The sequence below is a fragment of the Polyangiaceae bacterium genome (genome assembly GCA_020633235.1).
Lineage (GTDB): Bacteria > Myxococcota_A > Polyangia > Polyangiales > Polyangiaceae > JACKEA01.
The window spans coordinates 228433-285130 of record JACKEA010000005.1 but is presented as its reverse complement, the minus strand read 5'-3'; the positions used below and the strand labels follow the sequence as shown (position 1 = coordinate 285130).

The following is a 56698-nucleotide window of genomic DNA, read 5'->3' as shown; positions in this document are numbered from 1 at the left end:
GGTGTCCGAAGCGTCGCTGCGCTACGCCGCAGGGCGGCCCCACGAGGCGCTCAGTGTGTCGTTGCGAGCGGAGAAGCTCTATGCCGCCGCTGACAACCTTCATGGACTGGTCACCGCCAAAACGGGGACGGCGCTCTGCTACTTCGAGTTCGGACGCTACGAAGATGCCGCGCGCAGCGTGGAGGAAGCGGATCGCCTCTCGGATGGCCGCTTCGAGCACCTGTTCGCGTACCGCCGCGTGACGCTGGCACGGACGCTTCACGCCCAAGGCGAGACCCGCGCCGCCGCGGACGCGTACCGCGAAGGACGGGAGCTCTACCACCGCCTCGGCAACGCCCTGATGGCCGGCTACACGGACATGTGGGAGGGGGAGAGCGCGCTCGCCGAGCGCCGCTTCACCGAAGCCATCGCGCTGTTCGAGAGCGCCGGCGCCGCGTTCGAAAGCGCAAAGAACCGCGAGGCCGAAGCGCTGGCCACGGCAGCGCGGGCTCTCGCACACCAGATGGACGGCCAGAGCGCGACGGCCCAGGTGCTCGCTTCTCGTGTCGATCGCGGGGCTTGCGACCATCCCGCGGCAATTGCCGTGATCGACGTGCGACGAGCACAGCTGTCGGGGGATCAGGGTTTGTTGGAATCGGCGCGGGCACGCCTGGGGCCGGACGGCCGTCTGCTCGCGGAAACGTCCGAGCCCTACCGCTTGGCGCTGAACCTCCTGGAGCAGGCAACTCCGGCGGCCACGCCTTCCACGCCTCCCATCTTGATCGGCCCGGGCTTCGAGTGGGTCCGGAGCGATGGGCAGCTGCATCCCGTGCCCAATGGCCACAAGGTCCGCACCTTGCTCTCCGTCGTGTTCGAGGAGCGCCAGCGAAACCCGGGCGCTTGGGTACCCATCGAAACGTTGTACGAGAAGCTGTGGGCGGGCGAGCGGATGCGGCCGGCGTCCCGTACCAACCGTCTGAACGTGATGATCTCGCGCCTGAGGCGCCTGGGCCTCGGCAAGCGCCTGGAGCGGTCTCCCGAAGGACTGCGCCTGGACCCGTCCATCGGTTTCGTCATCGGCGGTTGACGCAAACGTCATGGGCGAGTGAAGCGCGGTGGACAGCCGAGTCCACCGGCGGCATCGTGACCCCGCTATGCCCAGTGGACGTCCGAAGGTTCTTGGTGTCGTGCTGGCCGGGGGAGAAGGCCGCCGCCTCGCTCCCCTCACCCGTGACCGGGCCAAGCCCGCGGTTCCCTTCGGAGGAACCTATCGCTTGGTGGACTTCGCGCTGTCGAACTTGGTGAACGGCGGCGTGCTGCGCGTGGCGGTGCTCACGCAGTACAAGAGCCACAGCCTCGACAAGCACATCGCGCAAACGTGGCGAATGAGCCCGCTGTTCGGCAACTACGTGATGAGCGTTCCGGCGCAGATGCGCCTCGGCAAGCGCTGGTTCGAAGGCTCCGCGGACGCCATCTATCAAAACCTGAATCTCATCGCCGAAGAAGCGCCGGACTACATCTGCGTGTTCGGTGCCGACCACATCTACCGCATGGACCCCGGGCAGATGATCGACGCGCACATCGCCTCCGGGGCGGGCGTGACGGTGGCCGGGATCCGCGTGCCTCGGGAACAGGCCAATCGCTTCGGCGTGATCGAGCCGGATCCGGGGAGCAAGCGCATCCGGCGCTTCGTCGAGAAGCCCGCGGAGGCCGCCGGCCTGTCGGACTCGCCGGACGAGGTGTTCGCGTCCATGGGCAACTACGTGTTCACGGCGGACGCGCTGGTGAACGCCGTCGTGGAGGATGCCAAGCGCGAGGACAGCCGCCACGACATGGGCGGCGACATCATCACGCACCTGGTGGAACGCCAGGAGGCGGGAGTCTACGACTTCAACGCCAACGCCGTGCCCGGCTCCACGGAACGCGATCGCGGCTACTGGCGCGACGTGGGCACCCTGGACGCCTATTTCGAAGCGCAGATGGATCTCATCAGCGTGCACCCCATCTTCAACCTGTACAACGCGGAGTGGCCCATCCACACCTGGTACGGCTCTCTGCCCCCCGCCAAATTCGTGTTCGACGACGACGGCCGCCGCGGCGTGGCGCTCGACTCGATCGTGGCGCCAGGGGTGATCGTGGCCGGCGGCTCCGTGCGGCGTTGCATCGTCTCCCCGGGTGTACGGGTAGAGAGCGGTGCGCGCGTCGAGAGCTCGGTACTGATGAATGACGTGACCATCGGCGAAGGCGCGGTGGTGATGCGCACCATCATCGACAAGGGTGTCCACGTGCCCGCCGGCGCCAAGATCGGCGTCGACCCGGAACACGACCGCGCCCGCGGCTTCGTGCTCTCGGACGACGGCGTGGTGGTGATCGGCAAGCACGACAGGGTCGTCGCGTGACGCGCGTCGCGCTGGTCAGCCGGGAGTACCCGCCGGAGGTGTACGGTGGCGCCGGGGTGCACGTGGAGTACCTGTCCAGGGAGCTGGAGAAGCTGGTGGATCTCTCGGTGCACTGCTTTGGCCAGCCCCGCGAAACGGCCACCGCCCACGGCAGCTGGGAAGCGCTCTCGGGCTCCGCGCCGCACTTGGCGGCGCTTCGCACGATGAGCACGGATCTCGCCATCGCCGCCGCCGTGGAGGGCGCGGACTTGGTCCACAGCCACACCTGGTACGCCAACTTCGCGGGCCACTTGGCGAAGCTCTTGTATGGCATCCCCCACGTGATGACGACCCACAGCTTAGAGCCGCTGCGGCCCTGGAAAGCGGAACAGCTCGGCGGTGGCTATCAACTCTCGAGCTTCTGCGAGCGCACGGCCATCGAGAGTGCCGACGCCATCATCGCCGTGTCCCGCGGCATGCGAGACGACATCTTGCGCGCGTATCCCGCGGTCGACGCGAAGCGGGTCACGGTGATCCCCAACGGTATCGACCTGGACGAGTACCGCCGCTCCAACGAACGCGACGTCCTCGAGCGTCACGGCATCGATGACTCCCGGCCCTACGCCGTGTTCGTCGGTCGCATCACGCGGCAGAAGGGCGTCGTGCACCTGCTCGAGGCCGCCGCCGAGCTGGACGAAGGCCTGGGCTTGGTGCTGTGCGCGGGCGAGCCCGACACGCCGGAGATTGCCGCCGAGGTGCGCGCCAACGTAGAAACGCTGCGCCGCTCGCGGAGCGCTGTGGTGTGGATCGAAGAGATGCTCCCGCGTCCCGCGGTCATCCAAATCCTGAGCCACGCCCGCGTGTTCGTGTGCCCCAGCGTGTACGAGCCCTTTGGCATCGTGAACCTGGAGGCCATGGCCTGCGGCATTCCGGTGGTGGCGTCCGCCGTGGGCGGCATTCCGGAGATCGTGCTTCACGAGCAAACCGGCCTGCTCGTCCCACTGGAGCTCGGAAGCGACTCTCCTCCGGCACCGCGGCACCGCGCACAGTTTGCGCGAGGGCTCGCAGACGCCGTGAATCGCCTGGCGCGGGACGCGCAGCTCTCGCGCAAGCTGGGTGCTGCAGGCCGCGCTCGGGTGGAGGCCCACTACGCCTGGAGCGCCGTGGGCCGTAGCACGGCGGAGCTCTACCAACGGCTTCTCGACGACACACCGAACCTTCGGGCATGATCCGCGATCAAGGTGGCGAAGAGCGACCCGGACTTCATCGAGCCCCGTGACGACGCCCTCGATCCGGAGGAGCGCACGGCGGTCGTCAATCTCTCGGATCTCGGGCGCTCGTCGATCCCGGCAGGTCCGAACCGTCACATCCTGGTGCGCATGGACTCCACCCACGTGGGGCGCGTCTTGACGCTGGAGCAGGAGGAGTACCGGCTGGGCCGGCATCCAACCTGCACCGTGGTGTTCGCGGACGACGGCGTGAGCCGGCGCCACGCGCGGATCGTCCGGGATGGAGACGGCTACCTGCTCGAAGATCTCGGCAGCGCCAACGGCACCTTCGTGGCGGGAGAGCGGGTGGAGCGGCACCGGCTGGCGGACGGCGACGTGTTCCAGCTCGGGCCCAACGTGATGTTCCGCTACACGTTCACCGACGCGAGCCAAGAGCGGATGCTCAACAAGCTGTACGAGGCCAGCGTGCGGGACGCGCTCACCGGGGCGTACAACCGGGAGCACTTCGAAGAGCGCTTGAAGATGGAGGTGGCGTATGCCACGCGCCATCACACGTTGGTGGCCCTCGTCATGTTCGATCTCGATCACTTCAAGAAGGTCAACGACAGCTTCGGCCACCCCACCGGCGACCGGGTCTTGATCGACGTCGCCGCGCGCGTCGCCCAGGGGCTGCGCACGGAAGACGTCTTCTGCCGCTATGGCGGCGAGGAATTCGCCATCATCTTGCGCGGCATCGACTTGGAGGGCGCCCGCGCGGTGGCCGAACGCGTGCGGGAGCGGGTGGCGGCCACGCCCGTCCAGCACGGTGACACCCTGGTCTCGGTGACCCTCTCCGCGGGCTGCGCCGCCCTCGCCTGCTGCGAGAAGCCGACCACGGTCACGCTGGTGGCGATCGCGGATCGGCGGCTCTACCAGGCCAAACGCGGCGGCCGCAATCGCGTCGTGGCTCAGGGCTGACTGAGCGGTCCTTCGGCTTTCGGGCCCCAAACGTCGAGGCGACGAAGGTCGTCCCACACCTGGGCCGGTGACGTGTAGCGGTACTGCTCCGTCCGGCGCAGCATCACGCTGATGATCCCGCCCAGCGCGGTACCCAGCGCTTCCGCCTTGGCGCGGGGAAGCCCCAAGCGGATCTGCTCCACGATGCCGTCGTAGCCGACGGAAAAGTCGAGCGCGGACTGCCCGGTGTGCATCTCGTACATCAAGAGACCGAGCTGATACAGATCGCTCTGCTTGGTGGTGTAGCCACCGGCCAGCACCTCCGGGGCCATGATGCGATGATGAACGATCTGCGGGCGCACGGCGTACTGGCCGTACATCTCTTGGGCGATGCCGAGGTCGCTCAGCTTGCAGATGATCTTGTCGCCCTGAACGATGAGCACGTTGCCGGCGTGTAGATCGTTGTGGACGATCTCGTTGTCCGCCAAGTACTGGATCGCGAACAAGAGCTGGCGCATCACCTCCACCACCAGGCGGTCCGTGAAGGCCCGCCCCATCATCTTCTCCAGCGTGTGGTCGCAGCGCTCGAGCACCAGATAGAAGAGACCGCCGCTCTCGAAGTAGTCGAACACGTAGACGATGTTCGGGTGCCGCAGGCGGTAGAGGCGGCCCGCCTCCGTGAGCCACTCCGCCCGCACCTCCTGGTAGGGTCGGTTCTGGGGCTGGAACACCTTGAGGGCAAAGGATTGGTCGAAGGGCCCCACGCAGTCGAACACGGCGCCGTAGGCGCCATCCCCGATCAAATTGCCCAGCAAGTAGCTGAATCCGCGCGCCGAACGGACCACTCCCCCACTCACGGGGAAGCCCAGGGAGCCGTTCGAGTGCTGGGTCACGACCAGGTATCCTACGGGCTCGCTTGCGCGAACGCCCAGGTTTCGCTAATAGCTCGCTCCCCATGTCGAATCGAGCCATTTGGAACGTTCGCCAGCGCCACGAGTGGCTGGCCAAGCCCACCAAGACCAAGCGCCTCAAGCGCCGCAAGCGCCTCCGCATCGGGCTCGAGCAGGCCCTCGAGCGCAAGCGCGCCCAAGAAGAGAAGCGCGAACAGGCCGCGGGCTGAGGTTCAGGTGCCCGAGAGCACGTCGCTCTCGGGCCACCCGGCAGCCCACGACATCGTACGCGTGGAACGGGCGAAGCCCAGGCGACCGCGTTGGTCCGCCAGGATGATGCCGCCCGTGGAACCGACGCGTTCTGCAAGGTTTTCGATCACGGAGCGCGCCGCAGCCTCCGGTGTCGCGCCGGTGCGCAGCGCCGCGATGGCCTCGGCGCACAGGGCGACGCGCAGGATGCCCTCGCCGTGCCCCGTCGCGCTCGCCGCGCCGCCGCGGTCGTCCGCATAGGTCCCGGCGCCCAGCACCGGGCTGTCGCCAATGCGCCCGGGGCGCTTGCCGCTGGTGCCCCCGGTGCTGGTGGCCGCGGCGACGTGGCCCTGCGCATCTCGCACCACGGCGCCGACGGTGCCCCCCGCCCAGCTGTGCGCTTTCCCGGACAGAATGGCCGCCGCCAGCTTGTCGCGCGCCGCCTGCGTGATCATGCGCTCGGGATCCGCCGGCGAGAAACCGGCGTGCTCGGCGAAGCGCCGCGCGCCGTCGGCGGCGTACAGCACGTGCTCGCCCTCTTCGAGGACGGCGCGGGCGATGGCGATCGGATTTTCGAACGCCGGCAAGGCGCACACCGCGCCGGCCGCTAGGGACGCGCCGTCCATGATGGCCGCGTCGAGCTCCAGCGTGTGCTCCGTCGTGAGGCACGCGCCGGTGCCGGCGTTGAAGCACGGATCGTCTTCCAGCACGCGGACGGCCCGCTCCGCTGCGTCGAGGGCGCGGCCGCCGTCACGCAAGATGGCGATGGCGGCCTCCACGGCGCGGGCGCAGCCCGCGGCGTGGACGGCCTCGCGATGCGGCGGAATGTCGCCCGCGCCGCCGTGCACGAGCACGCTCCACGCGCTTCCCCCACCGGCCCAGCTCGACGTGACGCTCACACCTGCCTCCATTTGCGATGACCGTAGAGTGCCGCGACGAGCAGCGGCAGCGCGCCGAACATCGACGCCCACACCGGGACGACCCCCGCCGCGACGGCGTGCAAGAGCACGATCACCGCGAGCAGGGTGAGCCCGCCGGAGAGCGCGCGGCCCGCGCGACCGAGCCGCGCCGCGAGCCACGGCGGTCCCAGGGCCGCGAGGGGTCCGATGCACAGGGCTGCCGCGACGCCGCCGGAGACGCCGGCCACCTCCGGCACCTGCTGCGCGACGCCCAGCGCGATGCTGCCATCGCCGCTCACCGTGATGCCGTGCGCGACGTCGACCAGAGCGCCCGCCTGGACGACCCACGACGCCGGCCGGGACACCGCCGGGAACAGCGAGGACGCATCCGCGACGGGGGAAAGCACCAACGCCGTGGCCGCGATGCCCAGACAAAAAGAAGCCGCAAAGGCCCCGAGCAAGGCCCGGGGCGGCGACACCCCCAGCGCTTCGAGGGCGAGCAGCTCGCCGCGGCTCCGGGCTTGAACGATCACGAGCTCCGCCGCGATCAACGCCAGCGCCGGAGTGAAGGCACACAGCCGTGCGACGCGCATGGCGGTGGTGCTGCCCGCTTCGTCGGTGATCACCACGACGCCGGTGGTGACCGCCACCAACGCGACGGTGAGGCCCACCGTGCGCAGCGACAGCGATCGATCGAAAGGGCTCACGACGCGAGATATTTGCCCGAAACCGCCGGAGCCCGCTAGCCAAGCAGCATGGCTCGTCGTCCCCTCGCCCTCGCGGTCCTGGCCCTGCTCTCCGTCGCCTGCGGCGATTTGAACGGTAAGGACGCCAAGGTGCCCGGCGAGCCCCTCGGCAAGTTCCACGTGGTAGGGACCATGGACTCGAGCACCTGCGGCCCCGGCGCCCTGGGATCCTCGGACGTGTGGGAGTTCGACGTGAAGCTCTCTCGGGATGGCAACGACCTGTATGGTTGAACGGGCAAGAGCCCATCTACGGACGCATCGCCGCGGACGGCGTGACCTTCGCCTTCGATACGCGGGTGGCGGTGCCTACCGTGGATCCCAGCCCGGGCTACCCCGGCTGCGTCGTCGTGCGCACCGACACCGCCAGCGGCAAGCTCGACAGCGCCACCGGCGAGGTGACGCAATTTGCGGGGCTCTTGCGCTTTGGCTACACGGCGCAAGCCGGCGGTGACTGCACGCCGGTCGTGGGCGTGGAAGGCGGATTTTCCGCTCTGCCCTGCGAGATGGGCTACGACCTGGCGGCGACCCGCACCGAAGCGCCCTGACGCGCGTCCCACGCGATTTCGCAAGTCATCGACATGATTATTCATTTCGATGAAATGCGGAGGTTTGTTTGGCGCGCCCCGAGTCTGCGTGATAGCTCTGAACCAACGTGCAGGCCGGACTTCAGATCCCGGACTCAGCCGGCGGGGAGGTCACCCCGCACCTGCACTGGACCGAAGGCCCTCTGGCCTTCGAACCGAGGAAACGCCCTGAACGGAGGCGCGCGATGCGAGCGCGTTCCGCTCTCGCGGGACCTGCCGAGGGCGTCCGGCCCAGCCGGAGGAGGTGGATCGACATGCCGAATCACATGACCCCAATCCCGGAGGGTTTCTCGACCTGATCGACGATCGGTCCGCCCCTTTCCGGGAAGACTGGGGCAACCGTGGGCCGGGTGGCGAGAGCCGCTCGGCCCGCGCTTTTTTTGTGCTCTTGGCTACATCGAAGCGCCGCTGTGGATTAGCCTCCGCCGGTCGACATGATGGATCACGCTCTTTTGCTTGGCGCGTCGCTGGCGTCGAACTTCCACGCCGCGGCCGACTTCTTTTGGGACAACCAGATCTTCCGAAACGACACCTGGACGCGGCTGATGAACGGCCTGCGCATCGCCCTCACCTTGGGCGGCGCGCTGCTCCTCATCTACGAGCTCCGGGCCCGGAAGATGGGCGAGAAGATCCCGCTCAAGACCCGCCGTCGCATCGCCATCGGCATGAGCGTGATCGCCTTCGGGGCGTACTTCGACTTCTTCAACCCCAACGTCCGCTACCCGGAGTACTACCACCGGCACGAGTTCTTCCATTACTACCTGGGCTCGAAGTACTTCGAGGAGCTCGAGTACGACCGCATCTACGAGTGCACCGCAGCGGCGGAGATCGACCTCGGCCGCGGCTCTCAGGTCATGCGCCGCGATCTCCGCGATCTGCGCGTGAACCTGATCAAGAAGAACACGGACCCGGACGTCCAGCGTCACATCGAGGAGTGCAAGCCGCGCTTCACTCCGGAGCGTTGGGCCGCGTTCAAGAAGGACGTGGACTGGTTCTACTCGGTATCCCGAGGCGGATACTGGGAAAACATGCAGAAGGACCACGGGTACAACCCGCCGCCGGTGTGGACCATGGCCGGCAAGTTCTTCTCCAGCTTCGGCAGTGCGGGGGACCACTTCTTCAAAGTGCTGTCGGGCATCGACATCGTGCTGCACATCGGTGTGGTGCTGCTCATGTTCTGGGCCTTTGGCTGGCGTGTCGGCGCCATCGCCACGGTGTTCTGGGGGTGTAATGCGCCCGCGAACTTCTACTGGACCGGCGGCGCCTTCATGCGCCAGGACTGGTTCTTCTTCCTGGTGGCGTCCCTCGCCCTGGTGAGAAAGAGAAAGTTCGCCCTGGGCGGCGCCGCCCTCACCTGGTCCGCGCTCCTGCGCGTGTTCCCCATGATCTTCTTCGGCGGGTTCTTCCTGATCATGGGCTTGTGGATCATCAAACGGATCCGCGACAAGCGGCAGGGCAAGTGGCAGCCGGGGGGCTTGCTCACCTGGCTGCACCCGGATCACCGCCGGCTCCTGGCCGGGGCCATCGTGGCCGGTGGCATCTTGGTTCCCGCCAGTATCGCCGTGACCGGACCGAACTCGTACCCAGAGTTCATCGGCCACACCATCAAGGTGCACAACTTCACCCCGCTCACGAACCACATGGGGTTGGAGACCATGTTGGTGCACAACTGGGACGGTCGCATGCGCTTCACGCGCGACGACAACCTGGAAGATCCTTTCCAGGCGTGGAAGCAGGGCCGCCTCGATCGCCACCACAAGCTCCGCTACGTGCACTACGGTATCGTGCTGATCTTGATGGGCTGGATGGCGTGGGCCCTGCGGCGTACCCGCAGCCTGTGGATCGGCATGGCCATGAGCGCGCCCATCGTGATGAGCGTGACCAACCTGACCTGTTACTACTACTCGATGTTCATAGTGTGCGCGGCCCTCGCGAGGGTGCGCCGCGGATTCGGGCCAGTGGTGCTGGTCGCAAGTGGCGCCAGTCAGATCCTGCTGCTCAGCTACTACTGGGTGGACGACAAGTTCACCGCCCAAGCCTGGCTCTTCTTCATCTTCGGCCTGGTGCTGTACTGGGGCTACTCGCGCCCCTTCAGCATGGAGCGCCTCAGCGCTTGGTGGAATGGACGCCCAGAGCCCAAGGGCAAGCACGACGGCGGCCCCCACACCCCCGCTCCCTCCCCCGCGGAATGAGAAGAATGTCGGTGCGCCGCGGAACCTCGCGGCGCGCCGTCTCTCCCCGCCACTGAACCTCGCGACGCGCCGGCACTCCCTCACCGCGAGGGCTCGCGGCGGACCGACAAGAAGCCTTACAAGATCCCGCGCAGCGCGCTGACGGCGTCGCCGACGCCGCTCGGGAGCGGCCGCACCACGAAATCCAGGTGGTCGGTGTCGGTCTCGATTCCGGCAAGGGTGATCAGCGGCAGCACCGCGCGGAGCACCTTTTCCGCGCCGGCGGTGGCCAGCTTCGGATGCTTGCGGAGATCCAAGGTGATGCGATCGTCCGCGGCCGCCACCAGCATGGCGGGGCGTTTGGGCATGAACGCGGCGAGGTTACCGGGCTTGGAGAGATCCAGGGCGCCGCTCTTGAGCAGCGTGGCCACTGGAGACTCACTGGCGTCGTCCACCAAGCGCAGGTCGACGTCCGAAAGGCGCAGCTCGAAGCGCAGCTCCTCCTCGGACAGGGCCACGCGCTCGATGAACACCGTGGCGGCGGCGCGCACGGCGGTACCCGCCAGATCCACGATGGCGCTGGCGCGGATGCCCGGCGGAACCGCGGTGAGGCGCACCTCTTTGGGCGCCTTCTTCCCCCGCACTTGCCCGGCGAGCCAGCGCAGCGCGTCCAGCGGAACACCGAAGCGCATGCCGACGGCGTTCTTCGCCACCCGGACCAGCTCCTCCGGGTGGTTCTTCAGGTAGCCCCCCATCGCCCACACCATCGCCTTCTTGTCTGGCATTGCGGGCGAGTATAGGGGGACACCGAGACCTGGGGAAGCTCATGGAGCGCTGGACTGGGCGCTGGCCTTTGTCGCGCCCGGTGTGTAAGAACCCTGGCGTCGCCTGCGAGTGGCGTTCGCCCTTCGGCGCGCCAGGGTCGACCCCCTCCCCAGCGTGCGCTCCGCGCACCGCTCAGAAGGAGTTTCTGCCATGTTCCGACGTTCCGACGTCCCCGCCGACAAGGTCCACGAAGCCCTCCGCCAGCACATGTTGGTGGACGGCTATCCCATCGTGGTGGACATGGAGCGCAGCACCAAGAGCTGGGTGCGGGACCTGGTGAGCGGCAAGGAGTACCTCGACTTCTTCAGCTTCTTCGCGTCGAACCCCATCGGCTTCAACCACCCCAGCATGCTGGATGAAGACACCCTCGCGCGCCTGGGTCGCGTGGGCGTCACCAAGGTCTCGAACTCCGACTACTACACGACCTACATGGCGGAGTTCGTGGACACGCTGTCGCGCACCGCCGCGCCGCCGGACTTCCCCCACTACTTCTTCGTGGACGGCGGCGCCCTCGCCGTCGAAAACGCGATGAAGACCGCCTTCGACTGGAAAGTGCAGAAGAACCTCGCCGCGGGCAAGGGCGAGAAGGGCTCTCAGATCCTGCATCTGGAATGCGCCTTCCACGGTCGCAGTGGCTACACCATGAGCGTGACCAACACGGATCCGGTGAAGACGCGCTACTTCCCGCAGTTCCCTTGGCCACGCATCCCGAGCCCCGCCATCCGCTTCCCCCTCGAGGGCGCAAACCTGGAGGCTACGATCGCCGCGGAGAAGGCCGCCATCGCCAAAGCCGAGCAGGCCTTCGAGCAAAACCCCGACGACATCGCCGCCATTCTCATCGAGCCGATCCAGGGCGAAGGTGGCGACAACCACTTCCGCCCGGAGTTCTTGCGAGAGCTCCGTCGGCTGGCGGACGAGCGTGAAGCGCTGCTCATCTTCGACGAGGTACAGACCGGCCTGGGCCTCACCGGCAAGTGGTGGGCGTACCAGCACTGGAACGTGGTGCCGGACATCATCTGCTTCGCCAAGAAGATGCAGGTGGGTGGCATCTTCGCCGGCAAGCGCATCGACGAAGTCGAAAAGAACGTGTTCGCGACCCCCAGCCGCATCAACAGCACCTGGGGCGCGTCCCTGGTGGACATGGTGCGCTGCACGCACATCCTCGAAATCGTGGTGAACGAGAACCTGGTCGAGAACGCCGCCGTCCGCGGCGCCGAGCTGCTCGCCGGGCTCGAGCGCATTCAAGCGCGCTTTGCAGGCACCGTGGAGAACGCCCGCGGCCGCGGCCTGATGTGCGCCATCGACGTCCCCACCCACGAGCTCCGCAACAAGATCATCCGTCAGTGCTTCGAAGATCAGATGATCGTGCTGCCCTGCGGCTCGCGCTCCATCCGCTTCCGCCCCACCCTCACCGTCCAGGCCGACGCCGTCGACGAGGGCGTGCAGCGCCTGGAAAAAGCCATCAGCGAAGTTCTATAGCTCCTGATGTTGGTGCGGCGCGATCCCGTCGCGCCCCAGCGCACTACATCGGCGGCGTGCCGCACCGTCGCGTGGACGACACGATCCCGTCCGCTACCCGCGCCTGCGCGGGCTTCGCATACTCGACGCTCAGGTACAGCGGCGGCCCACCGTCGCCCTCGGGTATCCAAATGCCCACGACGGGATTGCCGGAATCCGCCGACTTCGTCCGGAGTCTGACGACCCCGCGCGCGTCACGAGATCCTTCGTCGGGCTCCCCCGCAAAGCCGCTGTGCTCTCCACCCACGACGATTCCCTCACCCCGAAACTGGAACGCACACGAATCGACCAGCAGCCCACGAACCGGCGTGAGGGCTGCGCTGGACTCGAAGCAAACGCCGCACGCTTCGTAGCGGTGGGCATGCGCCGGAGCATTGGGCGGCGCCGCGCAGCCCGAAGCGCAGACAGCCCCGACGTAGAGCAGTGCGCTTCGCCAAGTCATTGCGTCTCGGCGGCTCGTACGGCGGACGTCGAGCGCTCACGACGCATGCGCAAGCTCCTCAATCTCGCAGTGCGACAGCCCGTGCTGGCGGAGCACTTGCAGCGCCGCGTCCGAGACCACGAGCACGTGCTCCTTGGAGAGGCCAAGATCATCCACCGCAGGCTGACCGACGACCTTGAGCCAGCAAAACCCCGGCAACGCCCGCGACGGGTACAGCTCGTCGAACTCGTCGGAGGTCACCACGTCGACCGCATCCAGAGCAAATCCGCTCAACCGAGACGACAGCAGCGCCGCGCCAAGCGCTTCCGTCACGATGTAGCAAGGGAACGATTCCAGAAGCGCGTCGCCCAGCCACCCGGTGAAACAGTATTGAAGCGTGGAGACGACCGGCGGACGAACGCTCGTATCGAGCACGCTGGCGTGCCCGAGCTCTCCTGCGACTTCAGGCTCGAGGCTCCAGTACCTACTCATTGTTCTTCTTTACGGGTGGCCCGCGATTTCCTCGCGCAACGCAGCCACAGCCAAAGCCATCAGCTCACGCACTTCAAGCAACGGCCAAATGTCCGGTGCCCGAGGAGACCGCCCATATCCAAGCTCTGCAACGGGGCCGTCTTGTGTCACCGCGAGCTCGTCGTCGTGTTGCGCGGCGCTCCGGAGCACGACGTACAAGAAGCTCGCGTCGGAAGTCAGCTCGGATTCCTTCAGCAGCTGCAACTGCCGATTCAAGAACGCGGCGACGAAGGCGGCGTCACTCCCGGTAACCCGCGTCGACCACGTGCCCCGCACGTGTGGTTCAGTTGCGAACGCGAACACCGCGTAGCGCGGCCCGCGGTGCGCGATGCGCGGCTTCCAGCTGCTGGTTCGGCGCGTGTCCATTCAAAAGCTCAGCGAGTCGCTCGCACCCGCGCCGTTGCGTTGCCCATTCACTCCCATCACACTCCACCGTCTTGTTGAGCGGGCGCGTGAAGCTCCCAGATGTCGTCTCGCGTTCCTCGTTCGCCATCTGGACCCAGGGAGCCAACAAATACTGAGCCTCGGCTGCATTCGACGACGTACGAGTTGCCCCACGGGTCCACGAAGATCTCACTCTCCTTGACTCCCGCCGCGGCAGCAATCTGGGCGCGGGTCGGACAGCCCGGATGATCCCACATGGCTTGGTGAGCGTAGCGGTAGATTATCGCCGCTCCCGCACGCGCGCGTCCGACCTCGGACGGATGCCGATCGCAAGCCGCACCGGCGACCAACAAAGCCACGAACCCAACCGCCGACCCAACAGCGAAGCCCAGAGCACGCCAAACTCGGACGAATGCCAAGCCTTCGGTTGGCCGCTGGAGTGTGGTCCGCCGACCGGGTTCGCGCTTCAGCGACACGTCAGCCCGCCCGCAAGTCCGAGCCCTGGCTCGCGTCGACACATGCCAGCTCGGCCATCACGCGGGCGAAGGCCGCGGTGCTCACTCGCTTGGAGTGCCGGACAAACGCCGACAACGCGGTACCGAACCAACGAGCGCGGTGCTCCGCCAAAGCTACCCTTCGTGCTCGTGACGAAAGTCTTCGTAGACCACGAACTCGCAATTGCTCTCCTCGAACATTTCGACGAACAGCGGTCGCACATCGTCGACCCATGACAACTTGCCCAGTCCCGCGCCAACCTTCGGAAGCGCGACGGTGTAGACGTGCTCGCGTTCGGCCCACTTCACGAGGGCGCGCAGCGCTTTGCGAAGGTAGGGCAGCGTCGCGTGATAGAGATCCGGTTCGTCGCGAGGTAGACGACGCCCGGCCGGCCACGTTCTGAGGACACACCCAGATGCTCCCGCCCTTGGAGCGCCCGGACCGTGAGTACTTCTTGAACGCAGCTTGAACCTCTGGCCACTGCTTCGAGATCTTCAGGGCGAGGCCCGTCCCAAGGCCTTCTTGGTTCCCTTCGGCAACGCCCTGGGCGATGTAGTGCTCGGGGCTCTTCAGAAGATCACCGGAGCAGAACCGAATCATGCGGTCGCCTCCTTGGTTCGCTGAACCTCAGGATACCCGCTCGCAGGAGCGCTGGTATCTGCAGAAATGTTGGTGCGCCGCGATACCCGTCGCGCCCTGCGCACTACGCCAGGTCATTTCTCCTCGACCGTTCGTGAAGTCCCGGTACGCTCGGAACTCGCGACCGGCGACGCTCCGAAGGAGAACAGCGCCGTGGCCATCGGAGAGAAACGCGTGCGCCTACGCACCCGGGATTTCTGTGATCCTGCCGATTTGCTCCTCTTGGCGGCCCACGTGAACACCTCGCGTTGCGACAGTACCTGGCGCAGCGATTCGTGCGCGCTCACTACAAGAGTTGCGATCGAACAACTTCCTGCGCCGACGCCGCACAGTCACCTACCAAAGTGGGCGCTGCAAAGACTTCACTCTGGTCCGCTTCCGAACAATCGACGAGAATGGCTTAGGCGGAGGGTAATGGGCGGGAAGTTGGAAGGGGAAAACACCCATGTCGAACCATAAAGCCGGCATCGTGGCCTGTCTCGTTGGAGCGCTTCTGGCCGGGGTTTGCGCTTGTTCTGCTCCCCCCCGTCTCGCGATAGTGAGCCGGTGGCCAGCTCCGCTAAGGCGATCACGAACGGTGGCGACGACTTCGACACACCGCACCGCAACGCTACCGTCCACATTCAAACGCCGTCAGGTTCGTGCAGTGCGTCGCTCCTGACGTCAACGCTCGCGATCACTGCTGCGCATTGCTTGCCGCACATCGACGACACGATCTGGATCGGGGCCGACAACCCGAAGTCCGCCTGCCTCGGTAGCCTGTGCCCGCAGGCCCAAGCGAAGCGGACCGTCACGGAAGTCGTCGGCCCCCCGCTGTTGAAGAGCATTGGCTCAAGCATGAGTCTGGACAAACGCGCGCGCGATGTCAGAATCGTGAGGTTCTACCCGCCCAGTACGATGGAGGCGGCAACGCTGCGCCCGTCACTCCTTCGCCCGACACTGCAGCCCGTCCCTCAGATCTCGGGTCTTTCCGTTGCGCTGTTCGATGGCGGGTTTTCGGGCTACGGGCTGAAGACAATCCTGACGTTCGATCCGGACGGCCAACCGATACTCCAGTCGTTCTACCCGTTTCACCGGCAGGTCGCGCAGTCGAACGCCTTCAGCGTCTATCATTTGGATGTCGGAAACGGCTTCGCCGTGTGGATTCACGTGGCTGAGAAGGAGATCCAGTCCGGCAATCCACACTTCGAGAAAGGTGACTCGGGCGGTCCGCTGTTCCAACTCGTTCCCGGCACCGACCAGCGGGACCTGCTGGGCGTGGTTTCCGGTCATGAGTGGGACAACTACTCGGGCTGCGTCGGGCCGTTCTGCGTGACTTGCCCGGGCTTTATCTGCGGAGAGGAGCACGTCCGAAATGTCTTCGCTGACCTCACGGCGCCGGCCATGCAGACGTACATCAAGGGCATCGTCGATCCGAATGGTGACGGCCGTTGGGAAGGGCAGCTCGACTACGTTCGGGATGTGACCGGCGTCGCCGGTTGCGACGTTGCAGCGGATCCAAGCTGTGACCCCGGTTGCGATGCGGTCAAGGACAGTGATTGCGATCTGGTCCGCAATGCCAACGACAGCTGTCCAGATGACTACAATCCCGACCAGTACAACAGCGACGAGCTCTCGGGCAACCCTTACGACCGTGCGAGTTCTGCCGAGCCCGGGGACATTTGCGACATCTGTCGGTTCGAAGCAGACAACGGCGAGAACTGCAACGACGATGTCGAGGTGTTGAAGGCCGGTGGTCCGCGCCCGCACTTTCGTGAGGCCGATGTGGTCGGATCTCCGACCGACCCGAGCGAGTCGCCAGTGATCACACAAGTCATTTCGCAGTATCGCGGCGATGCCTGCGACGCGGCACCATGCACCGCGCTCGCAGCATCCTCGGTCGAGCTGGATGCCAGCTACGGCACACCGAGCCCGACCGCAAACGGATGCCCGCTCATCGCACTGTTCGGTGGGCATTGCTCCTTCTTTGCCGACGTCCAAGTCGCCCATGATGGACGAACAGTGCCCACGCTGGATGGCTTCACCGGCAGCACGGGATACCGCATCTGCCCATGCGCCGGCCCGTTCTTGACGCAGGCCGACCGGATAAATTTCTGTTTCAAGCAGGGCCCACACTGTCCCCAGCAGGCAGCTGACTTCACGAAGGTCGCCGTGTTCGAACCGACGACCACGCCTGCCTTGGCGGCGATTCCGTTCGTTTCCCCGCCCGAAACCGGCACGGTTGGTGACGTGTTCACGTTCGCGCCCAAGACGAACCCGGACAGCTATCGATGGCTGTTCGAGAGCGACCTCGGGGTGTCGCTGCCCTTCACGGACGCGAGCGCGGCGGCCTTCCAATACGACGCGCTCATCTGGTCGAACGTGCGCGAGCACCCCGTCCTGACGAACGAACCGAATCTCGCCGACCTGACCAGCCATTGGCTGCCGGAACCCCTGCGGGTCGAGCCGGGGATCGCGGGCGCGAAGCTGCAACCGTACCTGATTCCAGTTGCGGGCTCCTGGGAACAGTGCCTCGTGTGCAAATTCGGCTTTTCCAAGCCGTGGTACCTGGTTTCGCCCGCCAGTCTGTCGCCCATTCTATTCGCCGCCACTGCTGCTGGGGTTCGCGAGGTTTCAGGAAGGGTTGATCCGGACGTGCTGGCGCTCCTGCGCGCGGAACCGGGGAACGAGGATCGTCGCATCCTTGCCGCATCCGAGCCCGCGCTTATGCTTGCCCGGCGCGCCGATCCGCTCAGCGCGCGCATTGCCATCGTTGACGTGGCCGAGCTCACCTTCGCTGGAGCCATCAGCCAAGACGCCAGCGGCCGACTGCTTCAGACCCGCGGGCGGGTTGTGCACCAGACCTCCGCCATGGTTCCTTGCACGGATGGCGACTCCGTCGCCTGTGGCGGCCAGCGCAGCGAGCTGCTATTCGCGGGCGCAACCCTGTCCGGCTTCCGGAACAAGGTGTTCGTGCTTCGTCGCGGAACGGCAGAGCCCGCCGCGCGCCTTCACGTTTTCGATCTTCTCAATGAAACCTGGACCGAGACCCCGCTCACGGGGCATGTCCTACCGAACGTTCCGCTCGCGCTCACCTACGACGCACACGCGGATGCGTTGTTCGCCGCCGACAGGTCCAATTCCAAAGGGAACGGCACGGCGCGCCTGTTCCGCATTCGCCTCGACGGAAGGGTCGACCAGCTCGTGAACGGACTCGGGCTCGCCCACAAAGGCAGGGTTTTCCTCACGACCACGGAGGGCGGCATGCTTCTGCTCGCGTCCAGTCACGACAAGCCTGCGCGCTTTGGACTCGTGGTCATCGATCCGTTCAACAGCGACAAGGTCGTCGGCCGCTGGAAGGGGAGCGGCTCTCTCGTTGCTGCGCCCTTCTTCACCGACCGCGCGCTCCACGTGCTCAGGCTCTCGAAGGGTACCGTGGACGCGCTCGAGATCGACCCGAAGGACGTTCTGGTCCCCGGAAAGGCGGACCTCGATTGGGACATGGAGTGAGGCCGTGCGATTCCCCGTGGTGTGTGGCGCTGCGGTTCTGCTGTTGGCCGGCGGCTGCTCGGCCTGCGGCGATCATTCCGGCGAGGTCTCGCCGGATGGAGCCGGGGGCGGGACGGACGGTGAAGCCGGAGTGGGCGCCGGCGGGGCCGCGAGTGGCGGAGCGGCGGGTGGCATGGACGCTGGGATTGACACCGCGGTTGATGCCGCCAGCGACGGACCACCCGAAGCTGGGGTCTGGGGGTGGGCGCCAGCACCCTGGAATCCGCCGGGCTGCCAGTTCCTGACCGCAACCGAGCTGGGCGACGCGGGTCCGCCGCTGATCTGGAAAGACTGCAACAACGGGGTCTCGGGATGCGTGGTGCTGGACACCTCGTTCATTGCAGGCTGGGTAAATGGCGGCATCGAAAGCAAGCTAAACACACCATTTGGCGCGAAGCGCGAGGCTACGACAACGTTGTTCTTCCTCACGCCGCAGTTCGGAAAGTATGTGAACGGAGTCGCCGTCTACGAATTGGGAGTGGGCTTGCGCGGCGCCTGGCAGAGTGATCAGCAGGCCACGCACTGTGGCGTCGGCAGCCTGTACTGGGGAAGGGACGGCGGCGTTGTGCTGGGAGCGGCGGGGGGAGACGGCACGGAGGTCATATCCTACGTCCTGCGCGCCGACACCGTCGAGGCCTTGAACGCGGGCGATCTGCTGACCGTTGACAAGAACGTCACAGGGAAGACGCTCCTCGCAGTCCGCGATGTGGACTTCTCATCCCAGCTGATGGCTCTGGGCATGATACCAGACAGCCTCATCTACACCTGGGACTTCTCGGCCCAGGCCCCCCAAGTCATCCCCCGGCCAGTGGATGTAAAGGAAGACTACCGCGCGATCGTCAAGGGATCGGAGGTCGTCTTCCTGCGCGACAGCCCCATTGCGACGGCTCGCTCCTTCGCGGTGCGACACGCTGGCGGCAGCGTGGAGAACCTGTGCCAAAAGCCGAGCGTTTGGGCGACGGATCTTCGCGGCGACGACAGCACGCTCGCGTGGCAGGAGCTCGACCAGACGACCGGCGTCCTCGAGCTGTGGTCGGCGCCGTGGCCGACCACACCTGGCAGCTTCAGCCCCAAGAAGGTCCGCACCATCGACGGTGCGCAGGGGCTGGTTCCCGCCGGGTACTCGGGAGAAGAATACTGGGTCTACGTGAAAGACACCGCGACGCTGCGCGCGGTTCGCCTCTCAGACGGCGCCTGGCTCGATGCGCCGGCGCCGGCCGGATTCGGATGGGTCACGCCTTACGGTGTCGTCAACGGAGAGATTTGGGCAACCACATACGATGCGCCGAGCGGCAAGCCGTGGGCCATCACGAGCCTGGCGCGCGTTCCCATCGCGTCGCTCGGAACGCCGCAGCCGTGAGAGGCATCGCGGTTTGGGCTTTCGGCGTCGGCTGCGCGCTGACCACTCATTTTGCACATGCCGCGCCCCCACGCGAAACGTCCGGCCGCTCCCAGGTGGAGCTTTCCGCTACGGGCGGAGCTGCGTTTCCAGCGTGTCAGGATTGCGATGCGCCGCTGCCCGGTCCGGGCGGATCGCTGGGGCTCTACGCCCCCCTGGGGCGCTGGTTCCGCCTCGGCGGGGGACTCGAGGCGTTCTACGGCGGATATCGTGCACGAGGCAGCTCGAATCGGCAGATTCACGGGTTAGCGGCGCTCGCGCTGCGCGTCGAACCGCTGCAGGTCGGATGGCTCGATGGATTCGCCGACCTGGGGCTGGGGCCGTCCACGGACGGGTTGGGAGCGTTTTTCGGCGTTGGAGTCGAGCTGTACGCGTCTCGGCGCATCCGCATTGGGCCGAGCCTTCGCGCCCTCGGCCTGCTCGGCACACAAAGATGTGGGCAGAATGATTGGTCCAGTAGCTCCGGCGTATCGTGCGATCCCCGGCTCAGCGGTGCGCTCGTTGCCGGGATCGGGGTGACCTGGGTGACATCAAGCGGGCGAGTCGCACGTTGATACTCATTCCGAGGTCTTCGCCGCTTGCGAGGGTCTACCTCCGTGACCCTACCGACTTCGCCGCTCGCGCCGCCTCACCCGACCCGCCCGCGTGCGGCATCAACATCCATGCCGCCGACGGCCTGGAAAGCCCCATCAGCGAAGTTCCATACCCCCTGATGTTGGCCCGGCGCGATACCCGTCGCGGCGCGACGCCTACTCGAAGAGCTCCGCGGCGTCCCGGCACACAACCGCGCGATCGAGCCATGCGTCGACCTGGGCGGCGTCCCGCGTGGCGACGACGCGCTCCCGCTCTTCGCCCGAGAGCGTAACCCCGCGGACCTCGAGGATTCTGAGCAGCGTCTCGATCTTGCCCTCGATCTTGCCCTCACTCCGCTGTTCGACGAGCGCTGACGCGAGGACGGGGTTGTTCTTGGCCAAGAGCGCGGTCGCGATCGCATCGTCGGCCTTCGCGGCTTCGACGAGCGCCGCGACCGGCAACGGGGCGACCAGGACGGCATCTTCGATGGACGCGCTCTGCGCGAGGATTTCCCAGGTACCGAGATCGCGCGACCACTCGAAGGCGCGCTTGCGGGTGGCGTCGACCGCGAACACGCGGCGCACCCCGCGGTCCACGAGCCGCTGGGCCTTGTCAGCAGCGTGGCTCAGGCGCTCCGTGCTGACCACCTCGAAGGCGAGCTGCTCCAGCTGACGCCCGCCGGTAACCTCGTCCCGCGCACGGGGGAACACGCTCACGTCCGGCGCGATGTCGCTCGTTTCCGAGGTGCGCGTGAGCATGTCGCGCGCCACGTCGAATTCGTCGCGGCGTACGCCTCGAGCAGCGCGGACACCTTGGAGTGACGGCTGCCGTGAGGTTCGTCTGCAGGTGCCACGTACGAAAGCCTCCCGTCGTGGATCTCGTAGCGGCTCTGGGGGGCCACCAGACGCACGTCGACCGGGGGGCGGTCGGGACGCGGGTCCGCGGGGCGGGACGAGCCGGACATGGCAGGGAGTATAGCGAGCGCCCGGCATGAGGGCCATGAGCAGAGCGCCCCGTGCGAGATCAGTGCAAGGTCAGCCGCAGATCGAGGCCCACGGACCACGCGCCGTAGCTGTTCGTCTTGGTGATGCGACGGAATTCGTCGGCGTCGGTGCACTGCTTGTTGGTGGCGGACCCGAGGGCCGTCTGCGCGCTCACCTCGAGGCAGCCGCCCGCCTGATTGACGAAGCTGTAGCGGAAGGACGGCCCCACGGCGAAGAAGTCCGCCACGCGGTAGTCCACGCCGAGGCCGAGGGGCACGGCGACGCCGTGGTGGCGCAAGGTCCACTCCGCGCTGCCCGTGACGGCGCGCTTGTACGTCTGCGTGTCCTGCACGTAGCCGACGCCGAGGGACACCCATGGGTCGATCTTCTCGTGCAGCGTCGGCAAATAGCCGCGGACGTAGAAACCGGTGCCCCACGCCGACCGCGACAGATCCGTGGTGTCGTCCTTGGGGTCCTTGGCGCTGGAAGAGCGCATCTCCGCGTACACGCCGGCGCTCATGAACGGCAAGAACCGATACCCGGCCGAGACGTCACCCGCGAAGCCGCCGCCGTAGATCCCGGACTTGCCGCCATACACGTCGCCCGAGCCGGGCGGGTTGGCGAGCACCGCGAGACCCGCGGGTTCATACACCACGGGAGACTTGTCGCCCGCCGAGCCGTAGCCGGGACGCAGCATGAGCTCGAAGCCGCGCCGGTCCTCTGCCGCCATGGACGCGGCAGGTTCCGGTTCCGCGGCGGGCTCCGACTTGGATTGTGCTCGCGCCGGGACGGTGGCCGCGGCGAACCAACAAAAACCTGCGAACGCTACTGCGAGATGTTTCACCGAGTCTCCTCCACGCGGGGCGGATGATGCCCCGCGTGGTGGGCCGCGTCAGCAAGGGATAGGCCAAGCGGCGGCCCGGAGCTTTGCTCCAAGGAGACCCTTTCGGATTGTGCGCCCGTCCGGTTCCGATGTGATCGATTCACGCGCGTGTGTGAACGCGACGCACGGCGCGAAGGCCGCGCCGCGGCTCAGTAGCCGACTGGAACCGTGTTCGACAGCTGCGCGAAGATCAATCCTGCGATGCCCGCCAGCACGATGGCCGCGAGCACCAACGTCATCTTCGTCTTCCGCTCCCGATTCAACTGCGTCAGGGTGGCATCGATATCGTCAACTTTGGTCTGCCCCATTTGAACCAACCTCCGGGAGTTGACCGAAAGCAAGCTTCGATCCAGCGAAAACCCGCAGAAAATGGCTATTTTCGTGGGGCGCGCGCGCAGTGCGTTCGTCGCGCGGGATATCGGCGCAATGCCTGCGCTCACTCGTCGTCGGCGGTGGCTTCTTCTGCGTCCGAAGCGCTGCCGTCTTCCAGCTCGCCCTTCACGCCGCGGTGCTTGAGCTCGTGGTTCACGCGATCCCCGAGCGTGTGCGCGAGCTTGTTGATGAGCTCCGGCGCCTCGCTGAGGAGCGCGCTCCAGGTGTTGCTGGCGTCCGCCTCCACCGTGAGCAGGTGCGCGTGGCCATCCTTGCCAACGGCGATGGCGGCCACGGGATCCAGCTCCACGGCGCCGCCGGCGCCATGCCCGCCGGAGTCCCCACCCATCTTGCCGCGGTGCGCACCGGCAGAGGCGCTGCCGGCGCCGAAGGCGACCTTCAGACGATGAACGGGAATGACCGTGGCGTCCCCGGCCTGTTGCGGCTCGCCGATGATGGTCTCGCTCTTGGAGATGCCATGCACTCCGTCCAGCAGGCTGGAGACGATCTTGCTGATTTTCTCGCTCATGACGGGCTCGCTTCCCCGGCCGGCGGAGGTTCTCGCCGACGCAACTTCACATGTCGTATCACGAATACCACGGTGTCCACGAGCAAGAGCCCGGGCCACACCCGGATTTTCCCGGTGGCAGCGATCTCCGCGCGATCTTCCGAGTCCCAGGAGGCGCGCTGCCGGATCACGACCTGCTCCGGCAGGGCGCCGTTGAGGGCGTACAGGGCACCGAGGAGCTTGCCGGTCAAGATCACGTCCGCGAAGGAGTAGTCGAGATCCGCCTCCACGCTCTCGAGCTGCACACGCCGGCGCTCGCCCAGGGCGAAGGCGACCAGCTCCACCGGATCGAAGAAGCGCTCCACGCGCGAGTAGCCACCGCGGGCGCGCTCGATGTGCTTCTTCGCGCGCGCTTCGTCGTCCTCCGTGTCTTCGTCTTTCTCTTCGGACGACCACAGCGTGCGTCCGAAGAGCGCCGCCTCCGCCCGCGCGGGCACTCCGCGCGCGGCAACGCCGGTGATCAGCACGGGACCGGTCTTCACGGCCCCCGCCAGCGCCCACGCGCCGTTCGGCTCCCCTCGCCCCTGCAAGCGCAGATGGATGCGCCACGGCAGCAGCACCAGCACCACGGTCACGACGACCGCGAGCGCAGCGATGATCACCCACCCGAGCATCGCGGGGGCCAGCCGCTCGGGCTACTTCTTGGGCTTGCCGTCGCCCAAGCGCTTGGGCGCTTCCCCGGCGAGGGCGGGAGTGCCGTTGTCAGTCGGCAAGATCTCGAGACCGCGGCGCAGCACCGCCTGCTTACCCTTCTTCAGCGCGAGCATGTGCGGCACGCCGTCTTCCCCGACGACGACGAAGGCCTTGGGCTCGACCATGAGCGCTCCACCCACGCCGCCCCCCTCCAGGCCGGCGTCCCCTTCCTTGCCTTCACGCTGGCTCTTGCCGTCCACCCCCGCGATGGCCGTGCCGAAGGCGATGCTGATCTTGGACAGCGGCATCACCTTGGCCTTGCCCGCATCGCGCACGCCGCCCACCACCGCGTCGCTCTTGGAGACTTTGCCGAGCTCGGAGAGGAGCCCCTTGACCAGGTCGTTCAGGTCCATCGCAGCCCAGTGCACCACGACGGCGAAGGCTCGTCAAACTCAGCGAAAACGCTTGCCATCGAAGCGCAGGGCGGCGCCATTTTGCTGCCACCAGCGCCGGACGATGCGCGCCGCCTCGGGCTCGGTCTTGCCCAGCACCCACTTCTGGTCGAAGGGGGCGCTCTCCCAGAACACGCTCAGCGCATACATGAAGAACGCGGCGCCCTTCACCTGCCGATACAGGTCCGTGACGTGCAGCGCGGCATCGAAGGCGAAGGCATGCCCGCGCGCAGCGAGCGCGTGGCACATCTGGCCGAGCTGGTAGAGCTCCGTCTCGTCCTTCACGGTCTTCTTGTCGAGCAAGAAGCGCTTCACCTCGCTCTCGTGCCCGGGAACCCCCAAGAGCAAGAGCGCGTAGCCATAGCGCACCCGTTCCGTGCCCTTGGCCGCGGTGTACTTCTTCCGGAGCAGCGCCAGGGCGGACGGTCTGAGTCGCGGCTGTTTTTCGATCTCCTCCAAGAAGCGGTCCACGACGTAGTGATCTTGATCCGCTGCTAGATCGATGACGCGCTCGAGGTCGCCGGCCGCGAGGACGTGCATCAGCGCAGAGAGCGAGTCGGCCCGCCGCTGCAGGTCCCCGCCGTGCGCTTCGGCGAAGAGCAGCTTCTTGCCAAAGCCGGAGCCGAGCTCCTGAGCCAGGGTGCGCGCGGCCTCGTAGCGCACCTCCGCCGCAACGCTCTTGTCCTTCACCAGGCTCACGAGGGCACTCCGCGCCTTCTTGCGCGACAGCAGCCGGACCGCGAGCACCGAGAGCGAGCGCCTCTTGTCGTCTGCGTAGCGCGTGCGCGCCATGTGCAGCAGGTAGGGCACTTTGTCGAACTTGCCTGCCGCATCCAGCTGCCCGGCCCGGCTGTCCAAGTACCCCACGCCGCAGATGGGTATCGAGAGGTTCGTCTCGAGCTTCGTCAAGCGCGCCGCATCCAAAGACGGCGCCGCCCCAGCCGAGGTCGCCAGCAGCAGCACGACAGCAAAGGCTCTACGCATGGCCAAAGGACGTACCACCCACGGGATCGATCTTCTTTTGTTGGTCCGGCGCGAGCCCCGTCACGGGACGGCTAAAGAGCAGCGGCCAGCACGGCCACGACGTCGTCGTCGATGCGCAGGGTGGCGACGTCGTCCTGCGGCGTCTCCCCGCGATTGACGATGACGTACGGCGTCCCGCGCCGCGCGCCAAAGAGCGGGATGTCCGCCGCGGGGGTCACGACCAGGGACGAGCCCAGGGCGAGGATCAGATCCGCCGCTTCGCTCGCCCGGCGCGCGCGGCGTAAGGCGTCGAGATCCAGGGATTGCCCGAACATCACCACCGCGGGCTTGAGCAGCTCGCCGCACTGGGCGCAGCGCGGCGGCTGACGTGTTCGCTCGAATTCGTCCATGGTCCGCGCCGCTCCCTCCCGCGCGCCGCAGCCCACGCACTCCACCTCGGCGTTGGTGCCGTGCAGCTCGATGAGCTTCTCGCGGCTGGTGCCCGCCGCCTGGTGCAGGCCGTCCACGTTTTGCGTCACCAGGCATTCGAGCTGGCCGCGTCGCTCGAGCTCCACCAGCGCGCGGTGGGCCGCGTTGGGCTTCGCGTCGCGAAACGCGGCATAGCCCTCCAGCTTGAGCTCCCAGTAGTCGACGCGCGCCTCCTCGCTGGCCATGAACTCCTGGAAGTACACCGGCGCCCGTTTGGTCCACACCCCCTGGGGCCCGCGAAAGTCCGGGATGCCGCTGCCGGTAGAGAGCCCGGCACCGGTGAAGGCCAAGATCCGCCGGCTCTTCGCGATCAGCGCGGCTAGCTCCTGAGACATGGCCGGATAGTAGCGGACAGCGCAGCGGGTTCCGTCTAAAGAAGACTCCCCACATGTCGCCGGATCCCAGTCGACGGAAGCGCATCCTCGCGCTGGCGCTTCCCATCATCGGCGGCATGGTGAGCCAGAACGTACTGAACCTGGTGGACACCTTGATGGTGAGCCAGCTGGGGGACGCGGCGCTGGCGGGCGTGGGCCTCGGGAGCTTCGCGAACTTCATGTGCACCGCCTTCATCACGGGGCTGTCCGCTGGGGTTCAAGCGATGAGCGCACGGCGCCTCGGGGAAGGTCGCGAGAGCGAGAAGGCCATCCCCCTGAACGGCGGGCTCTTGCTCGCGGCGGTCATCGGCGTGCCGGCGAGCGCGCTCTTGATCTGGCTCGCGCCGCGCTTCTTTCCGCTGCTCGCGGATCAAGCTCCGGTGAGCGCCGTGGGCGCGCCCTACCTGCAAGCGCGGCTCACCGCCATGGTCGCCATCGGCATGAACTTCAGCTTCCGTGGCTACTTCAACGGTGTGGGCCTGTCGCGGCTGTACCTACGTACGCTGCTGGTGATGCACGCGACCAACGTGGTGGTCAGCTATGCGTTGATCTTCGGCGTCGCGGGACTGCCCGCCTATGGATCGTTGGGCGCAGGTATCGGCAGCGCCATCGCCACCTGGGTCGGGACCGGAACGTACGTGGCGCTGGCTCTTCGCCACGCGAGGAGCTCGGGCTTCTTGCGGGGTCTGCCGGATCGCGAAACCACCCGCACCATGACGCGACTGAGCTTGCCGGCAGGGCTGCAGCAGTTCTTCTTCGCCACCGGCATGACGGCGCTGTTCGCGATCATCGGCCGTGTGGGCACGGCAGAGCTCGCGGCCTCCAACGTGCTCCTGAACTTGCTCCTGGTCGCGCTGCTGCCGGCGATGGGCTTCGGACTGGCGGCGGCTTCTCTCGTGGGCCAGGCCCTGGGACGCGAAGACAAGGAGGACGCGCGGCGTTGGGCCTGGGACGTCGTGCGCATCGCGACGGTGGCCATCACCCTCATCGCGCTGCCGGCGTTGATCGCTCCGGACCTGCTGCTCTCGCCCTTCCTCCACGACGCGGAGACACTGGGCATGGCACGCTGGCCGTTGCGGCTGATCGCCATCGGCATGCCCTTCGACACGCTGGGCATGGTGCTGATGTTCTCCATGCAGGGCGCGGGGGACACGCGCACGGTGCTGATCGTGAGCGTGCTCTTGCAGTGGGTGCTGCTGCTGCCCACGGTGTACCTCGTGGGGCCCGTCCTCGGCTTCGGTCTGATCGGGATCTGGTTGGTGCAGGCCGGCTACCGCGGGCTGCAAGCGGGCGTGTTCGTTGGGCTCTGGCGCCGCGGCGGCTGGGCCGACGTGCGCGTCTAAATGTTGCTGTTGTAAACATCCGAGAGCCGGCGCATGGTTTGGGACGTGGAGCCTCGGCGCCGTTACCACCACGGAGATCTCCGGCGCGCGCTCGTGCACGCGGCGGCAGAGCTGTTGCGTGAAGGGGGACAGGATGCCCTCACCCTCCGCGCCGTCGCGCGCCGCTCGGGCGTCTCCCACAGCGCGCCCTACCGCCACTTCTCGGATCGCGCTGCGCTGCTGTCTGCGGTAGCCGCCCATGCCTTTGCCGATCTCGTCGCGTGTATACATGCTGCGCCGCCGAGCCCCGAGGCCGCGGCCACGGAGATCGTTCGCTTCGCCCTCGACGCGCCGGAGCGCTATCGCCTGATGAGCGACACCCTGGCCAGCGGCCAGAGCGCAGTGCTCGGGGCCCTCGAGCGCTCGGCGCCCGGCCATGCACAAGCCGTGTGGGCCCTGGCCCACGGCGCCGCGCTCCTTGGCCTGGCCGGGGCCGTCAGCGACCCCGTGCGCTTGGCCGAGCGCGGCGCTCGCGCCCTGGGCGACTACTGAGCTTCGATGCGATAGACCGCACCGGGCGGTGAGGCTTCGCCCTCCACCACCACGTACAGCTCACCGCTGGCGTCTTGCCCGAAGGAAACGATCTGCTTGAGGGCGTTGCCGGGGTTGATCTCCGAAGTGATGTTCTTCGGTGTCACGGCGCCGCCGGTCCAGGCAAAGGTCCAGAAGTTCCCCGTGCAGTAGTCCGCGTAGATATACGTGCCGCGAAGCCCGGGAATGGCCGAGCCGCGGTACACGTAACCGCCGGTGACGCTGCAGTTCCCGCCGGTGTGCTGATACTCCGCGACGGGAAGCTGCTTGCCGGACTGGTCGCAGCCATTCGAAGGGTTGAAGCAGTGCGTCCCTTCCATCACGCGCCAGCCGTAGTTGATGCCGCTGGACGCGTTCTTGGGCTGGACGTCGATCTCCTCCCACTGCCCCTGGCCCACGTCGGCGATGTACAGGTCGCCGGTGCAGGCGTCGAAGGTGGAGCGCCACGGGTTGCGCAGACCGTAGGCCCACAGCTCCGGCGGCACGCCCGCGCCGGTCATGTTGCCGCTGGGGATGCCGTACTCCTTGCCGCTGGCCTTGGCGCCATCCACGTCGATGCGCAGCATCTTGCCGAGCAGCGTGTCCGTGCTCTGGCCGTTGCCGATGCTGCCGTGCTGGTCGTTGGCGCCGCCGCCGTCTCCCAGGCCGATGTACAGCATGCCGTCCGGTCCGAACTCCAGCGTGCCGCCGTTGTGGTTGCTCTCCGGCTGCGCTTGCGTGAGCAGCACCTTCTCGGTGCTGGCGTCCACCGTGTCAGAAGTGGGGGGCGACACCGTGAACTCGCTCACCACGGTGGAGCCCGAAGACGCCGTGGTGCCGTCCGCCGTGTAGTGCACGAAGAAGCGGCCGTTCTGCATGAAGTTCGGGTGGAAGGCGATATCCAGGAGCCCGCGCTCGTTGCCACTGCTGATGACCCGGTCGGAGATGTCCAGGAACGGCGTTGGCAGCGTGCTGCCGTTCTTGATGATGTTGACCTTGCCGGCGTGCTGCTCGCCGACGAAGATCCGCGCCGTGTCGCCGTCGGGACTGTTGGCCGTGAGCGGGCGAGCGAAGCCGTCGTCCACCTTCACGAGCTTGAGCGCGGGTGCGCTTCCCGTCGGCGGGTCGCAGTTGAACAGGGTCTGGCCGCCAGTCCCGCCGCTGCCGGAAGCGCCACCGCCGCCGGAAGCGCCGCCGGTTCCCGCCGAGCCGCCGCCCCCCGCAGCGCCACCCGTGCCCGCGGTGGCACCGGTGCCCGCGGTCCCGCCGGTGTTTCCACCGCCCGTGCCGCTGGTGCCACCGGTGCCTGCGCCACCATCTTGAGCGCCGCCACCACCACTGCCGCCGCTGCTGTCATCGCTGCCGCAGGCTGCCGCTGGCAGCGCCAGGCCGGCGAAGAGCGCAAGAGTCCATCCAAGCCGAAGATTCAGTCTCATCCCATCCTCCACGTGAAGACGGAAAACTCTAGGCTGCACCCCGACTCTGCGCCACTGCTATCGCGCGCCAGCGATGGTCAAGGCAGCGTTTCGCCGGTGATCTGCTGATAGAAATAGCGCCGCAAGCGATCATGCCCGGTGCTGTTCGGATGCGTGCAGTCGCTCGCGTACCAGTTTGGCGGATGGTTGAAGCCGTGCATCCAGAACTGCGCATGGATGTCCATCAGCACCTGCCCCTTGGCGCCCACCTGGCTTGCGATCTCTCCGTTCCAACTCGCGAAGAAGGCGTCCGTCGCGATCGCCGGCAGACCATTGCCGAAAGCGCAATTGTTCTGGCCGAAGTTCCCCTGCCCGTCGCTGGAGTCGTAGATGTTCGCTTCGTAGACGTGCACTTCCACACCAGCGCCAAAGCGCCCGGGGGCAAGCAGCAGGCCGAGGGCCTCGGAGACGTTCGCCCCCATCGCCGCCCGCGCCGGTCCGTCCGTTCCCGTCAGGATCGCCGGTAGTTGCGCCTTCATGTCGTTGCCGCCGCTGGTGATGGCGACCACCACCGGCCCCGGAAGCGATGCCGGCAGTCCGTTCACTTGTCCCTTCAACGCACTGGTCTTGGAGCCGCTCTGGGCATTGTTCTTGTAGTCGATGACGCCGTACTTCGCGGTGAGATCGCTCTTCAGCAAGTTGTAGTAGTAGGGCGGCTGCCCACCGCCGTCGGAGATGGAGTCGCCGAGCACCACCAGCGATCCGACGTTCGACAGGCCCTGCACTCCACCGCCGCCTCCCGCCGCGCCGCCGCCGCCCGCGCTCCCGCCGCCGCCCGCGCTCCCGCCGCCGCCCGCGCTCCCGCCGCCGCCCGCGCTCCCGCCGCCGCCCGCGCTCCCGCCGCCGCCCGCGCTCCCGCCCCGCCCCCGCTTCCGCTCGCGCCCCCGCTTCCGCTCACGCCGCCGCCCCCGCTTCCGCTCGCGCCGCCGCTTCCACTTCCGCTCGCACCGCCACTCGCGTTCCCGCCACCGGAGTCGTCGCTCCCTCCGCATCCCCAAGTTGCGGCCAGGGCCAACACCAACGTCCCCATCCAGCGCGCATGTCCCATGGCCCAGAGCATAGACCGGCCAGTCGGCCGGATGCTATCGATTTTGTGGGTGCGGCGCGAAGCCCGTCGCGAAAATGACGTGATTGCGCGGACTTGTCTCGGCGCGGCGCGACGGCTGGCAGCGTCGTGCCGCCCGTCCACGACGGGGCTCGCGCCGGACCAACATCCCCCGGCACAGGCCGGAGCGCCGCGTTAAGGTGCCGCCATGCGCGAGATCGAGCTGGGTCCCCTCACCGTTCGTCTGACCGGCGGGAGCGACCGCGAAGGCGGCGGGGACGGACCCGTCGTGGTGCTGCTCCACGGCTTCGGTGCGCCGGGTACGGATCTGGTCGGGCTGTGGCGACAGCTCTCGGCGCCCGAAGGAACGCGCTTCGCATTTCCGGAAGGGCCGCTGGCTCTCGACATCGAGTCGCCCTTTCAGCTGGGTGACGCCCGGGCGTGGTGGCCGTTGGACGTTCAGGCGCTGGAGAAGGCGCTGGTGACGGGTAATCTCGACGCCCTCAGCGAACGCGAGCCCGACGGAATGGCGGCGGCGCGGGCGAAGGTGATCGAGATGCTCGACGCGCTGGAAGTCGAGCTCGGCGTGAGCGGCGACCGCGTGGTGCTGGGGGGATTCTCGCAAGGGGCGATGCTGTCCCTCGACGTGGCGCTGCGCACGGAGCGCCCGCTCGCGGGCTTGGTGCAGATGAGCGGCACGCTGCTGTGCAAGACGGAGTGGAGCGCGCTGATGCCCAAGCGGCGCGGCTTGCCCGTGCTGCAGAGCCATGGCCGTCAGGATCCACTGCTGCCCTTCTCGCTCGCAGAAGAGCTACGGGATCTGATGACGGCAGCGGGGCTCGACGTGCATTTCGTGCCCTTCAACGGCGAGCACGGCATCTCCGACGGCGTGCTGGAGGAGCTGAACGCGTTCGTGATGCGAGCGCTCAGCCGACCATGAGCACGGCGGCACCGGAGAAGTTGCCGTCCCGAAGATCCGTCAGCGCCTGATTGGCGTCTTCCAGAGAGTAGCGCGTGACCTGCGCCTCCACCGGGATACGCGGTGCCAGCTCGAGGAACTCTTCACCGTCGAGGCGCGTGAGATTGGCCACCGACCGCACCACGCGCTCACCCCACAAGAGCTCGTAGGGGAACGAGGGGATGTCGCTCATGTGGATGCCGGCGCACACCACCACGCCGCCCTTGGCGACCGCCTCGAGGGCGCGAGGGACCAGCGTTCCCGCCGGCGCGAAGATGATGGCGGCGTCGAGCTCCTCCGGTGGTTTCTCGTCCGAGCCCCCGGCCCACTCCACTCCCAGGCTGCGGGCGAACTCCTGCCCCAGTTGGTCCTTCGGGCGCGTGAAGGCGAACACCCGCCGTCCTTGGTAGCGCGCGACCTGCGCGATGATATGGGCCGAAGAACCGAAGCCGTACAGTCCCACGCGCTCGGCGTCTCCCGTCATCACCAACGAGCGATACCCGATGAGCCCGGCGCACAAGAGCGGGGCCACGGCGAGATCCGGATACGAGCCCGGCAGCGGCAGGGCAAAGCGCGGATTCACGACGGCGTACTCGGCGTAGCCGCCATCGATTTGATAGCCGGTGAAGCGGGCGGCGTCGCACAGGTTCTCCCGCTCCGTGCGGCAGTAGCGACAGCGACCACAGGTGCTGCCGAGCCAGGGCACGCCAATGCGCTGCCCCGCCTTGAAGCCGTCGACCTCGCTGCCCACCTCGGCGATGGTGCCCACGATCTGATGTCCCAGGATCAGCGGGAGCTTGGGCTCCGTGAGCTCGCCGTCGAGCACGTGCAGATCCGTGCGACACACGCCACAGCAGCGGATGTGCACCAAGAGCTGATCCGGCCCGGGCTTCGGGACGGGCACCTTCCTGAGCTCCAACGGGGTGCCGGCTCGGGACAGCACCATGGCGCGCATTCGATCGGACACGTTCTTTCGCTCCCCTCGGCTCCATCATCTGGTGGTTTCCGAGCGCTGACAAGCGCCGTACCCTCGAACGCATGGTGCAAAAGGCAATGACCGTGGCGTTGCTGCTCGCCGTCGCGACCAGCGCAGCGTGCGGCAGCGACGACGCCGCCGGCAGCGGCGGCGCGGCGGGCACGGCGACCGGGGGCCAGGCGGGAGTGAGCGGGAGCGGCGGGACCGGCGGCGGCGGCGCGGGAGCCGGCGGCAGCGCCGGGACGGGAGGCGCCGCGGGCAGCGGCGGCAGCGCGGGGAGCCCTTCGACGTGCGGCACTGTGTCCACCTTCGCCGATGGCAAGACGCCGTCGAAGGAGCTGCACGTGGACGCCGCCGCCAGCAGCGGCGGAGACGGCTCCGCGCAGAGCCCTTTCCAGACACTGTCCGCCGCGCTGGGGCAGACCAGCCCCGGCACGTCCGTCGTGATCCATCCCGGCACCTACGCCGGCGGGACCTTCATCTCCGATCTCGCCGGCACCGAGAGCGCACCCATCTGGATTGGCGGCGTGGCGGGACAGCCCTTGCCCGTCATCGACGGCGGCACGGAAGGGCTGCACCTGTCGAAGGTGCGCTACCTGGTGGTCCACGATCTCGAGGTGCGGAACGCCACCGGCAACGGCATCAACTGCGACGACGGCGGTGAGACGAGCAATCCCGACGCCACGCGCTTCGTGGTGTTCGACGGCCTCGACATCCATGACATCGGCACCGGCGGCAACGAGGACTGCCTCAAGCTCTCGGGCCTCGACGACTACTTCGTGCTGAACGGGCATTTCGCCCGCTGCGGCGGCAGCGGCTCGGGCAGTGGCATCGACCACGTGGGCTGCCACGACGGCGTGATCTTCCACAGCTCGTTCGAGCAGAACAGCGGCAATGCCGTGCAAGCCAAGGGCGGCAGCGAGAACATCTTGCTCTGGAGGAACCACGTGAAGGACGGCGGTGAGCGCGCCTTCAACATGGGCGGCTCCACCGGCCCGCAGTTCTTCCGTCCGCCGCTGTCGACCACGGGCGACAACTACGAAGCCAAGAACATCCGCGCGGAAGCCAACGTCATCGAGGGCAGCGTGGCCGCCATCGCCTTCGTGGGCTGCGTCGACTGCGCCGCGATCAACAACACCATCGTGGATCCGGAGCACTGGGTGCTGCGCATCCTGCAAGAGACGACCAGCAGCGGAGCCGCCACGTTCCTCGAGGCGCAGAACGGTGTGTTCGCGAACAACCTCGTCTATTTCGACAGCTCCGCCCTCGCCACCTTCGCGAACGTGGGGCCCAACACCCAGGGAGGCAGCTTCACCTTCATGAACAACCTCTGGTACGCGCACGACGCGCCCGGGAGCTCCGCGCCCACGGGCCTGCCGGCGACCGAGAGCGGAGCCGTGGTGGGACAGGATCCGGGGCTCACGGCGGATTTCCACATCTCCGCGGCGAGCCCTGCGGCGGGCGCCGGGACGCCCCAGAGCGGCGCCCACGGCGACTTCGACGGCAGCTGCTGGCGCTCACCACCGGCCATCGGCGCGCTGGAGGCGCCCTGACGTCCCCATCCCTCGAAAAAAGTGCTAGTGCGGTCGGCCCCCCAGTGACCCAGCAGCAGATGTCCGATCCCCAGGCCGTATCCCAAGATCCCGAGCTCGAACGCATCGTCGACGAAGAAGAGGAGTGCCTCGGCCGAGTGCACAGCCACCTCGAAAACCGCGCGGCCCGCAAGAGCGAACGCCCCCCTGCGGCGGACTACGAGTCCCAGATGCTGGCGCTCCGAGACGAGATCGCGGGCGCGCGGCAAGAGGATCTCCCACCACTGCTGGAGCAGATGGACCGGCTGCAGAGCCTGGCGGCGCACCGCCGGGAGCAGAGCGAAGGCTTCGTGGACGCGCGCTCGCCGTACTTCGGTCGCCTGGTGCTGCAGGAGGGCCCGCGGCGCCGCGAGGTGCTGATCGGCCGCTCGACCTACCTGGACACCAAGAGCGGCGTGCGCATCGTGGATTGGCGCGACGCGCCGGTCAGCCGCCTCTACTACCGCTACGACGAGGGGGACGAGTACGACGAGGTGTTCGGCGACCGGGAGGTGAGCGGCGAGGTCGTCACCCGCCGCAGCCTGAACATCGTCGAGGGAGAGCTGCGGCGCATCGGCTCGCCCCAAGGCGCCTTCGCGCGGGGCACTCAGGGCAGCTGGCGGCGTCTGTCGGAGGGTGCGCTCAAGCTCACCGGAGGTCAGGGTACGGCGCTCCGAGCCGACCAGCACCACGCGCCAGGCACCCTCGGCGTGGGGGTGGACGGCGGCGATGACCGGCATCTCAAGGAGATCACCGCCCTCATCGATCCGCGGCAGTTCGATCTGATCACCAAGCCCGACAGCGGCCTGGTCGTCATCCAGGGCGGCGCCGGCAGCGGCAAGACCACCATCGGCCTGCACCGGCTGGCGTACCTCGCCTACAACGACCCCCGGCGCTTCCGCCCGGACCGCATGCTGGTGGTCGTCTTCAACCAAGCCCTGGCTCGCTACATCGGCCAGGTGCTGCCGGCGCTCGGCGTTTCCGGCCTCGCGATCCGCACCTACGAGGACTGGGCAGAGCGCACTCGAGCGCTGCAGCTGCCACGCGTGCCCCGGCGCTACACCGACGGCACGCCCTCGGTGGTCACTCGCCTGAAGAAGCACCCCACCATGCTGCGGCTGATCGACGAAGAGGTCGTTCGGCTCGGCGAAGGGATCGAAGAGAAGCTGAGCGCCGCCAGCTTGGGCGCGGAAGGCGTGAGCGCCGAGTGGCGCATGACGCAGAAGCGCCCCCTCGCCCACCGGCTCCACTCTCTGAGGACGTACCTCGAGCGGGGCGGCGCCCGGGCGCTGGACACCGACCAGCGGGTGCGCGTGGAGCGCGTGATCGCGGAAGGCCTCGCGATCACGCGGGACGTCGTGTCCGTATGGGCGGACTTGCTCAGCGATCACGATCGGCTGAAAGACGGCCTCGAGCGCTACTCCCCGGGCGCCTTCAGCGCCGACGAGCTCAAACGCGCCCACGCTTGGTGCGCTGCGCGTTCGGGAGAGATGCTGCTCGAGATCGAAGAAGCCGCCGACGCGATGACGGAAAAGCGTGAGAAGAACGCCGAGCCGCGGGAGCTGGATGGGCAGCAAGGCGTGGATGGCGCCGAGGTCGAAGAGCGCTCTGCCTTGGATCGCGAGGACGACACGCTCCTGCTTCGGCTTTGCCAGCGGCTGCGCGGCCCCCTGCGCCGGGGCGCCCGGGGCAAGGATGCGCTCGTGTACGAGCACATCTTGGTGGACGAAGCGCAGGACCTGAGCCCGGTGGAGCTTGCGGTGGTGATGGGCACCGTGAGCCGCGCCCAGAGCGTGACGCTGGCCGGCGACGTGGCTCAGCGGCTGCACATGGACAACGGCTTCTCCGACTGGAAGACCGTGCTCTCCGAGCTGGATCTGTCCCACGTGGAGATCGAGCCGCTGGAGCTATCGTACCGATCCACGGCGCCGATCCTCGAGTTCTCCCGCGAGGTGCTGGGCCCCTTGGCTACCGGCAATCCGCCCCAGGCCACCCGCGGCGGCGCGCCGGTGGAGCTGTTCTCCTTCGCCCACGCCGGCGACGCCGTCGGCTTCCTGTCCGAGGCGCTGCGGGATCTGATGACGTCCGAGCCGCAGGCCAGCGTGGCGGTCATCGCGCGCTACCCGGAGCAGGCGGACATCTACTTCAAGGGCCTGGAGAAGGGCGAGGTGTCCCGGCTGCGGCGCATCGCCGACCAGGATTTCCCCTTCAAGCCGGGCGTGGACGTGACGGACGTGCGCCAGGTGAAGGGCCTGGAATTCGACTACGTGGTGCTGGTGGAAGTGAGCCAGCAGAGCTACCCCGACGACGAGGAGGCGCGGCACTTGATGCACATTGCCGCCACCCGCGCCGCGCACCAGCTGTGGCTCTTGGCCACCGGGACGGCGTCCCCCTTGATTCCGGACCGCTTGCAGCAGCAAAGTTACTGAGCATGGACGAGCTCGGGCGAAGCGAAGCGACGAAGCGGACCGCGCGCGGGCTCTTCGTGATGCTCGCACTGTCGGCGGCGATTTCCGGTTGCCACGCCGAGCCGAGACGCGCAGCGTCGCCGCGGGACGTGGCCGCGGCGGACCAACATCCAAATTCACCGCACCATCACCATGGCGCCCTGCCCCCGGACATCGTGGCGCGTTCCGCGATGCCCTTTCACGGCCTGCGTGTGAAAGACGGCACTCCGCTGCCGCCGGACGAGCTGATGGACGCCCTGAGCGAAGCGGACGCCATTTGCGTCGGGGAGCAGCACGACAATCCGCACGCGCACTATGCGCAGCTGGTCGTGCTCGACGCCCTGATCGACAGCGCACGCATGACGGGGCGCGAGCTGGCCATCGGTTTCGAGATGTGGCAACGGCCGTTTCAAAAGGATCTGGATGCGTACGAAGCGGGCGAGACCAACGAGCAGGAGCTGCTCGAGGACAGCGAATGGGACGAGCGCTGGGGCTTCGACTACGCCTTCTACCGGCCGCTGGTGCGTCACTCCCGGCGCGCGCGGGTGCCGTTGATCGCGCTGAACGCGCGGCGCGAGCTGACGCAGAAGGTCGCGCGTAACGGGCTTTCGTCCCTGAGCGAGGACGAGGCACGAGAGATCCCGGAGCTCGACCTGGGAGACAAGCAGCACCGCGCTTGGTTCGACGAAGTGATGAAGGCGCACCCGAGCCCCCATGGGCCGTCGGACGACATCTACGTGGCGCAGGTGGTGTGGGACGAAACCATGGCGGACACCGCAGCCCGCTGGCTCGGCAAGCGTCTGCCCGCTCGTCAGATCATGATCGTGGCCGGCGAAGGCCACTGCCGCGACCACGCGATCCCTGCGCGGCTCCGGCGGCGCACCGGCGCCAAGGTGATTGGCGTCCTGCCGGTGGTGGTGTCGAGCGACGACGAGGATCCCCGCGGCGAGCTCGAAGGCTTCGACTACGGCGTGATCCTGACACCCCCGAACGAATGACACCGGCCGCATTTCTGCCGGGTCACGCCAGCCTCGGCGAACGACTGCTCTCGCTGTCCGGGATGGCGGTGATGATCGCGCTGGCCTGGCTCTTGAGCGACAACCGCTGGCGCGTACGCTGGCGCCCGGTGTTGTGGGGCGTGGGGTTGCAGCTGGTGCTGGGCCTGATGATCCTGAACCCCACGCTCCAATCGGTCTTCTTCGACCTGATCGACCGCGGCGTGCACAAGCTCCTTTCCTTTGCCGAGGCCGGCGCGAGCTTCGTGTTCCAGAGCGTGGAGCCGCACCAGATCCTGAACACCCAGGGGCAGCCCGTCACTTTCGTGGGGCGCATCTCGCCGCCAGTGAAGACCTTCGCCTTCTGGATCCTGCCCACCATCGTGTTCTTCTCGAGCCTGATGGCGATCCTCTACCACTTGGGGATCATGCAGAAGGTGGTGTGGGGCATCGCCTGGGTGATGCAGCGCACGCTGGGCACCAGCGGCGCAGAGTCGCTCTCGGCGGCAGCGAACATCTTCGTGGGCCAGACCGAGGCGCCCCTGGTGGTGCGCCCCTACGTGGACGGCATGACGCGGTCGGAGCTCTTCGCGGTGATGACCGGCGGCTTTGCCACCGTGGCCGGCGGCGTGATGGCGGCCTACGTCGGCTTCTTGAAGGACATTCCGCACATCGCCGGGCACCTGGTGACGGCCAGTATCTTGAGCGCACCCGCTTCTTTGGCGATCGCCAAGGTGATGTGCCCGGAAGTGGGCGAGCCCATCACTGCCAAGACCGTGGAGCCGGTCACCGAGAAGACCGCGTCCAACGTGCTGGAGGCCGCGGCCAACGGCGCGACGGACGGCGCCAAGCTCGCCATCAACGTGGGCGCCATGCTGATCGCCTTCGTGGGGCTCATCGCCCTGGGCGACTGGGTGCTCGGCCTGGTGAGCGTGGCGGGAGAGCCGCTGTCGCTCTCCCGCATCCTGGGCTGGCTGTTCTCCCCCATCGCCTTCTCCATGGGCGTGCCCTGGAGCGAGTCGGCAACGGTGGGGCGGCTCCTGGGCGAAAAGCTCGTGCTCACCGAGTTCATCGCCTACATCCACTTGGGGGAGCTGACCACGGCGGCGAAGCCCGTGCTGTCCGAGCGCTCGGCGGTGATCGCGAGCTACGCGTTGTGCGGCTTCGCGAACTTCGCCTCCATCGGCATCCAGCTCGGCGGGATTGGCGGCATCGCGCCGCGCCGCATGCCGGACCTCGCAGCGCTGGGATTTCGCGCGATGATCGCCGGATCCTTGGCCGCCTTCATGACCGGCACCGTCGCTGGCGTGCTCATCGGCTGAGCGCTGTCCGAAAGTGTCGATGGCACGGCGGAGGGTTCCCTCTACCCTGCCACGCAAATGAGGGCGCAGTACTTCTCCATCTTCTTGGCAATTGGGATCTTCGCGAGCTGCAGCGCGAGCGACGGCGGCAAGACACCCGCCGGCGGCGGCAGCGGCGGCACGGAAGCGGGCACCGGCGGGACGGACGCGGGCACGGGCGGCTCGATCCTGATGGATTCGGGCAGCGACGGGCCGACCAGCTGCGGCAGCACCAACGACTGCCCCAAGGGCACGTTGTGCAAATACCAGGTGTGCATCCCGAACCTCGGCACCTGCTCGACGAACGACGACTGCCCGGGCGACTCCTACTGCGACACCGACGGAATCTGCGTGCCGTACGGCATTCCTTCGAGCAAGACGAACGACCCCACGTGCGAGAAGTCGACACCCTCGCCGGGCGTGGCGCCCATCGTGCAATGCGAGTGGACCGGCCCGGCAGCGGGAGACCCGACCGCAGAGTACGTCGACATCTACTCCGCTCCCATGGTGGCGGATCTGAACTTGGATCTGGACGCTAAGAAGATCCAGCCGTCCATCGTGGTGACCACGTTCAAGACCGGCACCACCAGTCACGAGGGCATGCTGCGGGTATTCGACGGACGCACCTGCCAGGAGCAGCTCCGCATCGGCGGTCCCGACGACCCCGACATCGACGGCAACCGCGTGGGCTACGCTGCCAACTGGGCCATCGGCGACTTGGACGGCGACGTCGGCAGCTCGCCCAACGGCCACCCGGAGCTCGTCGGTCTGCATCGCGTCGGCGACACCACCAACGCCAACGATCCGCTGCAGCTAGTCGCGTTCTCCATCGACACCAGCGGGGCGCAGCCCAAGTTGGTTCGCAAGTGGCTCGGTCACACCTGTCCCGGCAATCAGCCGGTGACCTTCGCGAACAACTTGGCGAACTACGGGCCGGGACTCTGGGATCTGGACGACGATGGCGTCCCGGAGATCCTCATCGACGGCATGGTGTACGACGCCAATGGCTGCCTGCTGAATGCTCAGCCGCCGCCGTCGTCGTACCTCAACCTGGGCCTGTTCGACGTGGTGGCCGACGTGGACCTCGACGGCAAGCCGGAGCTCGTGCGGTACGACGGGATCTACGCCTGGGACACTTCGGCGAAGGCGTGGCAGCTCGAGAGCTACTTCACGCAGAGCGGGCAGAAACCCGGCCAGGTCGCCGTGGTGGACGTAGGTCACTACTCCGCCATCAACGGCAAGCCCGCCACGGATCCGTTTCCGGAGATCGTGGTGGTGAGCGCCGCGAGCACGAGCTTCAACCCGTCCTCCACCGGAAGCATCCGCGTGCAAACCCTCAGCGGCGACGTGGTGTTCGGCCCCATCGATCTCTACCACCAGACGTCGGTCTTCGGTGGCCACGGCGGGCCCCCGACCGCGAGCGACTTCGACGGCGACGGCCAAGTGGAGCTGGCCGCGGCGGCCAACGAGTTCTACGTGGTGTACGACCCGGACTGCACGTCCACCCCGCGGCCGGGTGGGCAGTGCAAGAAGCCCAACTCCGCGTTGCCGGCGGGCATCCTGTGGGCGCAGCCGTCGCAGGACTTCTCGTCGAGCGTGACGGGCTCGAGCGTGTTCGACTTCGACGGGGACGGCACCTCGGAGGTGGTGTACGGCGACGAGTGCTACGTCCGCGTGTTCGACGGGCCGACGGGGGCCGTGCGCTTCAGCGCGCCGGCATCCACCGGCACGGGCTTCGAGCTGCCGGTGATCGCCGACGTGGACGGTGACTTCGCGACGGAGATCGTGGCCGTGCGCACCACGGCGTCGAGCCTCTCCTGCCCCAGCCCCGATCCGCTGTTCCCAGCCTCGGGGCCTTGGGTTCACAAGGGCGGCTTCTCCATCCTTCGGGATCCGGAGGACCGCTGGGTGTCGTCCCGACCGATCTGGAACCAACACGCCTACAGCATCACCCACGTCACGGACGACGCCCGTGTGGTTCAGAGCAGCAAGGTGCTCGACAACTGGCAGCAGCCGGGCATGAACAATTTCCGACAGAACGCCCAAGGCGAGCTCGGCAAGTTGGCACTGGCGGACCTCACCGTGGAGCTCGACGACCTCTCCGAGGTGTGCAGCGGCAAGACCCAGACCGTGGACCTGAGCGCCAAGGTGTGCAACCGCGGCACCAACCCGGTGCAGGACGGCGCGGAGATCATCTTCTATCAGCTGCCGCCGGAGGGCGGTGCGCAGACGCTCTTGTGCAAGGTGGAGACCGGCACGCTGCTTGCGCCGGGAGACTGCACGGTGGTGCACTGCACCGGCGAGGTCGACGGCAGCAAGGACGTGTACGTCGCCGCGGACCCTGAAGGGACCATCGCGGACTGCCACCCGGGAAACAACGTCGGGGCTGGTAGCGGCAAGCTGTGCCCCACGGTCCGCTGACGGCTTGACGCGGCGCCGCTGGGCGCAAAAGCTCAGCGGCGATGCAAAAGTTCGATCAGATCTACGTCGGTGGAGAGTGGACCCAGGCCAGCGGCGACGAGCACTTCGAGGTGGTGAACGCCTCGACCGAAGAGGTCATGGGGCACGTGCCCGCCGCCACCGCCGCGGACGTTGACCGTGCGGTGGAGCGGGCGGCACAGGCCTTCCCGGCCTGGAGCGAGGCGCCGGTGGAAGAGCGAGCAGCCGCCCTGGAGCGCATCGCCGATGGGCTCGGCGCGCGTCAGGAGGAGCTGGCGAAGACCATCGCCGCCGAGGTGGGCATGCCCATCAAGCTGGCGGGTGCGATCCAGGCGGGCCTGCCCACCATGGTGCTGCGGTCCTTCGCGCAGATCGCTCGGGACTTCTCGTTCAGCGAGACCGTGGGAAACTCGGAAATCGTGCGCGAGGCCGTGGGTGTCGTGGGCTGCATCACGCCCTGGAACTACCCCTTGCATCAGGTGATAGCGAAGATCGCGCCGGCGCTTGCCGCGGGCTGCACCGTGGTGCTCAAGCCGAGCGAGGTAGCGCCGCTGTCGGCCTTCATCCTGGCAGAGGTCATCCACGCGGCGAAGCTGCCGCCGGGCGTCTTCAACCTGGTGAGTGGCGACGGCCCCACCGTGGGCGAGGCCATCGCGTCGCACCCCAAGGTCGACATGGTGAGCTTCACGGGCTCCACGCGCGCCGGAAAGCGGGTCGCGGAGCTCGCCTCCCAGGGCGTGAAGCGCGTGGCGCTGGAGCTCGGCGGCAAGAGCGCCAACGTGATCCTCGACGACGCGGACTTCGAGAAGGCCGTGAAAGCGGGCGTCAACAACTGCTACCTGAACTCCGGCCAAACCTGCTCGGCCTGGACCCGCATGTTGGTGCCTCGGGACAAGCTCCAGGAAGCGGCGGCGCTGGCCAAGACCGCCGCGGAGAAGTTCACGCTGGGCAACGCCGTGGAAGGCAGCGGTCGTCTCGGTCCCCTGGTGAGCGCGGCGCAGCGCGCCCGCGTGCGCGACTACATCCAGAAGGGCGTCGCAGAAGGCGCGACCTTGGTCACCGGGGGCGCGGAGCAGCCGGCGGATCAGCCCAAGGGGTTCTTCGTGAAGCCCACCGTGTTCTCCGACGTGAAGAACGACATGACCATCGCGCAGGAAGAGATCTTCGGCCCGGTGCTGTGCATCATTCCGTACGACAGCGAGGACGACGCCGTCCGCATCGCGAACGACACCGTGTACGGACTCGCGGGCGCCGTGTGGTCGAAGGATCCCGAGCGGGCGAAACGCGTCGCGCGCAGGCTCCGCACCGGCCAGGTCGACATCAACGGCGGCAGCTTCAACCCGCTGGCTCCGTTCGGCGGCTACAAGCAGTCGGGGCTGGGGCGCGAGTTCGGCCACCAGGGGCTGGAGGAGTTTCTGGAGACGAAGTCCCTGCAGCTGTGACGCACTGGCCCCTGGGCCGGCGCCGCGAACTGGCAAGGGCCCACTCGATTTGCCACAATGTTCCATAGGTGACTCGTCTCGCGCTGCTGCTCTCTCTCGTGGTCGTCGGCTGCACCAACGACTACGACCAGTTCGCCTTCACGGACGACGGCGGCACGGCGACGGGTGGTGGTGGCGGAGCCTCCGGAGGCAGCGCGGGGACCTCGGGAGCCGGCGGCTCGACGGGCGGAACCGCAGGCACGGGCGGAACCACCGCCGCGAGCTGCCAAGATCTGTTTGGCAATGCCCAGGGTGTGGACGCAGTTTGCGACGATCAACCGACGTCCTGCGACCTCCGCTACAACGCGCACGTGGCCACCTGCACCGAGATCTGCCAAGCGGCGGGCGCTACCTGCGACGGCGTCTTCAACAACGCCGGCCCTTGCGGACACGGGCAGCCCGCGGACTGTGGCACCTCGCAGTTCAGCTCCGCGATCTGCGTCTGCAAACGCTAGAACCGCCGCAGCCGCACCAGGTTCCGCGCCGCCATGCCGATCCCCGTTGGCGCCGGCGCCGGACCGGCATCCACGTTCGGCGTTCGATGCCGCAACCGTCCCCCGGCGATCTTGGAGTGCGCCAAGCGGAGCTGCATCGCGTTCAAGGGCAGGTAGCCGAGAGACTGAATCCAACTCGACGCGCGCCCCGCGCGAAAGCGCTTCATGATGGACGCCGGTCGGTAAAACCGTGTCCATGCTCGCACCCAGCCTTCGTGGAGCTGCTCTCGAGTCATGAGCTTGGGCTCGAAATAGGGCGAATCGCGGTCGTGATGCTCCCCGAGCCACCACTCCGGATGGGTCAAGCGGCCCTCCGAGAGTAGCCGCCGGTACAGTGCGGTTCCCGGGTAAGGCGTCAAGATAGCGAAGCTCGCCAGCGTGAGCTTCATGGCGATGGCTTCGTCCACCGTGCGGTCGAACACCGCCGGCGTGTCGGTGTCGAAGCCGAACACGAAGCTGCCCCACACGCTGATGCCGTGATCGTGCAGCATGCTCACCACCTCGCGATACTCGCCCGGACGGTTCTGCGGCTTCGCCGTGTGGCGCAAGGTGGAGTCGTCGATGCTCTCGAAGCCGATGAACAAGGCCTTGCAGCCACTGTCGGCCATGAGCTTCACGTTGTCGATCTTGCGTACCGTGGCCAACGAGCACTGGCCGATCCAGTGCTTCTTCAAGGGTGCCATGCGCCGGAACAGCTCCGCGGAATACTCGCGGTGAATCATCACGTTGTCGTCGGAGAACATGATCAGCTTGCCCAACCCACGGAGCTCCTCGATCACGTGATCCACGGGGCGGAAGCGGAACGTCTTTCCGTTGGCCGTGGACACGCTGCAGAACTCGCAGGGGTACGGGCAGCCGCGCATGGTCTGCACGGTCTGGAACGGGATGTAGCGCTTGCTGGTGAACAGATCCCGGCGCGGCACCGGCATGTCGGCCAGGTCCGGCAACTCCGGCCGATACAGCGGCTTCAGCCGCCCTGCCCGGAAGTCCTCGATCACGCGGGGCCAAATCACGTCGGCCTCGCCCACGACCACGCTGTCGGCGTGACCCAGCGCTTCCTCCGGACACGCGCTCACGTGGATCCCGCCCAGCACCACCGGGACGCCCCGCTCGCGATACGCTCGAGCGATCTGATAGCTCCGCCGCGCGGTCTTGCTGTCCACGCTGATGCCCACCAAATCCACGTCCTTCACGCTGCGAGTGAAGTCGAAGGGCGACAGCACCTCGTCCGTGTAGCTGACCTCCACGTCCCGCGGAGTCCGCGCCATCAGGATGCCTAGACCCATCCTCGGCAGGAAGGTCGAGTCTTCACTCGCCGGCGCAATCAGCTCGAGCCTCAACGAACGCTCCTACCAGTTGTCTTCCGCCACCAGCTCGAACGCCGGCCCGGCCTTGGCCTTGCCATCGTACTTGGCGAGCACAGCAACCTGCGTGCCGCTCTTCATCGTTTCCGCGTCGAACCCTTTCACGTCGGAGATGGCCACCAGGAAGAACTGGCGACTGAGCCCCATCGGATCGTGCTCCGCGCGCGGCGTGTAGGTGATCCCCATGCTGAACCCATCGTCCTTGGCCTCCACCATGGGCCCCGTGAACAGGACCCACTTGCCCTTGGCCATGGCGTCGAAGGCGCGAATGCCGGCTTCTTTCTCGTCGACCTTCTTCTGCGCCTTGAGCTTGTCTTCCATGTCCTTGGCCAGCACGAACCCCTTGGCCTCGGGATGCGCCTTCTCGATCTTCTCGCGGCGTGCGTCGGTGAGCTCGGTGTCCAGCTTGGCCGGCCGCGGGGGCTTCGATGGTGCCGTGTTGGTTTTTGCTGGTGCGGGCGCGGAAGCGGTGGGCGCGGCCACAGGGGCCGTCTTCTTCGACGCGGGCTGGGCCTCGGACTCGTCGCAACCGGCCAGCGCGAGCGCACCCAGGGCAACGCAGGTCTTGATGTCGATCATGTCTGCACGAGACTGCGTCGAGACCCGGCTGTCAACGCATCAGCGCGGCTCGGGCACCGTCGTGCCACAGTCGACGAACTCCAGGTTCGTGTCGATGCGGAAATTCGACTCGTCCGTGTGCCGTTCAGCGTGAAACAGCGCCAAGGAGTACACGTTGCCGGGCGAAATCCCCAAGCTCGACGCGGCCGTGTCCAAGTCTATTTGCTGCGTCTGCTTCGCGTGCAGGCCGCCGAGGTCGATCGCCAGCTTGTCGTTGATGAACACCCACAGATCGTCGTCGCCCTGGAAGCGGAAAGTCTCACCGCCGTTGTACTTGAACTTGGTGTGCACTTCGGTCGTGAAGTGGAAGTTGTGGGGATGCCCCTCGTTGCCCCACCCTGCGTCGTCCAGCGGAAAGAAGGCGTTGCTCTCGAAGGTGTACACGCCTCCGTTCGGCACCAAGAAGAAGAAGATGAGGTAGGGCTTGTTGATGCCGTCCGTGTTCCGATACCACTGGTCGAACTCGGTCTTGCCCGTCGTGTAGATCGTCGGTCCGTTCGAGGCATAGACGGGCTTCTGGTCCGAGCCCAGCGTGTCTTCGACGATGCCCTTCAGGCCGTCACCGGTGAAGGTCTCGAAATCAGGGTGCCCCCCCTTCGAACCGTCCTTGAAATCGCGCACGACGCCCAAGAGCACGGAGCCGCAGTTGGACTGCTTTGGCGGTGTTCCGTCAAAGGGGTCGCCGAGCTTCCGAGCCCCTTCGTCCGTCTTGGTGAACCCCACGGGATAGCCGTCCGGACCGATGGGGAAGCTCAAGCCACCGCCTGTGCCCGCGGCACCGTCGCTGTTACCACCGCCGTCGATCATCAAGATCCCGCCGGTCCCTCCCCCGCCGCCAGTTCCTGAAGCACCCCCCGCGCCCTTGGCCTTCGCCGTCTCGCCGTCGTCGCCGCCGCAGGCCGTCGCCAGCGCCAGCAACACCATCGCCGTCCACTGTGTGCGCGCCCACATGCACCCAGTGTAGCCTACCCTGCCGCCAGCGCCGAGGGACGTTTCCGCGGCGGACCGACATCAATATGGAACTAGCTGCTGTCGGGCGTGATCAGCTCCCTCCCTTCGACGCGCAGGGGATGCTTGCGTCCGATGGTCCACGTCATGTCGTCGGCGGTTCCTGTCACGGTGATGCGACCGCCGTGGATGCCTTCGAGGTGGCACCAGAGGCAGTCGCCCGCCATGTTGAAGGGGTCGTCCGTGCCGCCTTTGCTGCGGAACAGCAGATGATGGGGCGTCATGTCGTGGCGTGAGCACACCGGGCTCGTGCATTCGTAGCGATCGCGGGCGTAGATGTGCGACCACTTCTCGTGGTGGTTGCACATGTGCTTCCACGCATCCCAGAACTTGTTGCACAAGAAGCGCATCGTGCTGCCGTCCAGGCGCGGACCCATCACGCGCTCGAAGCAACGCAGCGCGCGGGAGATGTCGCGGCTGACCCGTAGGTTCAAGCGGATCGGCGCCCCCGCGGACGTTTGGCCTTTGGGCTCCTCCATGGCCGAGTGGTCACCCTGAAGGATGCGCGTCTCGATGGCCTGCACCTGTCGCACCTGCTCGTCCGTCGGCGGCGTGCTCTGGTTCAGCATCCGCGCGGCGTTCACGTCCTCTCGAAGGTGCTTCACGGTGCGGCGGCGCGCGCGGTCCACCCATGCTTCGGCGCTGCCCGCGGTCGCGACCGTCGAGATGGCCATCGCCGCAGCGTGACCGACGCGCCCACTGCGCAGCGCCTCTTTCACCGGCGCGTGCAGCCAGCGCGCGAGCGTCAGCTTCGACTTGAGCGACGACGCGCTCATGCCCAGACGTTCGCGCGCGTACTGCGCGAGACTCGCGTAGCCGAGGCGGAGCCACCCGTCCATGCGCTGAAACGACTGCGCCGCTTCCCCAGCGCGACCTCGCGCGCGATCATCTTCTTGTTGAGGGCCACGATGCGCTCGTGGAGGTCGCCCTCCGAGACGTTCTCCGGGATCTCCAGCGCCTGACGAGCGGGGACGTTGTGCTCGCACAGGCGCTCCGACTCCTCGCGCCACGCGGCGAGCTGCTCGAGCCACGCGAGCCGCTTGGCGTCCAGACCCGCAGCGGCCTTCTCCATGGGAATGAGGCGGTCGATGTCCGTCGGCGTGAGCTCTTCCGCGGCCTCGGCGAGCATCGCCTCGAGAAAGAAGTCCGACCCCTGCCGCGAGCCCACGAGGTGCTCGAAGAAGCGATGCGTCCAGGCGAACAGCAGCGCGTCCTTCGTGCTCAGCGTCACCCTGAGCGTGCACTCCACGTCCGCCTCCGCGGCCGCCAGCAAGCGCGCGGACATTTGGCCCACGATGTCGCTCGGCGCGGGCTCCACGCGGCCACCCGCGGACGTTTGGCCTTGGCCGCTCTTTGGACCCGCGGACATTTGGCCTCCTGCACCCGCCTCCGCGTCAGCCTCTGAAGACGCCAGGCCGGCCGAGTCGTGACCCGCGGACATTTGGCCTGCTGCAACTACCTCCGCGTCGCCCTCGGAGGACGCCAGGCCAGCCGAGTCCGCGGACATTTGGCCTCCTGCACCCGCCTCCGCGTCAGCCTCTGAAGACGCCAGGCCGGCCGAGTCGTGACCCGCGGACATTTGGCCTGCTGCAACTACCTCCGAGTCCGCGGACGTTTGGCCCGCGCTCTTCAACCCCGGCATCGGCACCTGTCCGCTCTCGGCCCGCTCCGACACGGCGGCAAACAGGCTTCGCAGCTGGCGCACCGTCGATCGCGAAGCCAACGCGGCCAGCGCAACATCGGTATCGGCCGACGCATGCCGGGCGACCAGCTCCGCCATCGACCAGCCCACGCGTCCGTCGAGCAACGCCCGCCGCAGCGCCGGCAACTCCGAAAGCCGCCGCGCCAACGTCCGCGTCTCGCTCACCCAGCGCGCGCTCCGCCCGCAATTCTGAAGCGCGTACGCCTCCATCGACGAATACCCGAGCTCATGATGCCAGCTCTTTCGCGCAAACTCGTTCAGCAGCGTCCCGAGCTCCAACCGGTCGCGCCCGTTGCCCAGGGCCAGCTCGAACAGGCGCTCGTCCGCGGCTCGGATCCTTTCCAACGGGACTTCCGGGGTGACATCGCGCTCGGTGCGCCGCCGGATGCGCCCCGCAAGCCCACGCCCCACGTCCGGGTCGGAGTCGCGACCCGTCCCTCTCGCGGCAGGCGTTCCAGCTACAGAGCCTCTCGAGGCACTGCTCCGCGGCGCCAGCCTCGGCCGAGCTCTGTCTCGGACGCGAATGAGGTCTCGCGACGTCAGTACTGCCGCACCGTAGGTGAAACCCCCGCGCATTGCGCTCGGTCCGGTCCCGGCTCCTGGCACTGGTCCCGTTCGTGCGGGAGTGCCCACGGCACCCGCCACTTCGGTCCCGAGCGCACCCCACACGCCACGTACCGCACGCGTCCCCCGCCCAGGCCGACGGAATCGACCAACATCAAACGCCTGGAGCTCCACCCCCATCTTCATCCCCGCAGCCTAGCCATCCAAAAGACAAGCGCAAGCCAAGGGCAGTCATTTTTTGTCACCTCTACTGCGCCTGTCGAGCTTGGATGTTGTTTCGCCGCGGAACCATCGCTGACAATGAAGCACCAAGCTGCGTCAGTTACTGTCGCAGCACCGCACCTTGCGCAGGCTTTCCGCCTCTGACGTAGGCTGCGCTCCACTTTGGGCATAGAGGAGCGCTGCAGGCACAGGCACGGCTACCGCGACACGCAGCGCACGACGGCCAATTGTCCGCGACGTCCCGACGAGCAACGGCATGACGGCGGGCGGCCGAACGGACACGCGGCGGCCAATTGTCCGCGACGACGGCTACCCCGACGGGCAGCGCGCGGCAGCCATTTCTCGGCGACGACCCGACGGGCAGCCCAAGACGGGCGGCCGAACGGACACGCGGCGGCCAATTGTCCGCGACGACGGCTACCCCGACGGGCAGCGCGCGGCAGCCATTTCTCGGCGACGACCCGACGGGCAGCCCAAGACGGGCGGCCGAACGGACACGCGGCGGCCAATTGTCCGCGACGACGGCGTCCGCGACGGGCGGCGCACGACGGCCGATTGTCCGCGATATCTCGACGGGCAACAGCACGATGGGCGGGCACTGTAACGGACGCGCGGCAGCTGTCCGCGACGACGGCGTCCGCGACGGGCGGCGCACGACGGCCGATTGTCCGCGATATCTCGACGGGCAACAGCACGATGGGCGGGCACTGTAACGGACGCGCGGCAGCTGTCCGCGACAACGGCGACCGCGACGGGCGACGCACGACGGCCAATTGTCCGCGACGATGACCGCCGGACGATGGACACCCGCCGCCCACCGCGACAGACAACGCACGACGGCCAATTGTCCGCGAGATCCCGACGGGCAACGGCACGACGGCGGGCACACGAAAGGACACGCGGCAGCCGAGTGTCCCCGACGGTGACGGCAGGACGATGGAACTCGCCGCCCACCGCGACGGGGGGCCAATTGTCCGCAACGACGGCGACCGCGACGGGCGGCGCGACGGCCAATTGTCCGCGACAACGACGGGCGCGACGGGCAGCCGTAGGCACGCCGACCGCAACGACAACGGCGGGCAGGCACAGCAACCGCGACGGGCGGCGCGCGACGGCCAATTGTCCGCGACAACGACGGGCGCGACGGGCAGCCGTAGGCACGCGACGGCCAATTGTCCGCGACGGGCGCGACGGCAGCCAGGCACGCCGACCGCAACGACAACGGCGGGCAGGCACAGCAACCGCGACGGGCGGCGCGCGACGGCCAATTGTCCGCGACATCCCGACGGGCAACGGCACGACGGGCGGGCGGGCGGGCGAACGGGCTCGCGGCCGCCAATTGTCCGCGAATGCGCCCGCCAGACGATGGGACTCGCCGCCCACCGTGACGGGCGGCGCACGACGGCCAATTGGTCCGCGACGTCCCGACGAGCAACGGCATGACGGGCGGGCACACCAACGGACGCGCGGCAGCCGTTTGTCCGCGACAACGGCGGGCAGGCACGCCGACCGCAACGACAACGGCGGGCAGGCGCGCCCGACCGCGACGGGCGACGCACGACGGCCAATTGGTCCGCGATGTCGACGGGCGCGACGGGCAGCCAATTGTCCGCGATGTCGACGGGCGCGACGGGCAGCCGTAGGCACGCCGACCGCAACGACAACGGCGGGCAGGCACAGCAACTGCGACGGGCGGCGCGCGACGGCCAATTGTGAGCGATGTCGACGGGCGCGACGGGCAGCCAATTGTCCGCGATGTCGACGGGCGCGACGGGCAGCCGTAGGCACGCCGACCGCAACGACAACGGCGGGCAGGCACAGCAACCGCGACGGGCGGCGCGCGACGGCCAATTGTCCGCGACATCCCGACGGGCAACGGCACGACGGGCGGGCGGGCGGGCGAACGGGCTCGCGGCCGCCAATTGTCCGCGAATGCGCCCGCCAGACGATGGAACTCGCCGCCCACCGTGACGGGCGGCGCACGACGGCCAATTGGTCCGCGACGTCCCGACGAGCAACGGCATGACGGGCGGGCACACCAACGGACGCGCGGCAGCCGTTTGTCCGCGACAACGGCGGGCAGGCACGCCGACCGCAACGACAACGGCGGGCAGGCGCGCCCGACCGCGACGGGCGACGCACGACGGCCAATTGGTCCGCGATGTCGACGGGCGCGACGGGCAGCCAATTGTCCGCGATGTCGACGGGCGCGACGGGCAGCCGTAGGCACGCCGACCGCAACGACAACGGCGGGCAGGCACAGCAACCGCGACGGGCGGCGCGCGACGGCCAATTGTCCGCGACAACGACGGGCGCGACGGGCAGCCGTAGGCACGCCGACCGCAACGACAACGGCGGGCAGGCGCGCCCGACCGCGACGGGCGACGCACGACGGCCACTTGTCCGCGATGTCGACGGGCGCGACGGGCAGCCAATTGTCCGCGATGTCGACGGGCGCGACGGGCAGCCGTAGGCACGCCGACCGCAACGACAACGGCGGGCAGGCGCGCCCGACCGCGACGGGCGACGCACGACGGCCAATTGTCCGCGATGTCGACGGGCGCGACGGGCAGCCAATTGTCCGCGATGTCGACGGGCGCGACGGGCAGCCAATTGTCCGCGATGTCGACGGGCGCGACGGGCAGCCAATTGTCCGCGAACGACGGCCGGACAACGGACTCTCGCCGACCAGCACGACAGGCCGCCAATTGGGGACTCTCGCACGACGGGCACGACGGACACGACGGGCACGACGGGCAGCCAATCGTCCGCGTCGTGGCGCAGGACAACGGACGGGCGCGACGGAGGTGGCGTTGCTACGGCCGGGCACGGGGCACGTGCCGACGGGCACGTCCGGGCGCCCAACCAAGCCATGCACGAGCGAGCTGGGTGTAGCCCGCATTACATCGCATTACTTCGAGCGTGGGTACGGCAGCCGAGCTCCGTCGACACCGTAGGACCGGGCATGGCCTTCCCGATCCTTCCCCGCCCACGCGTTGTCGCATCGTTCGGCGTTACCGCTGGACTGCTGACGGTCGCGGCGGCGCCGCCCGCACATGCCCAGTCGCTTCGCGTCGGAGGCGGCGTTGCAGCGCCACTCGAACCCTCGGCGTTCACGGATCTGTATTCCCTCGGCTTCCACGGTGGCCTCGAGCTCATGGACACTGTGGGAAAGTCGAAACGCACGGCGCTCGGGTTCGCCGTGTACCACCACCGCTTCGCCATCGACACCGAGGGAGTACGAGACCAGTGGCGGGCGCAAGGTGTGCCGAACGACGTGCCCTACGAGATCCACGGCGGCACCTTCGTGGCCACCGAAGCCTACTTCTACGCCCGCTACGCCTTGGCCAGGTCCGGCGCGTCCCCCTTCCTTCTGGGCGGCGCGGGAGCAGGCATCACGGACGCCACCAAGCTCACCGTTCGCCTGGGCGACACGACCAAAGAGACCGACGCGAAGGCCAACGTGGACCCGATGATGACCATCGGCCTTGGCATCGACATCCCTCTGGGCCCGGTGAAGCTGTTCGGCCAAGCGCGCGTCTCGCTCATCTTGACCGACGGCGACAACACCATCATGACGCCCATTACCGTGGGCGTCGGATTCTGAGCACGTCGCGCCGTCACATCACGTCGCGCCGCCACATCACGTCGCGCCGCCACATCACGTCGCGCCGCCACATCACGTCGCGCCGCCACATCACGTCGCGCCGTCTCATCACGTCGCGCCGTCTCATCACGTCGCGCCGTCACACTACGTCGCGCCGTCACATCACGTCGCGCCGCCACACTACGTCGCGCCGCACATCAGGTCGCGCCGCACATCGCGTCGCGCTAGCGCGCTTCGACTCGAAATCGCGGCGCGGTGATGCGTTCGCTCTGGCACTTGGGGCAGCGCGAGGGACGCGTCTTCTTTTCGCGCTTCTTGAAGCCGAAGCCGCACTCCTGGCACACAGCCGGCTCCACCACGAGGCGCTCGCCGGTGCGCGCCAGTGACCGCTCGATGTGCTCGAGGTGCTCTGCCACGTCCTTCTCGCGAATGCTGACCAGGTACGACAGCTCGTGAGCGTCGAGGGCTCGGTCGCGGAGGGCGTCCGTGAGCGCTTGGCGCACCGTGCTCATGCTCGAGCCACCGGCAGCGCCTCGCGCTTCTCGAAACCGAAGCCGCACTCCTGGCACACAGCCGGCTCCACCACGAGGCGCTCGCCGGTGCGCGCCAGTGACCGGTCGATGTGCTCGACGTCCTTCTCGCGAATGCTGACCAGGGCGTCCGTGAGCGCTTGGCTCATGCTCGAGCCACCGGCAGCGCCTCGCGCTTCTCGAAACCGAAGCCGCACTCCTGGCACACAGCAGGCTCCACCACGAGGCGCTCGCCGGTGCGCGCCAGTGACCGGTCGATGTGCTCGACGTCCTTCTCGCGAATGCTGACCAGGGCGTCCGTGAGCGCTTGGCTCATGCTCGAGCCACCGGCAGCGCCTCGCGCTTCTCGAAACCGAAGCCGCACTCCTGGCACACAGCAGGCTCCACCACGAGGCGCTCGCCGGTGCGCGCCAGTGACCGGTCGATGTGCTCGACGTCCTTCTCGCGAATGCTGACCAGGGCGTCCGTGAGCGCTTGGCTCATGCTCGAGCCACCGGCAGCGCCTCGCGCTTCTCGAAGCCGAAGCCGCACTCCTGGCACACAGCCGGCTCCACCACGAGGCCCTCGCCGGCGCGCGCCAGTGACCGCTCGATGTGCTCGACGTCCTTCTCGCGAATGCTGACCAGGGCGTCCGTGAGCGCTTGGCTCATGCTCGAGCCACCGGCAGCGCCACACGATCGAGCCGGGTCTTGTGCACGCGCATGCGCCAGTCGATGCCGATCACGTCGCCTTCCTGGAGCTCGAGCCACACGTTTTCGCCCTGTAGCGGCTCGCTCGAGAGGATCAGGTGATTGACGAAGCCGCTCTCGCTCGGCGCTTCGCACTCCGGAGACAGGCTGGGACAGTCGTCGCGGTCGGCACAGCGGTTCTTGTAGCTCGACCAGAACAGCTCCTTGCCGCCGTGGCTCGCGACCATGGTGTCGCCGTCGGTCACGATGGTGGTGAGCAGCGCGCGCTTGTCGACGTCGACGATCTCCCGCACCTTCAGCAGGGCGCTCTTCAGCGCCCGTGTCACGTCCTCCGCGGAATGTCGCCGCGACAGCGGGCCGATCTCGGCCAGCCGCGACAGGAAGATGAAGAACACCGTCTCGCTGTCGGTGTCTCCCAGGATGAAGCCCCGGAGCCTCGGAGCCACCTCGCGCAGGAGCGCCGAGCGGTACTTCTCGAACTCCGGGATGTCCCCGTTGTGGGCGAAGACCCAGCGGCCGTATTGAAACGGATGGCAGTTGAGGACGGTCTTCTCCCCCTGAGTCGCCTTGCGCACGTGAGCCAGCACGGTCTCCGACGAGACCACGCCGCTCAGCCGATGAAACAGCTGATCGCCCAGCGCGAACTGGGGGCTGCGGGTGACGTGGGGCGCCCCGTCCACGTAAAATGCAACGCCCCAACCGTCCGGGTGGTCGTTGCTCTGCACCCCGAGGGCGTTCTCCGCCGCCAGCAGGGATCGGTGCACTTGACTGGGAATGACGCTGCGAAAGCCGAAAAGACGACACATGTAGAAAGCGCCCCAGCATGCCACACCTGGGCTTTTCAGGCGATCCGAGGCTGGTTGTCGCACGTAACCAGTAGGCTCGGTGGAGCGTACGAAAACTCAGACCATGCCCCGACAAGACAGCCCTCTCGATCGCCTCGTCGCCCGCCGCCGCTTCGTCCAGGCCGCGGCCGCAGGCACCGTCGTTTCCCTGCTCGGCAGCTTATGGGTGGTGCTGGACGAGCCCATCGCCGAGGCCCGGGCCGACGGCCGCCCGCGGGTGCCGCCGGGCCAGCGCGTGATCAGCCACCTCAAGCCCATGGGCGGGGACGCGGGCAGCCCCAATCCCGGAGACTTCTCCCTGAAGGTGCACGGCCTGGTGGAAAAGCCCTTCAGCGTCAGCTTCAAGGAGCTGCTCGCGCTGCCGCAGACGGAGCGTAAGGTCGACGTGCACTGCGTGACCGGTTGGACCGCCCTCGACGTCGCCATGAAGGGCGTGAAGGTGAAGGACCTCGCCGCCCGCGCCAAGCCGAAGAAGCACGCGCGCCACGTGATCTTCGAAGCCGCCCACGGCTACACCTCGAACGTGCGCATCCAGGAAGCCCTCGCCGACAGCGTGATGATCGTGCATCACCTCGCGGGTCGTCCCCTGCCCCGCTCCCACGGTGCTCCGGCTCGCGTGGTGGTGCCCGACCTCTACTTCTGGAAGAGCGCGAAGTGGATCACGGGCATTCGCTTCGTCTCCCGGGACGAGCCCGGCTACTGGGAGAACCGCGGCTACAACAACCACGCCGATCCCTGGAAGGAAGAGCGCTACAGTTGAAGAAGCTCAAGCTGCGACCGTGGCTCCGCGCGCTGCATCGGGACGCGGGCTACTTCGTCGTCGGGCTCACGGTGATCTACGCCCTGAGCGGTCTCGCCGTGAATCACATCAAGGACTGGGACCCGAACTTCACCCAGATCAACCGTACCCATCACGTCGCCACGCCGCTGCCGGAAGGCGACGACGCCATCGCGGACAAGGTGCTCGGCGAGCTGAAGGTGAAAGAAAAGCCCGACGAGGTCTATCGCGCCGACGACACCCAGCTCGACATCGTGCTGAAGGAGCGCACCTTCCACGTGAACACCGAAAACGGCACCGTCAACGAAGAGGGCCAGAAACCGCGCTTCTTCCTGCGTCTTGCCAACTGGCTGCACCTGAACCGCGGCAAGAAGGCGTGGTCCTACGTGGCCGACAGCTATGCCGTCATCCTGTTGTTCTTGGCGGGCTCGGGGCTGTTCATGATCCCCGGAAAGAAGGGCCTCAAGGGCCGCGGCGCCGTCATCGCGCTAATCGGCGCCGCCGTGCCGGTGGCCTACGTGGTGTTGTCCGGCGGTCCCTGACGCGTGTCGCGGGGGCCACGCGTCCCCACGAAAGATCCGCAAAATAGCGCCGGCACGCGAGTTGCCAGGGTTCGGGGCATGCTGCCCTTCGTCGCCCCACCCCGCGGCGCCCACGCTCTGCTCCTCGCGCTGCTGAACCTCGTCCTGCTGCTGCTCGTGGTGCTCCTCATGTCCGGCTGCGCCACCCGAGCTCCCCAGGTGCGCGTCTCGCCGCCGGTTCACGAGAGCACGATGGCGCCCACCACCATCGCGGACCGCGCCTTTGTCGTGGTCCGCGCCGAAGGCGCCGCCTACGCCCTGACCGAGCCGAGCGCGGCCCACGCTCCATCGTCCGACGAAGCCCGCGTCCTGTTTCGCGCCGCAGCCATCCCGACAACTTTCGTCGTCGTCGGCCCCGCCGGCCAGTGCCGCGCCGAGAGCCGCGAGCGCGTCGTGCTGGCCCTGCCCTCCAGCACCTGGACTGCCCGCGCCCTCTCGGACTGCGCCACCCGCATCTCCCAGGGCTTCGCCCTCGCCCTCCCCGGCTCCATCGGCTCGGTCCGCTGGGTCGAGCCCGACATGGGCCAAGAGCGCGGCCTCACGCCGGATCCGGAGCTTGACCAGGACGAGATCTGGCAGAGCCGCTTCGACGTCCCCGACGCGGACTTCAGCCTGTATCAGCTGAGCTTCATCCATCACGTCGCCCCCCATCACAGCGAAGAGAGCGTGCGCGTCGTCGTCGCCGACGAGCTCGGAAAGCCCGTCGAGAGCTACGACGATTTCTCCGTCCGCGGTTTGGTGCAGAGCGACGCCGGCACCTGGCTCACGCTCCTCGGCCACGACGACGCCGAGAGCATCCGCGTCGTCCGCCTGCTTCCGGGCGAAGGTCGCATCGCCCTCGACGCCCGCATCTCCGTGTTCGGAGAGTAGCCTCTCGGTTCATTTTGATGTCGGTCCGCCGCGGAACCTCGCGGCCCGCCGGCTCAGCTCAGCTGGGTCAGCACCGCGTCCGTCACGGCGCTCATCTTGGCGGCCCGCTCGGTACC

Annotated in this window: 55 protein-coding genes and 1 pseudogene (2 of these 56 running past the window's edge); 25 read left to right on the top strand and 31 right to left on the bottom strand. The window is 67.6% G+C overall.

Annotation, left to right across the window (positions count from 1 at the left end; translation table 11 throughout):
- The 4 genes from H6717_27125 to H6717_27110 form a co-directional block, all read left to right on the top strand.
- Window positions 1-1066: the 3' portion of a helix-turn-helix domain-containing protein gene (locus H6717_27125; GenBank protein ID MCB9580732.1), read on the top strand. The gene continues 338 nt to the left of window position 1, outside the view; 1066 of the gene's 1404 nt are visible here — the last part of the coding sequence; its start codon lies beyond the left edge, outside the window; the stop codon is at window positions 1064-1066.
- Between the two features lie 67 nt (window positions 1067-1133).
- The gene (gene glgC, locus H6717_27120) at window positions 1134-2378 is read left to right on the top strand and encodes a glucose-1-phosphate adenylyltransferase (GenBank protein ID MCB9580731.1); all 1245 of its coding nucleotides are present in this window, start codon (window positions 1134-1136) and stop codon (window positions 2376-2378) included.
- Window positions 2375-3586: a glycogen synthase gene (gene glgA, locus H6717_27115; GenBank protein ID MCB9580730.1), complete on the top strand. Its 1212-nt coding sequence runs from the start codon at window positions 2375-2377 to the stop codon at window positions 3584-3586. The genes glgC and glgA overlap by 4 nt, the downstream gene beginning before the upstream one ends.
- Before the next feature lie 12 nt (window positions 3587-3598).
- Window positions 3599-4543: a diguanylate cyclase gene (locus H6717_27110; GenBank protein ID MCB9580729.1), complete on the top strand. Its 945-nt coding sequence runs from the start codon at window positions 3599-3601 to the stop codon at window positions 4541-4543.
- Here the strand turns inward: H6717_27110 and H6717_27105 are convergent.
- Window positions 4534-5415, bottom strand: coding sequence for a serine/threonine protein kinase (locus H6717_27105; protein ID MCB9580728.1), 882 nt, complete (start codon window positions 5413-5415; stop codon window positions 4534-4536). The two genes, H6717_27110 and H6717_27105, sit on opposite strands and share 10 nt — an antisense overlap.
- A 62-nt stretch (window positions 5416-5477) precedes the next feature.
- Here H6717_27105 and H6717_27100 point away from each other — a divergent pair, with 62 nt between their 5' ends.
- The gene (locus tag H6717_27100; GenBank protein ID MCB9580727.1) at window positions 5478-5642 is read left to right on the top strand and encodes a hypothetical protein; all 165 of its coding nucleotides are present in this window, start codon (window positions 5478-5480) and stop codon (window positions 5640-5642) included.
- A 3-nt stretch (window positions 5643-5645) separates the two neighbouring features.
- On the opposite strand, the gene H6717_27095 is transcribed toward H6717_27100, so the two are convergent.
- Both H6717_27095 and H6717_27090 read right to left on the bottom strand, forming a co-directional pair.
- A complete protein-coding gene (locus H6717_27095) occupies window positions 5646-6572 on the bottom strand; it encodes an isoaspartyl peptidase/L-asparaginase (protein ID MCB9580726.1) in 927 nt (308 codons plus the stop codon).
- Window positions 6557-7267: a hypothetical protein gene (locus H6717_27090; protein MCB9580725.1), complete on the bottom strand. Its 711-nt coding sequence runs from the start codon at window positions 7265-7267 to the stop codon at window positions 6557-6559. The genes H6717_27095 and H6717_27090 overlap by 16 nt, the downstream gene beginning before the upstream one ends.
- A 48-nt stretch (window positions 7268-7315) precedes the next feature.
- On the opposite strand from H6717_27090, the gene H6717_27085 reads away from it, so the two are divergent.
- The 3 genes from H6717_27085 to H6717_27075 all read left to right on the top strand — a co-directional run bounded on the left by H6717_27085 (window position 7316) and on the right by H6717_27075 (window position 10082).
- Window positions 7316-7537, top strand: coding sequence for a hypothetical protein (locus H6717_27085; protein MCB9580724.1), 222 nt, complete (start codon window positions 7316-7318; stop codon window positions 7535-7537).
- Window positions 7534-7851 (top strand): hypothetical protein, encoded by a 318-nt coding sequence (locus H6717_27080; protein ID MCB9580723.1) that lies wholly within the window; start codon window positions 7534-7536, stop codon window positions 7849-7851. Before H6717_27085 ends, H6717_27080 begins: the two co-directional genes overlap by 4 nt.
- A gap of 473 nt (window positions 7852-8324) precedes the next feature.
- Window positions 8325-10082 (top strand): hypothetical protein, encoded by a 1758-nt coding sequence (locus H6717_27075; protein MCB9580722.1) that lies wholly within the window; start codon window positions 8325-8327, stop codon window positions 10080-10082.
- 116 nt (window positions 10083-10198) lie between these two features.
- Here H6717_27075 and H6717_27070 read toward each other — a convergent pair whose 3' ends face one another.
- Window positions 10199-10846, bottom strand: a complete 648-nt coding sequence (locus H6717_27070) for a hypothetical protein (GenBank protein ID MCB9580721.1) — start codon at window positions 10844-10846, stop codon at window positions 10199-10201.
- 190 nt (window positions 10847-11036) lie between these two features.
- Here H6717_27070 and H6717_27065 point away from each other — a divergent pair, with 190 nt between their 5' ends.
- Window positions 11037-12365, top strand: coding sequence for an L-lysine 6-transaminase (locus H6717_27065; protein MCB9580720.1), 1329 nt, complete (start codon window positions 11037-11039; stop codon window positions 12363-12365).
- Window positions 12366-12408: 43 nt separating this feature from the next.
- Here H6717_27065 and H6717_27060 read toward each other — a convergent pair whose 3' ends face one another.
- From H6717_27060 to H6717_27045, 4 genes and pseudogenes are all read right to left on the bottom strand, one after another.
- Entirely contained in the window at window positions 12409-12846 is a 438-nt protein-coding gene (locus H6717_27060; GenBank protein MCB9580719.1) for a hypothetical protein, read from the bottom strand.
- Window positions 12847-12882: 36 nt separating this feature from the next.
- Window positions 12883-13317 (bottom strand): hypothetical protein, encoded by a 435-nt coding sequence (locus H6717_27055; GenBank protein MCB9580718.1) that lies wholly within the window; start codon window positions 13315-13317, stop codon window positions 12883-12885.
- Window positions 13318-13326: 9 nt separating this feature from the next.
- Complete coding sequence (locus H6717_27050; GenBank protein ID MCB9580717.1) at window positions 13327-13722, bottom strand: hypothetical protein; 396 nt, start codon at window positions 13720-13722, stop codon at window positions 13327-13329.
- 647 nt (window positions 13723-14369) lie between these two features.
- Window positions 14370-14835, bottom strand: a pseudogene (locus tag H6717_27045) (macro domain-containing protein).
- Window positions 14836-15420: 585 nt separating this feature from the next.
- On the opposite strand from H6717_27045, the gene H6717_27040 reads away from it, so the two are divergent.
- Entirely contained in the window at window positions 15421-18363 is a 2943-nt protein-coding gene (locus tag H6717_27040) for a hypothetical protein (GenBank protein MCB9580716.1), read from the top strand.
- Window positions 18364-18535: 172 nt separating this feature from the next.
- A complete protein-coding gene (locus tag H6717_27035; GenBank protein ID MCB9580715.1) occupies window positions 18536-19762 on the top strand; it encodes a hypothetical protein in 1227 nt (408 codons plus the stop codon).
- A 788-nt stretch (window positions 19763-20550) separates the two neighbouring features.
- Here the strand turns inward: H6717_27035 and H6717_27030 are convergent.
- The 8 genes from H6717_27030 to H6717_26995 form a co-directional block, all read right to left on the bottom strand.
- Window positions 20551-21144, bottom strand: coding sequence for a hypothetical protein (locus H6717_27030; GenBank protein ID MCB9580714.1), 594 nt, complete (start codon window positions 21142-21144; stop codon window positions 20551-20553).
- 253 nt (window positions 21145-21397) lie between these two features.
- Window positions 21398-22087, bottom strand: coding sequence for an outer membrane beta-barrel protein (locus H6717_27025; GenBank protein MCB9580713.1), 690 nt, complete (start codon window positions 22085-22087; stop codon window positions 21398-21400).
- Window positions 22088-22389: 302 nt separating this feature from the next.
- Entirely contained in the window at window positions 22390-22548 is a 159-nt protein-coding gene (locus H6717_27020) for a hypothetical protein (GenBank protein ID MCB9580712.1), read from the bottom strand.
- A 128-nt stretch (window positions 22549-22676) separates the two neighbouring features.
- Window positions 22677-23141 carry a hypothetical protein gene (locus H6717_27015; GenBank protein ID MCB9580711.1) on the bottom strand — a complete coding sequence of 155 codons (465 nt, stop codon included), beginning with the start codon at window positions 23139-23141 and terminating at the stop codon, window positions 22677-22679.
- Window positions 23138-23782 (bottom strand): hypothetical protein, encoded by a 645-nt coding sequence (locus H6717_27010; protein ID MCB9580710.1) that lies wholly within the window; start codon window positions 23780-23782, stop codon window positions 23138-23140. The genes H6717_27015 and H6717_27010 overlap by 4 nt, the downstream gene beginning before the upstream one ends.
- A gap of 33 nt (window positions 23783-23815) precedes the next feature.
- A complete protein-coding gene (locus tag H6717_27005) occupies window positions 23816-24244 on the bottom strand; it encodes a hypothetical protein (GenBank protein MCB9580709.1) in 429 nt (142 codons plus the stop codon).
- A 21-nt stretch (window positions 24245-24265) separates the two neighbouring features.
- The gene (locus H6717_27000; protein MCB9580708.1) at window positions 24266-25249 is read right to left on the bottom strand and encodes a hypothetical protein; all 984 of its coding nucleotides are present in this window, start codon (window positions 25247-25249) and stop codon (window positions 24266-24268) included.
- Between the two features lie 71 nt (window positions 25250-25320).
- The gene (locus H6717_26995) at window positions 25321-26052 is read right to left on the bottom strand and encodes a hypothetical protein (protein ID MCB9580707.1); all 732 of its coding nucleotides are present in this window, start codon (window positions 26050-26052) and stop codon (window positions 25321-25323) included.
- 53 nt (window positions 26053-26105) lie between these two features.
- On the opposite strand from H6717_26995, the gene H6717_26990 reads away from it, so the two are divergent.
- Entirely contained in the window at window positions 26106-27434 is a 1329-nt protein-coding gene (locus H6717_26990) for an MATE family efflux transporter (GenBank protein MCB9580706.1), read from the top strand.
- A 33-nt stretch (window positions 27435-27467) separates the two neighbouring features.
- Complete coding sequence (locus H6717_26985) at window positions 27468-27965, top strand: TetR/AcrR family transcriptional regulator (protein MCB9580705.1); 498 nt, start codon at window positions 27468-27470, stop codon at window positions 27963-27965.
- On the opposite strand, the gene H6717_26980 is transcribed toward H6717_26985, so the two are convergent.
- Together H6717_26980 and H6717_26975 are read right to left on the bottom strand one after the other, a co-directional pair.
- Window positions 27959-29419 carry a PQQ-dependent sugar dehydrogenase gene (locus H6717_26980; protein MCB9580704.1) on the bottom strand — a complete coding sequence of 487 codons (1461 nt, stop codon included), beginning with the start codon at window positions 29417-29419 and terminating at the stop codon, window positions 27959-27961. The two genes, H6717_26985 and H6717_26980, sit on opposite strands and share 7 nt — an antisense overlap.
- A 77-nt stretch (window positions 29420-29496) precedes the next feature.
- Entirely contained in the window at window positions 29497-30183 is a 687-nt protein-coding gene (locus tag H6717_26975) for a hypothetical protein (GenBank protein ID MCB9580703.1), read from the bottom strand.
- 528 nt (window positions 30184-30711) lie between these two features.
- On the opposite strand from H6717_26975, the gene H6717_26970 reads away from it, so the two are divergent.
- Entirely contained in the window at window positions 30712-31443 is a 732-nt protein-coding gene (locus tag H6717_26970) for a dienelactone hydrolase family protein (GenBank protein ID MCB9580702.1), read from the top strand.
- On the opposite strand, the gene H6717_26965 is transcribed toward H6717_26970, so the two are convergent.
- Window positions 31430-32416 (bottom strand): zinc-dependent alcohol dehydrogenase family protein, encoded by a 987-nt coding sequence (locus H6717_26965; GenBank protein ID MCB9580701.1) that lies wholly within the window; start codon window positions 32414-32416, stop codon window positions 31430-31432. The genes H6717_26970 and H6717_26965 overlap by 14 nt on opposite strands.
- Before the next feature lie 83 nt (window positions 32417-32499).
- Here H6717_26965 and H6717_26960 point away from each other — a divergent pair, with 83 nt between their 5' ends.
- From H6717_26960 to H6717_26930, 7 genes are all read left to right on the top strand, one after another.
- Window positions 32500-33990 (top strand): hypothetical protein, encoded by a 1491-nt coding sequence (locus H6717_26960; protein MCB9580700.1) that lies wholly within the window; start codon window positions 32500-32502, stop codon window positions 33988-33990.
- A gap of 44 nt (window positions 33991-34034) precedes the next feature.
- Complete coding sequence (locus tag H6717_26955) at window positions 34035-36437, top strand: ATP-binding domain-containing protein (GenBank protein MCB9580699.1); 2403 nt, start codon at window positions 34035-34037, stop codon at window positions 36435-36437.
- 2 nt (window positions 36438-36439) lie between these two features.
- Window positions 36440-37453 (top strand): ChaN family lipoprotein, encoded by a 1014-nt coding sequence (locus H6717_26950; protein ID MCB9580698.1) that lies wholly within the window; start codon window positions 36440-36442, stop codon window positions 37451-37453.
- Window positions 37450-38772 (top strand): NupC/NupG family nucleoside CNT transporter, encoded by a 1323-nt coding sequence (locus tag H6717_26945; protein ID MCB9580697.1) that lies wholly within the window; start codon window positions 37450-37452, stop codon window positions 38770-38772. The genes H6717_26950 and H6717_26945 overlap by 4 nt, the downstream gene beginning before the upstream one ends.
- 57 nt (window positions 38773-38829) lie before the next feature.
- Complete coding sequence (locus tag H6717_26940; GenBank protein MCB9580696.1) at window positions 38830-41211, top strand: hypothetical protein; 2382 nt, start codon at window positions 38830-38832, stop codon at window positions 41209-41211.
- Window positions 41212-41252: 41 nt separating this feature from the next.
- Entirely contained in the window at window positions 41253-42671 is a 1419-nt protein-coding gene (locus H6717_26935; protein ID MCB9580695.1) for an aldehyde dehydrogenase family protein, read from the top strand.
- 68 nt (window positions 42672-42739) lie between these two features.
- Window positions 42740-43165 carry a hypothetical protein gene (locus tag H6717_26930; protein MCB9580694.1) on the top strand — a complete coding sequence of 142 codons (426 nt, stop codon included), beginning with the start codon at window positions 42740-42742 and terminating at the stop codon, window positions 43163-43165.
- Here the strand turns inward: H6717_26930 and H6717_26925 are convergent.
- The 5 genes from H6717_26925 to H6717_26905 form a co-directional block, all read right to left on the bottom strand.
- On the bottom strand, window positions 43162-44544 hold the full coding sequence (locus H6717_26925; protein ID MCB9580693.1) for a B12-binding domain-containing radical SAM protein: 1383 nt from the start codon (window positions 44542-44544) through the stop codon (window positions 43162-43164). The genes H6717_26930 and H6717_26925 overlap by 4 nt on opposite strands.
- A 9-nt stretch (window positions 44545-44553) precedes the next feature.
- Window positions 44554-45147 carry a hypothetical protein gene (locus H6717_26920; protein MCB9580692.1) on the bottom strand — a complete coding sequence of 198 codons (594 nt, stop codon included), beginning with the start codon at window positions 45145-45147 and terminating at the stop codon, window positions 44554-44556.
- Window positions 45148-45186: 39 nt separating this feature from the next.
- Window positions 45187-46110 (bottom strand): fibro-slime domain-containing protein, encoded by a 924-nt coding sequence (locus H6717_26915; GenBank protein MCB9580691.1) that lies wholly within the window; start codon window positions 46108-46110, stop codon window positions 45187-45189.
- A gap of 98 nt (window positions 46111-46208) precedes the next feature.
- Window positions 46209-46970 (bottom strand): hypothetical protein, encoded by a 762-nt coding sequence (locus H6717_26910; protein ID MCB9580690.1) that lies wholly within the window; start codon window positions 46968-46970, stop codon window positions 46209-46211.
- Complete coding sequence (locus H6717_26905) at window positions 46967-48307, bottom strand: hypothetical protein (protein MCB9580689.1); 1341 nt, start codon at window positions 48305-48307, stop codon at window positions 46967-46969. The genes H6717_26910 and H6717_26905 overlap by 4 nt, the downstream gene beginning before the upstream one ends.
- A gap of 3532 nt (window positions 48308-51839) precedes the next feature.
- On the opposite strand from H6717_26905, the gene H6717_26900 reads away from it, so the two are divergent.
- Window positions 51840-52289, top strand: coding sequence for a hypothetical protein (locus H6717_26900; GenBank protein ID MCB9580688.1), 450 nt, complete (start codon window positions 51840-51842; stop codon window positions 52287-52289).
- 224 nt (window positions 52290-52513) lie between these two features.
- Here the strand turns inward: H6717_26900 and H6717_26895 are convergent, their stop codons facing one another.
- The 6 genes from H6717_26895 to H6717_26870 are packed head-to-tail and all read right to left on the bottom strand — an operon-like array spanning window position 52514 to window position 54314.
- A complete protein-coding gene (locus H6717_26895; protein ID MCB9580687.1) occupies window positions 52514-52801 on the bottom strand; it encodes a transcriptional regulator in 288 nt (95 codons plus the stop codon).
- Entirely contained in the window at window positions 52798-52968 is a 171-nt protein-coding gene (locus H6717_26890) for a hypothetical protein (GenBank protein ID MCB9580686.1), read from the bottom strand. The genes H6717_26895 and H6717_26890 overlap by 4 nt, the downstream gene beginning before the upstream one ends.
- Window positions 52965-53135, bottom strand: coding sequence for a hypothetical protein (locus H6717_26885; GenBank protein ID MCB9580685.1), 171 nt, complete (start codon window positions 53133-53135; stop codon window positions 52965-52967). Before H6717_26885 ends, H6717_26890 begins: the two co-directional genes overlap by 4 nt.
- On the bottom strand, window positions 53132-53302 hold the full coding sequence (locus tag H6717_26880; GenBank protein ID MCB9580684.1) for a hypothetical protein: 171 nt from the start codon (window positions 53300-53302) through the stop codon (window positions 53132-53134). The genes H6717_26885 and H6717_26880 overlap by 4 nt, the downstream gene beginning before the upstream one ends.
- A complete protein-coding gene (locus H6717_26875) occupies window positions 53299-53469 on the bottom strand; it encodes a hypothetical protein (protein MCB9580683.1) in 171 nt (56 codons plus the stop codon). The genes H6717_26880 and H6717_26875 overlap by 4 nt, the downstream gene beginning before the upstream one ends.
- The gene (locus tag H6717_26870) at window positions 53466-54314 is read right to left on the bottom strand and encodes a class II glutamine amidotransferase (protein ID MCB9580682.1); all 849 of its coding nucleotides are present in this window, start codon (window positions 54312-54314) and stop codon (window positions 53466-53468) included. The genes H6717_26875 and H6717_26870 overlap by 4 nt, the downstream gene beginning before the upstream one ends.
- A 103-nt stretch (window positions 54315-54417) precedes the next feature.
- Here H6717_26870 and H6717_26865 point away from each other — a divergent pair, with 103 nt between their 5' ends.
- From H6717_26865 to H6717_26855, 3 genes are all read left to right on the top strand, one after another.
- Window positions 54418-55113, top strand: coding sequence for a molybdopterin-dependent oxidoreductase (locus tag H6717_26865; protein MCB9580681.1), 696 nt, complete (start codon window positions 54418-54420; stop codon window positions 55111-55113).
- Window positions 55089-55673, top strand: coding sequence for a PepSY-associated TM helix domain-containing protein (locus H6717_26860; protein ID MCB9580680.1), 585 nt, complete (start codon window positions 55089-55091; stop codon window positions 55671-55673). The genes H6717_26865 and H6717_26860 overlap by 25 nt, the downstream gene beginning before the upstream one ends.
- Before the next feature lie 78 nt (window positions 55674-55751).
- Window positions 55752-56582, top strand: a complete 831-nt coding sequence (locus H6717_26855; GenBank protein ID MCB9580679.1) for a hypothetical protein — start codon at window positions 55752-55754, stop codon at window positions 56580-56582.
- Between the two features lie 53 nt (window positions 56583-56635).
- On the opposite strand, the gene H6717_26850 is transcribed toward H6717_26855, so the two are convergent.
- Window positions 56636-56698, bottom strand: partial view of an isocitrate/isopropylmalate dehydrogenase family protein gene (locus tag H6717_26850; GenBank protein ID MCB9580678.1) — the final stretch only. It continues 1080 nt past the right edge of the window; only the last 63 of its 1143 coding nucleotides appear in the window; its start codon lies off the right edge, out of view; its stop codon occupies window positions 56636-56638.

Bases quoted from the DNA above. Each gene is read 5' to 3' on its own strand.
- H6717_27065 (MCB9580720.1), top strand. From the start codon at position 11,037: ATGTTCCGACGTTCCGACGTCCCCGCCGACAAGGTCCACGAAGCCCTC.
- H6717_26970 (MCB9580702.1), top strand. From the start codon at position 30,712: ATGCGCGAGATCGAGCTGGGTCCCCTCACCGTTCGTCTGACCGGCGGG.
- H6717_26945 (MCB9580697.1), top strand. From the start codon at position 37,450: ATGACACCGGCCGCATTTCTGCCGGGTCACGCCAGCCTCGGCGAACGA.
- H6717_27050 (MCB9580717.1), bottom strand. From the start codon at position 13,722: ATGGACACGCGCCGAACCAGCAGCTGGAAGCCGCGCATCGCGCACCGC.
- H6717_27075 (MCB9580722.1), top strand. From the start codon at position 8,325: ATGATGGATCACGCTCTTTTGCTTGGCGCGTCGCTGGCGTCGAACTTC.
- H6717_27085 (MCB9580724.1), top strand. From the start codon at position 7,316: ATGGCTCGTCGTCCCCTCGCCCTCGCGGTCCTGGCCCTGCTCTCCGTC.
- H6717_26950 (MCB9580698.1), top strand. From the start codon at position 36,440: ATGGACGAGCTCGGGCGAAGCGAAGCGACGAAGCGGACCGCGCGCGGG.
- H6717_26880 (MCB9580684.1), bottom strand. From the start codon at position 53,302: ATGAGCCAAGCGCTCACGGACGCCCTGGTCAGCATTCGCGAGAAGGAC.
- H6717_26985 (MCB9580705.1), top strand. From the start codon at position 27,468: ATGGTTTGGGACGTGGAGCCTCGGCGCCGTTACCACCACGGAGATCTC.
- H6717_27000 (MCB9580708.1), bottom strand. From the start codon at position 25,249: ATGCGTAGAGCCTTTGCTGTCGTGCTGCTGCTGGCGACCTCGGCTGGG.
- H6717_26895 (MCB9580687.1), bottom strand. From the start codon at position 52,801: ATGAGCACGGTGCGCCAAGCGCTCACGGACGCCCTCCGCGACCGAGCC.
- H6717_27070 (MCB9580721.1), bottom strand. From the start codon at position 10,846: ATGCCAGACAAGAAGGCGATGGTGTGGGCGATGGGGGGCTACCTGAAG.
- H6717_26900 (MCB9580688.1), top strand. From the start codon at position 51,840: ATGGACACTGTGGGAAAGTCGAAACGCACGGCGCTCGGGTTCGCCGTG.
- H6717_26990 (MCB9580706.1), top strand. From the start codon at position 26,106: ATGTCGCCGGATCCCAGTCGACGGAAGCGCATCCTCGCGCTGGCGCTT.
- H6717_26875 (MCB9580683.1), bottom strand. From the start codon at position 53,469: ATGAGCCAAGCGCTCACGGACGCCCTGGTCAGCATTCGCGAGAAGGAC.
- H6717_26920 (MCB9580692.1), bottom strand. From the start codon at position 45,147: ATGATCGACATCAAGACCTGCGTTGCCCTGGGTGCGCTCGCGCTGGCC.
- H6717_26865 (MCB9580681.1), top strand. From the start codon at position 54,418: ATGCCCCGACAAGACAGCCCTCTCGATCGCCTCGTCGCCCGCCGCCGC.
- H6717_26995 (MCB9580707.1), bottom strand. From the start codon at position 26,052: ATGTCTCAGGAGCTAGCCGCGCTGATCGCGAAGAGCCGGCGGATCTTG.
- H6717_26855 (MCB9580679.1), top strand. From the start codon at position 55,752: ATGCTGCCCTTCGTCGCCCCACCCCGCGGCGCCCACGCTCTGCTCCTC.
- H6717_27100 (MCB9580727.1), top strand. From the start codon at position 5,478: ATGTCGAATCGAGCCATTTGGAACGTTCGCCAGCGCCACGAGTGGCTG.
- H6717_27020 (MCB9580712.1), bottom strand. From the start codon at position 22,548: ATGGGGCAGACCAAAGTTGACGATATCGATGCCACCCTGACGCAGTTG.
- H6717_27015 (MCB9580711.1), bottom strand. From the start codon at position 23,141: ATGAGCGAGAAAATCAGCAAGATCGTCTCCAGCCTGCTGGACGGAGTG.
- H6717_26980 (MCB9580704.1), bottom strand. From the start codon at position 29,419: ATGAGACTGAATCTTCGGCTTGGATGGACTCTTGCGCTCTTCGCCGGC.
- H6717_27095 (MCB9580726.1), bottom strand. From the start codon at position 6,572: ATGGAGGCAGGTGTGAGCGTCACGTCGAGCTGGGCCGGTGGGGGAAGC.
- H6717_26915 (MCB9580691.1), bottom strand. From the start codon at position 46,110: ATGGTGTTGCTGGCGCTGGCGACGGCCTGCGGCGGCGACGACGGCGAG.
- H6717_26960 (MCB9580700.1), top strand. From the start codon at position 32,500: ATGGTGCAAAAGGCAATGACCGTGGCGTTGCTGCTCGCCGTCGCGACC.
- H6717_26940 (MCB9580696.1), top strand. From the start codon at position 38,830: ATGAGGGCGCAGTACTTCTCCATCTTCTTGGCAATTGGGATCTTCGCG.
- H6717_27025 (MCB9580713.1), bottom strand. From the start codon at position 22,087: ATGGCGGCAGAGGACCGGCGCGGCTTCGAGCTCATGCTGCGTCCCGGC.
- H6717_27060 (MCB9580719.1), bottom strand. From the start codon at position 12,846: ATGACTTGGCGAAGCGCACTGCTCTACGTCGGGGCTGTCTGCGCTTCG.
- H6717_26885 (MCB9580685.1), bottom strand. From the start codon at position 53,135: ATGAGCCAAGCGCTCACGGACGCCCTGGTCAGCATTCGCGAGAAGGAC.
- H6717_26935 (MCB9580695.1), top strand. From the start codon at position 41,253: ATGCAAAAGTTCGATCAGATCTACGTCGGTGGAGAGTGGACCCAGGCC.
- H6717_26890 (MCB9580686.1), bottom strand. From the start codon at position 52,968: ATGAGCCAAGCGCTCACGGACGCCCTGGTCAGCATTCGCGAGAAGGAC.
- H6717_26965 (MCB9580701.1), bottom strand. From the start codon at position 32,416: ATGCGCGCCATGGTGCTGTCCCGAGCCGGCACCCCGTTGGAGCTCAGG.
- H6717_27035 (MCB9580715.1), top strand. From the start codon at position 18,536: ATGGACGCTGGGATTGACACCGCGGTTGATGCCGCCAGCGACGGACCA.
- glgC (MCB9580731.1), top strand. From the start codon at position 1,134: ATGCCCAGTGGACGTCCGAAGGTTCTTGGTGTCGTGCTGGCCGGGGGA.
- H6717_27055 (MCB9580718.1), bottom strand. From the start codon at position 13,317: ATGAGTAGGTACTGGAGCCTCGAGCCTGAAGTCGCAGGAGAGCTCGGG.
- H6717_26870 (MCB9580682.1), bottom strand. From the start codon at position 54,314: ATGTGTCGTCTTTTCGGCTTTCGCAGCGTCATTCCCAGTCAAGTGCAC.
- H6717_26910 (MCB9580690.1), bottom strand. From the start codon at position 46,970: ATGAGCGCGTCGTCGCTCAAGTCGAAGCTGACGCTCGCGCGCTGGCTG.